Origin of the sequence: Clostridium estertheticum subsp. estertheticum, from assembly GCF_001877035.1 — a bacterium.
Lineage (GTDB): Bacteria > Bacillota > Clostridia > Clostridiales > Clostridiaceae > Clostridium_AD > Clostridium_AD estertheticum.
On record NZ_CP015756.1, the window covers coordinates 3,805,507 to 3,863,177 of the forward strand.

Consider the following 57,671-nt stretch of genomic DNA (forward strand, 5'->3'; position numbering starts at 1 on the left):
AAAACTAAATTACTTGATGATTTAAGAAAATAGAGTAAATTAAAAGAGCATATATTACTACAAATTCATCTCACTTCGCTGAGTAATTCTAAACTAATTTTATTGTAATATACTAAACAGTACAAACTCGCATACGCTCAAACATGTACTGTTCTTAACGTATTTTACAATAAAATCAGTAAAGAATTACTAACGCTTGTTCGAATGTATTTTACGTAATATATGCTCTTTTTAACTAAACTTATTAAATACAATCTTTTCTCAATATACATTCTTTTTAACCTATAAGGAATGTAAATGCTAAGAAGCTTAAACATGTACTTTTCTTAACGTATTATTAATTAAAATTAGTAAGAATTACTAAGCCTATTCAAATGCATTTACCGTAACATATGCTCTTTTTTACTAACTATACTTATTAAATATAATCATCATATAGTATAAGTTCTTTTTACCTGTAATGAATGGAAGATACTAAACAGTACAAACTCACATGTATTCAAGCGTGCACTGTTTTTAACGTATCTTACAATAAAATCAGTAAAGGATTACTAAAGCTAAAGTTGTATACTATATAACGTCTAAAACTTCAAAGCTCTGCTCTTCTTCTACTATATTATTTGATTCTACTATACTTTCACCATCTTTGTTAACTTTCTCCATTTTGGATATAGATACCTCATATGCAACTTTTTTTATAACTTCATCATCTGATAATTTCTTTTGATATTCTCTACTTTGAAGTCTTCCCCAAATTCTTATATTATCTCCTACTTCAAGACTTTTACAAAATCTAGAATTTCTTCCCCAAGCAATTGTAGGGATATAATCGGATTTATTATACAATCTGTTGACCGCTAAAAGCATGTCAGCAATTTCTCTTCCAAAAGGAGTAGTCCTATATACTGGATTTTTACATATATAACCATCCAAGAATATTTGATTTGGATTTTTACTGCGTTCTTCACATATTTTAATATCTCTAGCAAATACTGTTAATATTAATCTATTAGATCCATTAACAAATTTATTATAAGATCTAAGTTGACCTTCAACTATGAATTCATTTCCTATCTTAATATCGATTCCTGCTATTAGTCTTTCAGAAATTGTTATTGTTAAGATATCAGTTGTTTCGCTAAGTCTCCATACTTCAAAATCAAATACGTAAAACCCCTCACCATACATTTCATGACTAAATTTTAGTTCAGATACTACCTTTCCTTCTAAATAAATCTTATTGTTTAACATAACATTATCCATCATAATCCCTCTTTCCCCTTAGTTTTTTTTATTAGACTTTCCTTAGAATATAAGTATTCATTTTTCTGATGTAATATACCTAATACTTAAATAATTTTTTTATATTTATTTTTCCATAATTAATATTAATTGGTATTCCCATTATAATACAAATACGCATTGAATTTCAATACATTTAAATTTTATTTTTGTATTTGTTTTCCCGCTGCATCTATATAATAATTTTTTTTGTATATAAGGTCTGATACTTTCACAAATGTATATCCTTTATCCTTTAAATTTTGTAGAATTTTAGCTAAATTTTGAGGTGTATATTTTGCATTATTGTGAAATAAAAGTATAGAACCTGGCTTGGCATTTTTTATTATTCTATTATACTCAATTTCTGCTCCTTGTTCTTTCCAATCAATACTGTCTACGTCCCATTGAATACAATAATGATTCGTAGCTTCTACAGTTTCAACAACTAAGTTATTATATTCCCCTGATGGGCACCTAAAGAGTGTTGTTCCCTTTCCTGTTATATCCATTATTTTAGCATCTGTCGTATCTATTTCTTTAATCATTTCTTCTTTAGATATTTTAGTCATCATAGGATGCTTATTAGAATGATTTCCTATTTCATGCCCTTTCTCATACATTATTTTTAACTTACCCGGATACTGGTCTACCCATGCCCCCACTACAAAAAATGTTGCTTTAGCATTGTACTTATCTAATATCTTTAATATCTCATCTGTTTTGTCATCGCCCCAACTTGCATCAAATGAAATCGCAATTTTTTTGTCCTTAGTATCTACATTGTAAATTGGTAATTTACGCTGTAATCCCACAAATGCACCCTTAATTTTAAAATTATAAATTCCTATAACCGTAGAAACTCCGATGAAGATCATACAAAATATTATTAATTTTTTTTTATGTAACTCATACCATCCTATTCTCCCCTTCTACCTTATACTTTAAATTTATATTCTAAAACTCAATAAATATGTATAATTCAACTTAATAATTTGTATTTTATAAAAATTTAAATAAAACATAAAAATTAATAGCACCGAATTATTTCAGTGCTTTTTATGTTATACTGTTTATAGTTAATTTTACATAAAAAAGACAATTCACTAATGTTTTTGATTAGGCTAATTACAAGGAGGGACAGATATGTTTGAAGATGCTTTAGAATTAGCTGAAAATAAGCTTCTTTTACTTTATATATTTTATAAAATAAAGCTCCCTATTTCCAATATTCAAATAACACAAATTATTTTAGAAAATAATTTTATAAATTATTTTACCCTGCAACAATATATTGCAGAACTTATTGCTTCTAACCTGATTAAGCATACTGAGCAAAAGGGTAAACATAGATTGGTCATTTCACAAAAAGGTGATAATGTCCTATCCTTATTTAAAGAAAGAATTTCTGAAAAGAAGATTGGGCTTATTGATAATTATTTAAAAGCTCATATTGAAAACATCAAGAAAGAATTAACAGTTAGTGCTGATTATACAATAGAAAACAATAACAACTATTTAGTTAATTTAATTGCTTCTGAAGACAGTTTTACACTTATAGATATTAAACTTAGTGTAACATCAAACAAACAAGCGCAAAATCTATGCACCAAATGGAGAAAAGAACCCTCTAAACTTTATGCTAAAATAATAAACCTTCTTATAGATGATTAATCTTCGTATCGAAGCTTTATCTTCTTATTGAAGCTTCTAACCTTCGTATCGAAGCTTTTTCATCTTATAGAAGCGTCATTCCTGTAGGCTCTGTGCCAATAGAAATGACTTTTTTGTTTTCTGTTATTTTGTCAATTCTAAAAAGCAAATTATTATAATTGTCACCTACATACAAATATTTTTCATCCTCAAGTATTCCTCTAGGCATTCCTCCAACTTCAATTCTTTTTATCTCTTTGTATTTATTTATGTCTAATATACTCACCGTACCATCTCCAAAATTTGATACATAACAAAATTCCCCATTAAAATACATGTCCACAGGTGAATTCCCAACAGGTATTTTATTTAATACATTACAATTTTTTAATGAAATAATATTAATGCATCCTTTATTGTCCATACCTATATTACTCTCACAAACTAAAATATAATTTCCATCTGGAGTAATTACCGCTTTAGTAGGATATGCTCCTACCCTAATTTCTTTAATATTTCCATTCTGAGCACACTCTATTAATGTTATACTGTCACTATTCATATTTGCTACTAAAATAAGGTCCTTTTTTTTGCAAATATAAATACTATGGGGTGAATTACCACAAGGAATTGCCTCTACAATGTTTTTTTTCTCTAAATCAAAAACTATTATATCATCAGAGTCTCCACAGATAACATAAGCCTTATTATCATAAACGGATAAATCATTACAGTGCATGCCTATAAAATAGCTCTCTATCTCATAATTATAAGTATTAACAATAGAAATACTATTATCATAACTATTAGCTGTTAATATCTTATTTTCATAAACATATATACCATGAGGACCAATTCTTTTGAGATTTTGTTTATCCAAATATATTTTTTCTTCTTCTATAAACAAATCTAGGTTAACCTTTGATATGCAATCCGATGAAGTACTACATACATACAAGTTTCTCAAATTCCTCACCTCCTCATAACCATAATATGAAAATAGTTATAATATGCTAACAATGTTTTAATAAAAATTAATTTCTTGAAAAGAATACACTTCATAGTATATAATAATTAGTATGATTAATAAATTCTCGAAAGATGGAGGAATAAAATATGTATAGTTATAAGACAAAAGGCGTTTGTTCAAGAAATATAGATTTTGAAATAGTTGATAATAAAATAACTGAAATTGGTTTTACAGGAGGATGTGCAGGTAATTTACTTGGAATTTCAACCTTAGTAAAAGGAATGGATGTTCAGGAAGCTATAAAAAAACTTAAAGGTATTAAATGCGGAGACAAAAGTACTTCTTGTCCTGACCAATTAGCTTTAGCTCTTGAAGAATTCGTTGCAAATGCTTAATTAATATATAAAAAGACAAGGCTAATATTTTATAATATTAGCCTTGTCTTTTTATTTAAAGCTTATTGTATATGGACATTTCGTATTATTTTCCTCATATCTCCCACCATGTATAAAGATCCTGACACTAATAGTAAATCATCATCCTCGCAGTAGCTCAATGCTTTTTTATAAGCCAACTCGTAGTCTTCAATTGACTCACACTTTGATGTATATTTTTCTACTTGAACTTTTAATTCTTCCGAAAGCTCTGCACGCTCGCTGTGAGGAGTAACAGTAATAACTCTGTATACCTTTGGAACTATAGTTTTTATCATCTCTTCAACTTGTTTATCTGCAAGAATTCCTAGAATTAATATAATCTTATTGTAGTTAAAATACATGTCAATGCTTTCTGTAAGGTTTTTAATACCATCTATATTATGGGCACCGTCTATAACAACTAAAGGCCTTCTATTCATCACCTCAAGCCTCGCTGGCCACACAACGTTTATAAGCCCAGCTATTATATTATCTTTACTAATAATAACGCCTTGCCCAATAAGAGCCTCTATAGCATGTACTGCTACCGAGCAATTTAGTAATTGATGCTTACCTAAAAGTGCTAAATCAATACTATAATCATTATTTAAAGTTTTAATTTCTATTTTTTGAGTTATTGCATTATGGTTATAAGGCACTTTTCCTTCCATTAATGTACTGACAACCTGCTTTAAATTCTCTTTGCCTAAATATACAGCCGAATCTCTTGGTACTTTTATTAATTGACATTTTTTTTCTCTACATTTTTTTTCTATTACATCGTAACTTTGTTTTTCCTGTGGATACACAACTACAGGGACTCCCTTCTTTATGATGCCTGCCTTTTCATAAGTTATCTTTTCCAAAGTATCTCCGAGTATTAAAGTATGATCAAGACTTATGGATGTTATAATGCTTAAAATGGGTGTAATTACATTTGTTGAATCAAGCCTTCCTCCAAGCCCTACTTCTATAACCGCAAAATCTATATTATTTTTATAAAAATACAAAAATCCAGCACAAGTTATAATTTCAAATTCTGTTGGATTAATATATCCAAGTTCCACTACCTTTTCTACAGCCTTAGAAACCTCTGTTATAATATCACTTAAATCATCTTTAGAAATATTTTTATTATTTATTTGTATCCTTTCTTCAAACTCCTCAATAAATGGTGAAATATATGACCCTACCGTGTAACCAGCTTCCACAAGAATACTACTCACCATTGCCGAAGTTGAACCTTTCCCATTAGTCCCTGCAATATGTATACACTTTAATTTTTTATGTGGATTTCCTAAAAGTTCTAATAATTTTTCAGTTCTATCAAGCCCAAGTTTACTACCAAACTTAGCTGTATTTGTTATATAAGACCTAGCCTCATCATAATTCATGTTTATCATTCCTTTCAAAACTAACTTCTTTCTATTAAATTCTATACTAACTTAGAAACAGTTACCAACCTTTTGTTATAAATAGATATAGTATTTATTCCTATTGTACCAAATACTAATGTAGATTAGATAAAAAAAGAGAAAGAGCGATAATTATGATATCACTCTTCCAATTACATTTTCTTAATTATATGTTCGAAAATTATTTAAATAAATGACAAGCTACAGAATGTCCTGGTTTTATTTCTTTTAGCTCTGGTGTCTCATCCTCGCAACAATCCATAACGTATTTGCATCTTTGACGGAATCCGCACCCAGGTTTAGTATTTATCGGACTTGGAACTTCTCCCTCGAGCATTATCCTATTTTTATTTTTAGATTCAATAGGGTCAGCAACAGGAATAGCTGATAATAACGCCTTAGTATATGGATGTAATGGATCTTCATATAAAATTCCACTTGGAGCAAGTTCTACAAGCTTTCCTAAATACATTACACCTACCCTATCAGATATATGTTTAACCATAGATAAATCATGTGCTATAAATAAATAAGTTAAACCAAGTTCCTTTTGAAGCTTAATTAATAGATTAACTACTTGAGCTTGAATAGAAACATCTAAAGCAGAAATAGGTTCATCACATACAATAAATTTAGGCTCTATGGCAAGTGCTCTAGCTATACCTATTCTTTGCCTCTGACCACCAGAAAATTCATGTGGGAATCTAGATGCATGCTCTTTATTTAACCCAACCAGTTGAAGTACTTCCTGAATTTTTTCTGCTTTCTTTTTTCCTGTATAGAGTTTATGAATATCTATACCCTCACCTACAATATCTCCAACGGTCATTCTAGGATTTAAAGATGCATAAGGATCTTGAAATATTATTTGTGCATACCTACAAAAGTCTCTTTTAGCTTTTCCCTTAAGTCCATGGATATTTACGCCTTCAAAAATTACTTCTCCAGATGTTGCTGGGTACAGACCCATTACAGTTCTCCCACAGGTGGTCTTACCGCAGCCTGACTCACCAACTAGCCCTAATGTTTCCCCTTTTTTAATTGTAAAGGAAACATCATCAACAGCTTTAAGTGTTTCGTTTTTACCAACTTCAAAATATTTTTTTAAATTTTTTACTATAATTAAATCTTCGCTTTTATTTTCAGCCATTATTTTGCACCCCCAATTTCAAATGGCACTTCTACTTTAGGTGCATTCGGATGTTGTAACCAACATAAAACTTCATGAGTATCATTGATTATAGTAGCTTCTGGCATTTCTTGTTTACATATTTCCATAGCATATTCGCACCTTGGAGCAAATGGACAACCAACTGGTGGTTTTACCAAATCAGGTGGCGTTCCCTTAATAGAATACAAACTATCTTTATGACCAGTTTCTAATCTAGGAACTGATTGAAGAAGTGCCCATGTATATGGATGTTTCGGATTATAGAATATTTCATCCGTATTTCCTCTCTCAATTATCTTACCTGCATACATAACTTGAATTCTATCTGCAACATCTGCAACTACACCTAGATCATGTGTAATTAAGACAACAGCTGTACCTAGTTTATTCTGAAGCTCCTTTATAAGATCCATTATTTGCGCTTGTATTGTAACATCTAGTGCTGTTGTAGGCTCATCTGCTACAAGAATTTTAGGAGAACATGCAAGTGCAATGGCAATCATTGCACGCTGCCTCATTCCGCCAGAAAATTCATGTGGATATTGTTTAGCCCTTCTCTCTACATTTGGAATATTAACAAGTTTCAACATCTTTATAGCCTCATCCATGGCCTCGTGTTTTTTCATATTTCTATGGATAATTAAACTTTCTGCTATCTGCTTTCCAATAGTCATAGTAGGGTTCAAAGAAGTCATAGGGTCTTGGAATATCATACTAATTTCAGCACCCCTAAAATGTCTTAGTTGTTCTTTATTCATTTTTAAAATATCATTGCCTTTATATAATATTTCAGAACCATCTTTGATCTCACCCGGCGGAGTTTGAATTAATCTCATAAGACACTTCGCTGTTACTGTTTTTCCACAACCAGATTCTCCAACAACTGCAAGAGTTTCACCTTCATTTACTTCAAAACTTATGCCTCTTACAGATTGAACTTCTCCAGCATATGTATGATACGAAACTCGTAAATTTTTAACTTCAAGTAACTTTGACATGCTTTTTCGCCCTCCTTACTGTCTAAGTTTTGGATCAAGAGCATCTCTTAAACCATCACCAAGTAAATTAAATGCTAACATAGTTACACTTATTGCTATTGCTGGGAATATAAATTCATGAGGATGAAACATCATCTGACTTTGACCAGCAAAAATTAATGCTCCCCAACTAGTTTTAGGTGATTGAATACCAAGCCCAAGAAAGCTTAAAAATGCTTCATCAAAAATAAAAGCAGGTATATCCATAGACATATAAACAAGTATAATTCCAATTGTATTAGGAATTAGATGTTTTCCAATAATTCTAGTCGGACTAGCACCTAGTGCTTTAGCAGCTAAAACATATTCTGATTCTTTAAGTTGCATAACCTGTCCTCTAATTAAACGAGCAATACCTGTCCATCCAGTAATACAAAGTGCAATAATTATTGTTCCTTCTCCTGCTGGTAATACGAGTAGCAACAAAATAACAACAATAAGATATGGTACACTTACAATTATTTCAACTATTCTCATAAGTATTGTGTCTATGGCTCCACCAAAATACCCACATATACCGCCGTATACACATCCAACAAGAAGTTCAATCAAAGTACCAATAAACCCAATTCTTAATGATACTCTCGCGCCCATCCATAACCTTGCAAACATATCTCTTCCTAAATTGTCAGTTCCAAACCAATGTTTTGCCATTGGACTTTTATCTAAAATATCATAATTTTGAGTTTGATAATTTACTGATGAAATCATTGGTCCTATAATTGACATAATTATAACTATTATCAAAATCACCATAGAAAGCATAGCAACTTTATTTTTCTTAAGTCTTCTCCATGCATCTTGCCAATAACTTACATTAGGTCTTACCATAACATCTAAATCTTTCTTCGAATACCCTATAATTTTAAATAAATCTTTGCTATATTTTTTCATGCCTTCTCTCCTTACCCTTTCCTTTGAGTTAATTTAATTCTAGGATCAACTAAAACGTAAACTATATCTACAATAAGTAAAGAAACAATGTACAAGAAAGCAAAAAACACAGTTAATGACATAACTACAGTATAATCTCTATTAGAAATTGCAGAAACTAATTCTCTACCAAGCCCCGGCACACTGAATATGCTCTCTACAACTAAAGAACCAGTGATTACATATGCTATTCTAGGTCCTATCATTGTAACTACTGGTAATATGGCATTTCTTATAATATGTTTCCATACTAAAGAGACCTTACCAACACCTTTTGACTTTGCAGTCAAAACATAGTCTTGATTAATTACTTCAAGCACTGAAGTCCTCATAAACCTTGCATTTGATGCAAGTCCAGCCATAGCAAGTGCAATGGATGGCAATAATGAGTATCTATATATATTGAATAGACTGCTATCGGACCATCCCGCTATTTTTAAACCAAATTTTGCTCCAAGGCCATATTGCAGAATAATTGCTAAAACAAAACCCGGAACGCAAACTCCAATAAGTGCAATGAAAATTACGCTATAATCTACCCATGTATTTCTCTTAAACGCCGCAATAATCCCTAAAAATATTCCAAAAACAAGTCCTATGCCTACCGCTTGAAGAGCTAATCTTAATGACACTGGAAATTCTTTTGAAATAATATCATTAACCTTCTGGCCTGGGTAATGTATTGACATTCCTAAGTCCCCGTGTACTAAACTCTTAATATATGTACCATATCTTACATACTCTGGTTGATCTAGTTGATATTTTTTCATAATTTCTGCAGCTACTGTTTTATCAAGAACCTTACCTGCGGAGGCAGTTATAGGATCTCCTGGTATAGCATTTATAAGCACAAATGTAATAGTCGCAACAATCCAAAGTGTTATGATCATATAGCCAATCCTCTTTATTATATATTTAGCCATACAAATTCTTTCCCCCTATCATAAAATCACTGCAACAAAGCCCAATTAGCTTCGCTGCAGTGTTGATTAAAATCTAATTACTATTTACCTGAAATATATGCAGTTTTAAGGTCAAACCAAGCGCTAAATAATGGTACGTACGTTCCCTTTAAGTAATTTTGTGTAAATGAATTAGTTGCCATATAATAATATGGAGAAACTGCAGCATCTTTAGCTACAAGTATCTCTTCAGCTTCTTTAAATATAGCTAATCTCTTAGTAGTATCTAATTCTGTTTTTCCTTTTGCAACTAAAGCATCATATTTTGGATTATTATATTTACCATTGTTATTTCCATTTTTCGATGTAAATACATTAAAGAAAGAAATAACATCATTATAATCAGCTCCCCAACCACCAGCACAAATATCAAATTCACCAGCTGTTCTAGCTTTAAAATATGAAGGTTGATCTACTGCATAAGTGATTGAAACATTTATTCCAAGATTTTTTTTATATTGAGCTTGAATAAACTGAGCTTGAGCTGTTGAAAGTGAAGTTGCTTTTTTCATTAATAATTTTAAAGTAATCTTTGATGGATCTGGACTTAAACCTGCTTCTTTTAATCCCGCAGCTAAAAGTGTTTTTGGATCATCTTTAACAGCTTTTAATGGTTCTGGTACTACTGTTCTATATTCATCTTTTCCAAGCATTATCTTACTAGGGATTAAACCTTCAGCAACATAATGTTGTTTAAATACTGTAGTTATTTGTACTTGTCTATCATAAGCGAGTGATAGTGCTTTTCTTACACTAGCATTTGATAATGCTTTAGTTTTATTGTTAAAAATATAATAATATACTGATGGATTATAACCCTTGAAATATGAAATTTCCCCTGCTTCTGCTTTCTTTTGTAATGCAGCAGTGTAATCAGTGTCTCCTTTAATCATATCAAGTTCTTGAGAAGCAAACATTTTATTGTAAGTAGCTGGCTCATCAATTATTAAAGCATTAACAGTTGTTAACTTAACATTAGCCGCATCCCAGTAATTAGCATTTTTCGTGTAAACAACCTTAGCGTTTTTTACATGGTCTGATACTACGAATGCTCCATTATAAACCATACCTTTGAAATTTTGACCATATTGATCCCCTAATTTTTTCACTATATCTTCTCTTTGCGGAACTAATCCCTTAAAGCTTAATGTACTTTCGAAATAAGCATTTGGTTCATTAAGTGTAACCTCAAATGTATTGTCATCAATTGCTTTAACTCCTAAATCACTTGGTTTAGCTACTCCTGTTTCAGTTGCACCCTTAACTTCCATTTCCTTAAGCATTCCTAGATAATCTTGGCTTACTTTTGGGTTAGCGAGTCTTTGCCATCCGTATACATAATCTTGAGCTCTAATTGCCTTTCCATCAGACCACTTACTAGCTCTTATATGAAAAGTGTAAACTTTATGGTCAGCACTAACTGTCATCTTATCAGCACCAGCAAGAATATTTACAGTTTTACCATCCTTAGAAACTTCTCTCATTAGTCCTTCATCAACATTTGTAAGTGTAGTAAATGATTCCTGATCACTAACTACTGCTGGATCAAGCGATGTGTAATCATAACCTAAAACATTTGCAGTTTGATCGGCATCAAGCTTAGCCTCTGTTGATTTTGTAGTACCTGCACTATCTCCACTTTTAGCTCCGCAACCTGCTAGTGCCACACTTAACACTAAGGCTACAATTAGTACTGAAACAATTTTCTTGCTTTTCATTAATAGTCCCCCTTTAATCAATAAATAATTACTTCTAAATAAATGAAATTTCCTCTCAATAAAATCAAAGAAAAACAGTACAAAATTCAGCTTCGCATCCTATAAGTAAATATACTTATAATAACATCATTCAAATAAAATATAAGCTGTCGAGCTTCATATGTCCAGTCTCTCTCAATTTTGAATGAGAAATAGATTAATAATTTAATTTTTGTAATATTTAATATTATTAGAATACTAGCAAACAAATAAATAAATGTCAATATAATATTTTCAATTTAATATCATATTCCTTTATATTGTTTATAATTCATTTGTATATTGTTAATGTTTTATTCATATTCATCACTGATTATGCATAAAATTATTATTTAATAATGTTTTTATGTATATTTATTCATTTTTATTATCAGATAATATTAAATTTTATCCTCCTTAATCCACATTATTAATATAAATCAAGTGAAAACTTCATATTTTTTTATTATTGTTAATATCTTTCATAATCTTCAATGACATGAACCTTTTTTATTCTTTTTTTTCAATATTCTTTTTTTGAAAATATTGAATCTTTTCATCCAAATTTTTCTTACTACAACAAAAACTATAGACTAGACATTTAAGTAATGTCTAGTCTATAGTTTTTGCAAAATACATAAAGTTTAAATAAAATTCTATTTCAAATTTTCTATACTTAAAATTACTGAATTATACATTTCTTTATATTTTTCACCTTTAGCTTTTTCCTCTTCTACTACCTCAACCGGTGCTTTAGCTGTGAATCTTTCATTGCAAAGTTTTTTCTCTACCCTATCTATTTCTTTTTTAAGTTTATCTTTTTCTTTATTTAATCTTTCCAATTCTTTTTCTAAATCTACAAGTTCAAGTAATGGCATGTAGATTTCAGCACCTTTAGTTACTACTGTAACTACATTTTCTGGTGCTTGTGATTTAGATTCTAAAAATTTCACTTCGCTTGCTGATGCAAGTTTTTGAAAGTATACCATTCCTTCTTCAAATGCTTCTTTTGCCTCTATAGCATATATAAATACTTTAGCCTTTCTTGAAGGTGCTACATTCATTCCTACCCTAGCATTTCTTACATCTTTTATTGCTTCTATTATATAGTTCATTTTTTCTTCTGATTTTTCGTCTTTAAGCGACTCATCAAATTCAGGCCACTTAGCGATTGTTATAGATTCATATTCATTCTCTAAATGAGTATAAATTTCTTCTGTTATAAATGGCATAACTGGGTGAAGTAATTTAAGCCCGGTTTTTAATACTTTGTTCAATACATTTAATACTATGCCTTTAGCTTCACAATCCTCTGCGTATAATACTGGTTTAACAAGTTCTATATACCAATCACAGAATTCTGTCCACATAAAGTCATGAGTTTTTTGAAGTGATATTCCTATTTCATATTTCTCAATATTTTCTGTAACTTCTTTTGTCACAGTATTCATTCTTGATAATATCCATTTGTCTGCAACTGTGTAGTTTTTGCTATCCTTGTATTTAGCCATCAATTCGTAATTATTATTCATCATAACAAATCTAGATGCATTCCAAATTTTATTAGCAAAGTTTCTAGCTGCTTCAACTCTTGATTCATAAAATCTTATATCACTTCCTGGTGAATTTCCTGTTGCAAGTGAGAATCTTAATGCATCTGCACCATATTGATCTATTACATCTAATGGATCAATTCCATTTCCTAGTGACTTAGACATCTTTCTTCCTTGATCATCTCTTACCATTCCATGCATTACTACTGTTTCAAATGGTACTTCACCTAAATTATATAGGCCTGAAAATATCATCCTTGCAACCCAGAAGAATATAATATCGTATCCAGTTACTAAAACACTCGTTGGATAAAATTGTTTTAAATCCTCTGTATTATTTGGCCAACCAAGTGTTGAGAAAGGCCATAATGCTGAGCTAAACCAAGTATCAAGAACGTCTTTATCTTGATTAAGATTTGTGCTATTACATTTGCTACAATTTGTTGGAGCATCAACAGAAACTATAACTTCCCCACAATCCTTGCAGTACCATACTGGTATTCTGTGCCCCCACCATAATTGCCTTGATATACACCAATCTTGAATATTTTCCATCCAATTGAAATATGTCTTTTCAAACCTTTCAGGAACAAACTTGGTTTTCTTTTCCCTTACTGCATCGATTGCTGGTTTTGCAAGAGATTCCATTTTAACATACCATTGCTCAGATAACATTGGCTCTACAGTAGTTTTACATCTATCGTGAGTACCTACATTATGAGCATGATCTTTTATTTTAACAAGTAGTCCAGCCTTATCTAAATCTTCTACCATTACTTTTCTTGCCTCATATCTATCAAGGCCTGAATATTTTCCGTACCCTTCACAAATAGCTGCATTTTCATTCAAAACTACTATTTCTGCAAGGTTATGTCTTTTACCTATTTGATAATCATTCGGGTCATGTGCTGGAGTGATTTTAACTGCGCCTGTTCCAAACTCTATATCAACATAATCATCTGCAACTATTGGTATTTCTCTATTTACTAGTGGAAGCATTATTGTTTTACCTATTAAATGTGTATAACGAGGATCTTTAGGATTTACTGCAACAGCTGTATCTCCAAGCATAGTTTCTGGCCTTGTAGTAGCTATTTCTAAAAATTCAGACCTTCCTACTATTGGATATTTTATATGCCAAAAATGTCCCTCTTGTTCTTCAAACACTATTTCAGCATCTGAAATTGCAGTCATGCATTTTGGGCACCAGTTAGTTATCCTATTTCCCTTATAAATAAGTCCATCTTTATATAATTTAACGAAAACTTCTCTTACTGCATGATTTAGATTTTCATCCATAGTAAAACTTTCACGGGTAAAATCAACAGAGCACCCCATTTTTCTTATTTGACCTCTTATTTTTGCTCTATACTCATTAGTCCAATCCCATACTTTTTCAAGGAAAACTTCTCTTCCCATTTCTTTTTTCTTAAGACCTTGTTTTAAAAGTTCATTTTCAACCTTTACCTCTGTTGCAATACTAGCATGGTCTTCGCCTGGAAGCCACAATGTGTTATACCCCTGCATTCTTTTAGTTCTTATTAGAATATCTTGAAGAGTATTATCAAGAGCATGACCTAAATGTAATTTTCCTGTAATATTTGGTGGAGGCATCATTATTGTAAATGGTTTTTTGTCTTTATCAACTTTTGGTGTAAAAAAACCTTTTTCTTCCCACCATGCATAAAGTCTTTCTTCAAAATCTTTTGGATTGTAATTTTTATCAATATTGTTGTTTTCTTCCATAATTAACTCCTCCTAAATTAAATTGATTTTTTTAGCGCCAATTTTTAGACAATAAAAAAAGAGCCTTCGTCTGTAAAAGGACGAAAAGCTCCGCGGTACCACCTTTTTTCCTGCAAAATGCAGGCTCTTTATAATTTAACGATTAAGAAAACCGCCTTATACCCTCTATTCATAATACATGAATGTGGCTAAGAAGCTCCAAAGCAACCTTCAAGGTTTTTCATATAAAAGATCTTACAGCCTATGGATCTTTCTCTCTTAATACTAATTTTCCCCTACTCCTCTTTATCTAAGCTTTTATATATTATTATACAATATGTTTTAATTGTCCTATAACTATACCATACAATATGTTTTAATTGTTATATAACTATACCATATAATATTGTTTAATTGTTATATATTATTTAATTTCCATTATACATGCTAATTTTTATATGTCAATGTTATAAATTTTATAACTTACCCCAAATATAAAATGTCACATATACTTTGTTTTTCATATTATATAATCATAACTACTATATAATATGGAGGTATTTATGAAAATTAAAAAAATGTCGATTTTTTCTATATTTCTCTCCCTTGCATTAGTAACTACCTTATTTTCTGGCTGTACACCAAAAACTAAGACCACTCCTCTCGTAAAAGTAAAATTAAATGAAGTGGTCCGGTCTATATTCTACGCTCCTATGTATGCGGCTATATCTCAAGGTTTTTTTAAAGAAGAAGGCCTGGATATTAATCTTTCTACCGGTCAAGGGGCCGACAAAACTATGCAACAAGTCTTAAGCAAAGCTTCAGATATTGGTCTTGCAGGGCCAGAACAAGTTATTTACATCTACAATCAAAAACGAACAGACTACCCAGTTATTTTTGCACAATTAACTCAAAAGGATGGCTCTTTCTTAGTATCTAAAAAAGCTGAAGCAAACTTTAAATGGGAATCCTTAAAGGGCAAAACTCTAATCGGCGGAAGGCCTGGTGGGGTACCTGAAATGGCTCTTGAATATGTTTTAAAAAATCATGGTATAAATCCTGGAGTTGACGTAAACCTTATTACAAACCTTGCATTCACAGCTACTGCTGGTGCTTTTAAAGCCGGTACAGGTGATTATGTTGCTCTTTTTGAACCAACAGCTAGTACATTAAGCAATAATAATTCCGGAAATATTGTAGCGTCAGTCGGCGATTCTGCTGGAATCATACCATATACCTGTTTTTTTGCAACAAAATCTTATATAACAGAAAATCCAGCTGTATTGCAGAAGTTCACTAATGCAATATACAAGGGTCAAAAATGGGTTAATAGTAATTCTGACAAAGATGTAATTACCTCAATAAAGTCCTACTTCCCTGGTACAGATGAAGCTGTACTTATTTCATCTATAAAAAACTACAGAAATATAAACGCCTTCTCAACAAACCCAACATTAACAACCGAAAACTTAACAAAACTTATGGATATAATTCAATCCTATAAAGCATCACTAATACCAACGAGACCTAACTTTGATACAATAGTTAACACTACATTTAGTAAAAAAGCAGTAACAACTATAAAATAAAGATAAAACAATATTGTGAAGGTTCGACATTTATGGTGTTCTGATAGTAGGCCATTCGTTAACAGAATCTAAGTTTATTCCGTGAAATATTTCCTAACGCACTTATTCGACGTCCTGTCTCAAAAGTGCTAACAGCCCGTCCTGGGCTGTTTACGTAAATTTTCACTACACAAACTAAGCTTCTGTAAAACTCATTATACACTATCTTTCACACACATAAATACTGAACCTTCACAATTAATGAAATTCTTCCTGCGACCCTTACAATCAAAGTCAAAACAAAAAGTTCTAAAGCTCGCTTCAATGCACTATACGTAATATATACTTTTTTTAGCGTATAAAAATAGTTATTATTTTGTCGTAATGTATCCTATTATGAAGTTATCTTAATATATCTCTAATATGATTGGCAGATAAAAAAATAATTTATATCCATAATCTCCACAAATAATCTTTTAGCCGGTAGGCTGCTAATATGATACGTATCCTTTGAATTTAATATTAGCAAAACAAGAATTTCTAAATAAAATTTCAATGTTTCAGCACTTCTTATTTTAGGGCACTTCCGGAAAAATTTCATACTTCTATATATATCTGTCACCTAAGGAGACAATCTTGCATGACATTAAAACAAAGTGATCTAAAAACTAAACATGGATTTTTAAAAAAATGTGATGTTGAAATATTTTCCTTAAATTATGCTAACAAAAGTATATATTGCGTAAAATGCATTTGAACAAGTCGTAGTCATTCTTAATTTATTTTAGTTACATATGCGTATATAAAAATACATGTTTGAGCATAGTTTGTATTTTTTAGCATCTGTAATTACAATAAATTTTAGAATGATTTGACGATGTGAAAGCATTATAGCAATATATACTTTTTGTTATATCATAATTCAAGAAAAAACTTTAAATTAATAACTTATGCAAATAAATCATATCAATCTAGTAGCAAATCTATGTTTAATTAACCATGACTTAGCAAAGTCAACTCCATCTTTCATTTCAAATAACGTACATTGTGCGTTACCAACCATGCCTTTTTGTACATTATAATTCTTCTCAAAGTCTTTTCCAATTAACATAAAATCTTCTGTATCATACTCATAATCCTCAAACCATTTCCAGCACCTATCACCATTCTCAAATATTGTGGCACCCACACGTTCTTTAGACATTTCATCTATAAGTGATTCTGAAAGATGAAAACTGGTGCAAGAATTATATTCTACTCCTAGTAAAAGAACTTTTGCTTTTAAATTATACATTTTGCCAAGAGGTGAATCCATACCAAGCTGTGGAGTTAATGGATGATTTTCAATAATATGCATTGCCTCTTTTCCATTTGCACTAAATGATACAAGTGGATGATTTGACCGTATAGTGCTAGGAAATGTTCTAAATAATTCTGCAATACGCCCCATTCCTCGTGTTGGTGAGATTTCAGGGTCAAATGCTGGCATATTATCATATATTGTTTGTATCCATTCTTTTGGTACAGGTGGATTGCTCCACTGCGCAGGGTCACTCCATTCTCCACTATGAGCTGGCATAACCAGTGTTCCGTCACTTCCCACAACATTCCTTAATGCAGTTATTACAGTCTGAGCGCCGCCACAAACCCAATCTAATTTTGACAATGATGAATGAACTAATAAAATATCACTGCCATTTATGCCTAGCCTCATCAAATCTTGATAAATAGTATTAATAGTATTAGGTTCTCTTGTTGTATTAATTATTTTCTCTTCACTCATTTATTTTGCTCCTTTTTAATCACTCCCTAGTACTTTTATTTTCATACATATAAAACAATATTTTACTACTAGGAAATAGTATATTTGCTTAATTATACTACTAATAATATATATTCCATAAACGAATCAGAAAATAATGCTACCCAATTACTTCCCGAGTGTACCTCTCCCTTGTAATAAAGAAAGCTACCATTTGTAAAACTATATAAGCTACAATCACAATAAGTGATTTATTAAACATATAATCTCCATTTGGTACAACTCCAAATACTATTGATAAAAAATATGTTATTAAACTGACAGCTAAAACTACTGGGGTAAAAAAAATTATTGCTAGTTCCTTTGTTAAAACCTTTGATACCTCACTATCTGTCATACCTAATTGAACCAGTTTTTTTGCCCTTTCCTTTTCTTCATCAACACCGGTTAACACCTTGAAATACAATACCACTCCACTGGCTATTAAAAACATCATTCCTAAAAATAAACTTGAGAAAAGCATAAAGCCATTTTCTTTTATATTTTCTTCTAAAATTTGCTGTTTAAATTCTGGTTTTAAAGACTCATCTCCGTGATTTAATCTTCTTAATTCACTTGAAATAACATTAAAACTTTTATAATCCTTAGGGTCTTTTAACTTAATTAAATGGTCATAAGAAACAACCTGTGGTCCTAATTTCTCCTTTATTCTTCTATAATCATTATCATTAATTATAAGAGCTGTTCTCCTTGAATAATCCAATGAATAAGATTCGTTAGTATATTTGCCTTCTGTGTATCTCTTTTTATTTTTTTCAACATATATATAGCTATCCTTATCCATAGCAGCTAAAAAATCATCTATCCGTGTTACATTATTGCCTTCTTCAAACTTTGACGTTTGTTCTTTTTGTTTAGACAAATCATTGAAATTAATAATTACGTCACTATCTTTATATTTATTACTTGCAGGAGAGTTAAGTACCTGTAGTAGTTCCCCCTTATTAACAACCACATTTGTCCCCATATGATCATTGTAATTGGTCTCACTTATGACAGCAATATTTCTACCTACTGTAACCTTACCTTCATAAGCTCTATAATCCATAAGATCTATGTTTTCTAAAATTTTATATTGCTTTATTTCTCCACCACTAGATTTTGATATGTTTTTAATCTCCTGTTCTGATATTTTATTAAGTTTATCATTTTGGATAAAGCTAATATCGTAAGGATATCTATTGTTTGTATCTTTTTCTATTGTGGCATACATACTATATGTCATGCTTATTAAAGTAATAGCTGCTGCTGCCAATATTAAAACTAAATAAATAACACTTTTATAAGATATAAATTTATGCTGCACACTAGATAATACTAAAAGGTTCTTATTGTATGTCTTTTTAAAATTCATAAGCACTATATTTACCATAGATATTAATGATCCTATTATGAAATAAGGTGCTATTATTGTTATTATAATAATTATGAGCAGTGCGCTTTCACTGCCTATAAATATTTCTTGGTTAACTATTTTAGGAAAGAGATACAATGCTGTTATTAATGCTATCAAAGCTATTGCCCCAATTATAAAATTGTTCTTACCTACCTCCGCTTTAGAAGATGATTTTATAAGTTCCATTATGGACAGCCTTCCTACAAATATCAGCTGAAACATTGAATTTATTAAGAAAATAATTATGGCTATAGCTAAACACATAGAATAGGTCTTTATATTCAGACTAGGTGTAAAATTATCAATCCAAAGTATTTTGCCTATTACCATATAAAACAGCCTAGAAAACAAGGTTCCAACTATCATGCCCACTACCAGCGATGCAAATAATATTAGAATATTTTCAATAAATAATATCTTCCTTAAATCCCTAGTAGTAACCCCTAAAGTCAAATACACTCCAAATTCTTTACCCCTATATCTTATAAAAGATATAGTTGTATAGGAAATAAAGACAATTGAAAATACAATCATGATCATCAACGTAGTCATTACGTTATCCGTTAAACCAGTAGCCTTAGAACCCTCTGTAAATTCCTTACTAAACACTAAACTACCATACATTAACAAAACAGCAATAATAAAGCTATTAGCTATAAAGTAAGCTATATATTTTTTGAAATTAAACTTAATATTCTTTATAATTATAGAAGAAAAGGTCATTATTTCTCCCCTCCTATAACACTTTGAGCTTCTAGTATTTTATCAAAGAATTTATTTCTATCACCCTCTGATATTATCTCTAATTTTATAGCCCCATCCTTTATGAAAATTATTTTTTTGCAGAAAGATGCTGCAAATGCATCATGAGTTACCATAATTACTGTAGCGCTTCTTTCCTCATTCATATTCTTAAAAGTTGTCATTATATTTTTAGAAGACTTTGAATCTAAATTACCTGTTGGTTCATCTGCAAATATAACTGAAGGTTCACATATGAGTGCTCTAGCAACTGCGGTTCTTTGTTTTTCTCCGCCTGATATATTATAAGGGTACTTTTTCTGTAGCTCTTCTATACCTAGGTACTTCATAATATCTTTAACTTTCTTCTCTATTTCCCGGGGATTAACTTTATCTATTATTAAAGGAAATGATATATTCTCTTTAACATTTAAACTATCTAAAAGATTAAAATCTTGAAATATAAAACCAACCTTCCTTCTTCTAAATAAGGCTAGCTCATCCTTTTTCATTTTGATAATATCTTGTCCATTAATATGAACTTCTCCTGAGGTAGCTTTGTCTATACCAGATAATATATTTAATAATGTAGTTTTCCCACTTCCACTAGGTCCCATTATGCCTATAAACTCACCCTTGTCCACATTAAAACTTATCTCATTAAGTGCTATAACTTCCTTTGCATCCTTAAAAGCATTATAAACTTTAGTAAGTTTCTTAATTTGTAATATTTCCATATAAATCCACTCCTTTATTGTAATTTAAGTATAAATCTAGTATCGTAATTCTCTAATTGAAAAACATTACTTAACCTTACAATTTTGAAAGGTAGCTAATTTCTACTATAGTTCCTTTTCCTACCCTAGACTTTATATGGATTTTATGACCTAATTCATCAGCTACAAGCTTAACCATATATAGTCCAATCCCTGATGATTTTCTATTATTTCTGCCATTAGTACCAGTAAAAAAAGCCTGAAATACTCTTGATATATCTTCTTTCCTTATACCTACTCCTTTGTCTTCTACAAATAATGTTATGTAATTATCCTCTTCCACTAAACTAAATGTAACGTAGCTATTTTCTTTTTCTGAATACTTTATTGCATTAGTTATTATCTGCTCTAACATATACTTTGACCACTTTTTATCTGTGTATATATAATATTTTTCATCTATAATAACCTTAGGGAATACCTTGCTATATATAAATTCTCTTTTTTTATTATTAACAGCACTATTTACGAGCTCCCTTAGGTTAACTTTCTCAGGAATATAATCTTTTGCAAATTCATCTAATCTAAACAAATTAAGAGTTTCTTCTAAGTTATCCTGCAGCTTCTTATTCTCTTCTAATATATCATAAAGAAAATCACTATTTTCTAAATTTTTTAATGGTATTTCAGAAGATACACCGTCAATATTACGACACCGCTTATAATGATTTAGTCCCTTTTCAGAAGCTAAATCAATAACTGTTATAGATGTTTTCATATTGTGCACCCATTGAGCCATAAGGGTATCTCTTTCCTTTATTCTATTTTTCATTTTATAAAACTTATTGATATAGTTATCATGTATTTCATTGATAACTTCAAACACTCCTACATTATTATCAAATTTCCCCTTATAATTCGGACTTATTTTAGCTTCATCAAGGCTTATATAGAAATTGTTATACTCAATAGTTTTATAAATAATGAAAATCATCAAGAAAAACAAACTTACAGCTATAGGATATATAATTTCTCTACTATTAAATATTAAATAATAAAAACTCACTAAAACTATCGTATTTAGTAAATATATAATTATGGCAGCTTTTTCTTTTTTCAAAACCACTAATATTAATTTAGTTAAACACATATCCCACTCCCCTTTTAGTAACAATTGAATTTTCGACTTCCAAATCTTTAAGTTTCTTTTTAACCCTAGTTATATTAACTGTTAATGTATTATCATCAATAAAATCCGTGTCATCCCATAATGTTTCTAATAATTCTTCTCTAGTTATAACTTTTCCACAATTACTCATAAATAACTTTAGTAATTTGTATTCATTTTTACTAAGGTCCACTATCTTTTCTTCAAACACTAGCCTCATACTATCGCTGTTCAAAGTTAATCCGCAAATATTAAAATCTTCAGTAGTAACCACATTATTTGTTCTTCGCAGCACAGCATTTACCTTTGCAAGTAATATGCCCATACCAAAAGGCTTTGTTATATAATCATCTGCCCCAAGCTCCATTCCTCTGATTTGTTCGCCCTCTTCACTTCTAGCTGAAACAATAATTACTGGAACATTAGATTTATTTCTAATAATTTTTAAAAAGTAAAAACCATCAAAGGTTGGAAGGTTAATATCTAATATTATAAGATTAGGCTCTATATGCTGAACATCTTCTAATACATTGTCGAAATCATTTAAGAGAATAGTCTTATAATCATAAGCATTTAAATATTCCTGCATATACTTTTTTAATTTTAAATCGTCTTCTATTATTAAAATTTTATTCATAGTTAATCTCCTAATTTTATATTTATAATGCTAATTATACCATTTTACAAGATGTTGAGATTATATTTACAATTAAGGATACTTTAAAGATTGTATTCAAATTTTCCACTAAAGCACCTTCAAAAAAAATAAAAAGACACAAGAATATTTAAATCTACTTGTGCCATTATATTACAATATAAAATCCTACCTAATTTTCTAAAAAATATTCCTCTGTTAATAAATCATCTCTAACGGAATTAGTAAATTTAATATGACATTTTTTATACGTTTCTTTACTATTTTTTCTTATCCAAAAGAGATCCAAAAAACACATTCCCTTTGATTTTAAAAACAGTTCCCATTCATCCCAAAATTCCATGTCATAATATTTAAGATATTTACTCAAGTTCATACGATTATATGGTATTATCCTATCAACTATAAATTCTCTAATAACATCACTTTGCACTTCTATTTCTTTAACATCAAATAATCCATAAAATTCTGCTGGATATAACTTTAAATCATTAATTTCTTTATTTCTCCTGAAACTATATTTTTCTGACACTATATCGTAGGACAATTCTCCTAAAAAATAATCTTTATTCATAAGCTCAACTGTTTCAATCACTGATTTGGGAAGCATATTTTCACATCCTTTATTCTTTCTGTCAATAATTGCAAAATAAAATCAATTCTTTTTTCACTAAAATACCTTTTGTACTTATCTATTATTTGCTCAAAATCAATATCAATATTTAAACTATATTTATCTACCAATCCTAATTGTTTTTTATTGCTACTTTCAAAGCATTTAGCGTAGTCTGAATCTAATAACAAATCATCCATATCTTCATTTATTAAATCATCGTCATCTAAATGTGAACCTAAAGATAATCCATTATCATAAATAGGTGAAAATCTTATTTTATCATCCTTTTCAAGAAACGCAAAATTCTTCAAGTGCCTGTCTGTATTATTTACAATATAATCAAAAATAATCATATTATTTAAATTCATCTTTATGTTAGGAAAATTCTCAACTAACTTTTCATATAAATTTTCTCTAGATATACCCAATATTCTCATCAGCCTGTTGGCACTATAAAATCGTTCCTCTTCTTCATTGTAAAACCATTTTGAAACTGAAACCAATCTACCATTTCTTTTTTCTAATGTATATTCTGCACAATCCATTCCCATTAATTTCGCCAATTCATAGCAAATACACTCCGTTACTGGTTCCAATATCGAGCTTTCTTTTTCTGCGCTTCCTCTTCCTGACTTCACCAAATACTTATGATTACCTCTAATTATAATGTATTTTTCATAAACACCAAGCGATGAACTGTTTATAAAATTCCGTATATTCTCGGTTTCCACTTTTTCTTTCACCTCATTCTTCACTAAAAATACATATCATCTTTACTTCATATATTCTTTATTATAACCATAATTATATATTGAAACAACATGCACTACTCCTGTTATATAAAATAATTTTAATGACATAACAAAAAGACTGCACTATTTTAAGTACAGTCTTGATTGCCGATATAAGAAAATATAAACTATCATTGTTCTCTTATACTCTTATAACAGACTAATTTAATAGAGTAACTTTCAGAATAAATATCTACATTATTTGATGGATGCATCATAAATTGTTCCAATTGAATTGGATAACATCAAATTGAATTCTTTATCTGTTTGCTTTGCAGTCAATCCTTGCGATAATGCACGGGAAAAACTAGCTATCAGTCCATGATTATGCGTAAGTTTTTCATTTGCTTCACTTTGAGTGTACCCTCCTGATAAAGCCACAACACGTACAACATGCGGATTATCCATTAAATCATGATAGAAGTTATCTTCTGTTGGTATTGAAAGTTTAAGCATTACTTTGACGTCTTTATCAAGGAGTGCTAATTGATTAGAAATTTCAGATTTTAATATTCTTTCTGATTTTTCCTTATCTACGCTGTGAATATCAACCTCTGGTTCAATAATTGGAACTAGCCCAGCCTCAAATATTTTCTTTCCAATATCGAACTGTTGCTCAACTACTTTTCGAATTCCTTCCGAATTAGCTTCCATAATGACTGAACGCATTTTCGTCCCAAAAATGTTTTTTTCACTGGCCCGTTTTAAGAGTCCTTCCAAATTTGGAATCGGCTTCATGAGTTGAACACCATTTTCGAGTTCAGCCAGCCCTTTATCAATCTTTAAAAAAGGCACAACCTTTTTATCTTCCCAAAGAAAATCAGCAGTAAACTTATCACCAATCTTACGATCCATAGTATTTTCAAATAAAATAGCACCCAAAATATGCTTTGAATTGAATGTAGGGTTCATTATAATACGCGTTCTCATCTCGTGTACTAAACTAAACATCTCTTCGTCATTTGAATAACGATCTTCCGAAATGCCATACTGCAAAAGTGCCTTAGGAGTACTACCCCCACTTTGGTCTAAAGCAGCGATAAATCCTTTTCCAGCATGCATTTGGTCCATTTGTTCCTTATTCATATAATTATCCCCTTTCATTTTTATTACTAAGTAATATCTTTAATTACATTATAACACTTATTAAGTACAGATATACAACTATATTTCCATAAATAAGGAATTTAGATCACCGTGTTTTTTTACTACACTATTCCATATTGGACATATAAAATAATATAACATTAATGATAATATTAATATAACTACCATGTACATAATTGCACCTAATATAAAACTAGATGAAGTTATATAACCTACTACTATTGAAATCAAGCAAGCAGATATATATAAGTACCAGCCTAACCTTTTCCATCTAAATATTAGTATAAAACCTGTAAGTTGAATTACATCTAAAATTATTGTTCTTAATGCATAGGCATTCATTAATCCTCCTGGTTGTCTTGAAAAGGAATATAAATTACCTAGTATACTTAAGCTATATACTACTATTAATACCAATAAAATTACTGTTAACCACATTCCCCTTTCTTTGTTTTCCTTGACCACCATTTATCCTCCTCAATAATATTGGATCGCATATTGTTAAATCATCTCCTGGGGATAAGTAATGTATGTTCCATATAAAAATATTATCATTGATGCCTTTTTTTAATGTACCTTAATAATATACTTATGTTACATTTGTTGATTTTAAACCATATAATAATAATTTATATTTATTATTAAATAAAGATAAAATTATATTTATTTTTTCACCACCCTTGTAATACGATGTACATGGTGGTAAACTAATTTTAAGTAGTAATACGATGTATGGAGGTGACTTTATGGATAAAGAAATAATGAAGGGTAGCATTGATATTTTTATACTTTCTATAATTAATAATCAAGATACCTATGGTTATGAAATTGCAAAATGTATTAAGAGTAAAAGCGAGGGTACATATGCTATGGGAGAAGGTACATTATATCCTGCATTAAAGAGACTAGAAGAAAAAAAACTAGTAGAATCGTACTGGCAAGAAAATGAACTGTCAGGTAAACGAAAATATTATAAGATTACTGACGAAGGGAAAATAACATTAAATGAAAAAATAAATCAATGGAATAAAGTAACGAGTTTAATTAATATTTTTAAGGAGGAGTAATATGGACACATTTAATGCTTATATTAAAGAACTTTTAGACGAGAGAGGTATAAATGAATGCGATAAAAAAGATTTGGAATTTGAGATTAGAGACCACCTCATGCTTTTAGAAAATGAATATTTAAATAAAGGACTGTCTGAAAAAGATGCAATTAAATTATCAATTAGAGACTTTGGTGAAAGCAACTTTATAGGAAATAGTATTAAAAAAAATTTACCTTCACATAATAAGTACATTGATTTTACAATTAAAGAACGGATTCAATACTTATTAAGCATGTTCTTAGTATATTTCATTTTTATTTTTATTCTTTCATATGTAACATTTTTTAGCCAAATTTTTGATTCTATATTTTATTATATAGACATGGCTATAGTGGTTACACTTACTTCATTTATATTCGTAAATAAAAAAGTAAATAATAATAAAAACAAGGTTAAAAATATAATCAGTATTAATATACAGTTCTTCATAATCGAAAAAGTATTTATGTCCTTATTTATTTTAATTGTTAGAAGCATTACTACAGGTGTATATAATTTTTCTTTACTTAATACATATATTTTTAATTGGATATATATTTTGAGTTTTATATTATTAACATCGTGTTCTGTTATCATTACTAAATATGTAATGAACAAAGTAACTCTTAATTTGAAAAATAATTATAATACTACTATTACCTCTACGTTTTTATTTATTGCATCAATACTATTTATAATAATGTATATACTAATCCCAAATAGATTTTACGTATTAAGAAAGATAATAATCGGTATACTTGGTTCCGATATTACAAATGTGAGTAAAAATATATTTTTCATGGTAATCAATAACAATTTAGTAATTCCTAATATAGGACTTGTGATTCTAATAATACTCTGCATTAGATTAATCCTTCATATAAAGAAAAAAGGAATAGAAAGCCTATTATAATAGGTCTCTCAGTCCCCCTCCTACTCCCAATCAACAATAATGATAATTTTGATACTTTTCTTGGATTATGCTAACAAAAGTATATATTGCGTATAATGCATTTGAACAATCCTTATAATTCTTATTTTACTTTAGAATTACTTGGTGATGTGAACGCATTGTGGCAATATATACTTTTTATCTTTATAACTATGCAAAGTATAAATTATAATAATGAAAGTGAAAACATGTAATAAACTTAGAGTATGTTAATGAATGCTCTACTATCAGAACAGCCTACATGTAGAACCTTCATTGGATTATTAATCTTCCTTTTTGTCACTAGCTGCCTCATCAAAAGCAGTTTTTATTTCTTCTTCACTCTTAAGATTTTTAAAGGCAATAGACATCATAAGTTTAATTCTGTTAATTTGATTTACCTCACTTGCACCCGGGTCATAATCTATAGCAGTGATATTAGCTCCTTTATTTCTTCTCTTTAATTCCTTAATCATTCCTTTACCTGATACATGATTAGGAAGACAAGCAAAAGGTTGTACACAAACTATATTTTTTGTGCCACTTTCAATAAGTTCAATCATTTCAGCTGTTAAAAACCATCCTTCTCCTGATTGATTACCAAGTGATATAATAGGTGATGCCTTTGCTGCTAATTCCTGTATAGTATTGGGAGCTGTAAATCTTTTACTCCCTTCAAGAACTAATTTCATATGTTTTCTATAACTTTCTATATATTGAATAGCCACATTGTTTATTATTTTATCAGTTCTGCTTTTACCTAAATACTTATATTTAAAGTCAGCATCATAAGCACAGTATAAGAAAAAGTCTATTAAATCTGGCATAACTGCCTCTCCACCCTCTTTTTCAATAACATCTATAATATTATTGTTAGCTATGGGATCGAATTTAACTAAGATTTCTCCAACTAGTCCTACCTTAGGTTTAATAATATTTTTAATTTCTAAAAGATCAAATTCAGAGACAATGCCAGTTATATTGTTTTTAAACTCTTTATTCTTTCCTTCTGCTACCGCTATCTTGCATACTTTTACCCATTTTTCATAAAGCAAGTTAGCTGAGCCTTCTACTACTTCATATGGCCTAACTTTGTATAGTACTCGCATAAGCAAGTCACCATAAACTAAAGCCATAAATGATTTCTTAATTATTGGATAACTAAATTTGAAACCTGGATTTTTCTCGAGTCCAGCAGCATTTAAAGATATAACTGGTACCTGAGGAAAACCTGCGTCCTTAATCCCTTTTCTAAGGAATCCAATGTAATTTGTTGCCCTACACCCTCCGCAGGTTTGAGAGATTATAACAGATGTATTTTCCACATCATATTTGCCTGACTTAAGAGCAGCAATTAGTTGCCCAACAACTATTATTGTAGGATAACATGCATCATTGTTTACATATTTTAAACCTTCGTCTACAGCTTTAGTATCCACTGATGGCAATATTTGCAAATTATATCCTGATGAATTAAATGCTTCCTGTAAAAATTGAAAATGTATAGGCGACATTTGTGGGCATAAAATCGTATGTTTCTTTTTCATTTCTTTTGTAAATATAATTTTTTTATCAGGTTCTTGTACTTTCTTTAACAAAACTCCATTCTTATCTCTTTCATAAAGTGCAGCTTTTAAAGATCTAATTCTAATTCTTGCTGCTCCCAAATTATTTCCCTCATCAATTTTTAAAGTTGTAAATATCTTTCCATTATCTTCGAGTATTTGTGCAACCTGATCTGATGTTACTGCATCAAGTCCACATCCAAAAGAATTTAGTTGAATAAGTTCAATATTAGGCTCCTTTGATACAAAACTTGCTGCTGCATATAACCTAGAATGATAAACCCACTGATCTACCGCTCTTAAAGGCCCTTCAATAACGCCTAAATGAGCCACGGAATCCTCTGTAAGTACAGGCATATCAAAGTCAGTAATAACGCTTGGAATCCCATGATTAATTTCTGGGTCTATATGATAAGGTCTGCCAGCGAGTACAATACCCCTTTTCCCCGTTCTCCTAATATATTCTACAACTTCCTCACCTTTATTTCTAATATCTAATTTAACCTTTTCAGTTTCAGCCCATGCTAGTTCAGCCGCTATAACAACTTCTTTTTTGCTAATTCCAAAACTAACTAATTCATCTGCTAATCTCTTATCTAGCGCCTTCTCATTATCTAAAGAAATAAATGGATTAAGGAACCTAACATTTCTTTCCTTTAATATATCCATATTGTTTTTTATTACCTCAGGATATGAAGTTACTATGGGACAATTATAATGATCATCAGCATTTTTTCGTTCTTTTTTTTCATATGGAATACAAGGATAAAATATTAAATCTATGCCCTTATTTATAAGGCTCATTATGTGTCCATGTGCAATTTTAGCAGGGTAACAAGCAGACTCTGATGGAATTGTTTCTATTCCCATTTCGTATACCTTTTTAGATGATCTTTGGGATAACTCTACCCTAAATCCTAAATTTGTAAAGAACGTAAACCAAAACGGATAATTTTCATATAAATTAAGCACTCTTGGAATTCCTATTGTTCCTCTTTGCGCTTCTTCTTTTTTTAGTGGAATATAATTAAATATTCTTTTATATTTATAATCATAGACATTAGGTATTTCCTCTTTTTTATTACTAAGCCCTAGTGCTTTTTCACATCGATTACCAGATATAAATTCTCGATCATTATCAAATTTATTAATTGTAAGAACGCATTGATTAGCACACTGCTTGCATCTTCCCATGGTCGTCTCGATAGCTAAGTTATCCAATTGTTCTAACGATAATAATGTAGAAACTCTGCCTTCTTCATCCCTTTCTTTTGCAATAAGTGATGCACCAAATGCGCCCATTAAACCTGCAATATCTGGTCTTACAGCCTCTCTTCCTGAAATAATCTCGAAAGCGCGAAGTACGGCACTATTATAAAAAGTTCCTCCTTGAACTATTATTTTTTTGCCCATGTCTTTTGGGTCTCTTATTTTAATAACCTTTTGAAGTGCATTTTTTATTACCGAATAAGAAAGTCCTGCAGATATATCACCTACAGAAGCCCCTTCCTTCTGAGCCTGCTTAACTCTCGAATTCATAAATACAGTACACCTTGAACCTAAATCAACTGGCCTTTTAGCCTTTAATGCTACCTCTGCGAATTCTGCTACTTCCATATTTAAAGAGTGAGCAAATGTTTCTATGAAAGAACCGCAACCAGATGAACAAGCTTCATTTAACATTATACTATCAATTACTCCATTTTTTACTTTTAGACATTTCATATCCTGTCCACCAATATCTAGTATAAAATCTACTCCAGGCATAAAAAATTCTGCTGCCTTATAATGAGCTATGGTTTCAATTTCCCCAATGTCCACCTTTAATGCTGCCATTATTAGTTTTTCGCCGTAACCTGTTACTGCGGAATTTTTAATAGTAACACCTTTAGGCATTATAGAATATATATGTTTTAGTGCTTTTCTAACTGAAGTTAATGGATTACCTTCATTACTGCCATAAAAAGAGTGTAAAATTGCCCCTTCTTCATCTATAAGTGTAACTTTAGTTGTTGTAGAACCAGCATCTATCCCCAAATAGCAATTTCCAGTATACCCTTCAAGTTCACGTCTTTTAGCCTTATACTTGCTTTGCCTTTCGTTAAAAACCTGTAGTTCTTTATCATCTGCAAAAAGGGGCCTAAATCTACGAACATCATTACTAGTCGCTTCCATCAATTTGGGAAGCTGATTTTTTAAATGTTCAAATGAAATAGTACTATTATCCTTTGAAGACATTGCAGCACCTACTGCTACAAATAACTGAGAATCTTTTGGAAAGATAACTTGATCCTCTGTAAGTTTTAAAGTTTCGATAAACCTTTGTCTAAGCTCAGACAAGAAAAATAATGGTCCACCTAAAAATGCAACATTACCTCTAATTGGCCTACCACATGCAAGTCCGCTAATGGTTTGATTAACTACTGACTGAAAAACTGACACAGCAATATCTTCCTTTGCAGCACCTTCATTTAATAATGGCTGAATATCTGTTTTTGCAAAAACGCCGCACCTAGCAGCTATTGGATATATAGTCTTATAGTTCTTGGCAAATTCATTAAGTCCAGTTGCATCTGTCTGGAGAAGGGATGCCATTTGATCAATAAATGCCCCTGTACCTCCAGCACAAGATCCATTCATCCTTTGATCTATTCCTCCATCAAAATAAATTATTTTTGCATCTTCTCCACCCAGTTCTATTGCTACATTAGTTCTAGGTATAATTTTCTCTATTGCATAAGTACTTGCTATTACTTCTTGAATAAAAGGTATATTCATCCATTTAGCTAATGCTAGTCCACCAGATCCCGTTACAACTATAGTAATATCGGCCTCTGAAAAATTATTATAAGCTTCATTTAAAAGCTCTGCGATTGTACTTTTAATATCTGAAAAATGTCTTTGATATTTACTATAAATCGTTTTTTCTTGCTCATCTAACACTACTATCTTAACAGTAGTAGATCCTACGTCTAACCCAACGTGTAATATATTTTTCATAATCATCTTCTCTTTCCTCGCAAGTTCGATTTATTTTTGCTTCTAAAATCTATTATATATATTTATGCGTCTTGATATAAACCCATTATTTTATAAAATTTTTCTTTCATATATCCTATTTTAAGTTTATATATTTTTATTCTTCAAAAACATAATTTATTCTCAAAATCGCGACCTATTAGCATATTCTTTCCATTAATTATATCATTCTAATATTTATTTTACATATCAACAACGTTTTAAAAAAACTATTAGACTAGTATATAACATTATAACTCAATAAATATGATATTTTCAACCTATTTTTGTTTAATTATTTTAGAAACTAATGTCAATTATTTTCTATTCCTATAATATCTAATAAGTATAAATTTTATTTAACAACATTTATCATCATCTTCTAAAATGTTCGTTAACAATACAATATAAGCCCTCATATACTAAACTATAACTTTGAGGGGATGATAAAGTGATTAAAGTAGAAATTAATAATATATGTATGAATTACCACTCCTTAACTGCAGAAACTCCTGCTCTAGCAGATATTTCCTTTGGTGTACAAGAAGGTCACTTTTTAAGTATTGTAGGGCCTTCTGGTTGCGGAAAATCTACGTTATTAAATATAATAGCAGGCTTAATTTCTCCGTCATCTGGAGAAATTAAAATCAATAGTAGTACCGATAGCGTAAGTTTTTTAAAAATCGGATATATGTTTCAAAAGGATCAATTGTTTGACTGGCTAACTATATGGGACAATGTACTTCTAGGCCTTAAAATTAACCATTCTATTACAGCTTCCAATAAAGAATTAGTAAAAAGACTTCTAATAAGTTATAATCTCTGGGAATTTAGAGACCATCACCCTAGAGAATTATCTGGAGGCATGAGGCAAAGGGTTGCTTTAATTAGAACCTTAGCTTTAAGTCCTGAATTACTTCTTTTAGATGAACCTTTTTCAGCTTTAGATTATCAAACTAGATTAAACATTAGTGATGAGGTTTATGAAATTATAAAAAAAGAGAAAAAAACTACGATAATGGTAACGCATGACATTGCAGAAGCTATCGCTATGTCCGATGAAATTATTATCCTTTCTAAACGCCCCGCTGTAATTGTTAAACACATGACACTAGAATTTGGTGAAAACTTTTCTTATCCGTTAAAACGTAGAGAAGCTCCAAAATTTAGTATTTACTTCAATGAAATTTGGAAGGAGTTGAATAATAATGCTGATTGAAAGCAATGAACAGAAAAAATATATTAAAGACGTAAAAAGGAGAAAACACATTATTATTTTCACAAGGATAATAATATTAATAACATTTTTTAGTCTTTGGGAAATAGCTGGCAGACTCCAATGGATAGATTCATTCCTAACAAGTACGCCCTCGAAAATGTTTACATCCTTTATACAAGTATATAATGAAGGAACACTTTTAACTCATATCTCGGTAACATGTTTTGAAACCATAGCAGGTTTTTTACTTGGAACAATTTTAGGCGCCCTTATCGCAGTACTATTGTGGTGGTCCGATTTTGTATCCAAAGTTTTAGACCCATATTTAATTGTGTTGAACGCTTTGCCTAAAGTAGCTCTTGCACCTATTATTATATTTTGGGTAGGTAATGGTATAAAAGCAATAATAGTAATTGCTCTTTTAATATCAATAGTTGTAACTATAATAAGCATCCTAGGTGGTTTTAGAGAAGTTGATGAAGATAAAATAAAACTTTTAAAGACCTTTGGTGCCTCAAAACTTCAAATATTAAATACCCTAATTATTCCTGCTTCTATTCCTACTCTCATTTCTGCACTTAAAATAAACGTAGGCCTATCTTGGGTTGGTGTAATTATGGGTGAATTCTTAGTAGCTAAAGAAGGCCTAGGTTTTTTAATAATTTATGGTGGTCAAGTTTCCGAGCTAGATATGGTAATGATGAGCATAGTAATACTCGCAATACTCGCTTACCTTATGTATGAAGTGGTGGCATTTATTGAAAGAAAAGTGGTTTTTAAAAATAAATGAAATTTTACTTATAGTGAATATAAATTAAAACCCTTGGACAGTATTTATATTGAATGACCAATTCAATATAAATACTGTCCATATTAGTCTCATTTAAATTAATAATGATCTAATATTAATTTTATTTCCATGAGATTTAGGATAATAAATTTGTAATTCTTTTACGAATCATAAGGAGGATAATAATGGAATACTTTCAAAAGGCTAACGATATTTACAATACTAAAGATTATAATAGAGCAATATCTCTATATAAAAAAGCTGCTGAAATGAAAGATAATGAGGCTGGCGCACTTTATAACAGTGCAGTATGTTATATTCACTTAAAAAAATATGAAGATGCAATACCTTTATTTCATGCTGCCATATCTCTTCGCCGTGAAAGCAAATATTTCTTCAACTTAGCTTACTGTTATGCCATGTGTTTTAACAAACCAAAAGCATTATATTATTTTAATACCGCTTGGTCACTAAATAATGATGATGAAGATTGTGAAAAGGCAATTAATTTATTATTAAAAAGTTATAAAAGAGCTACCTAATTTAATGTGTACCCCTTGTCAAGGACAATTTTAAAAAAAGTCTATGCTGATTTGAGAAGATGATTTCTGTATTGAACAGGAGTCATCTTTTTTAGACCCCATTGATATCTAAATTTATTATAGTAGATCATATATTGCTTAATCTCTTGCTTTAGTTGTTCTAATGTTTCACATGATTTTATGTATGCCTCATCTTTGAAATGGCCAAAGAATGATTCTTGTGGAGCATTATCCCAGCAGTTTCCACGTCTTGACATTGATTGTCCTAAACCAGATTTTTTTACTAGCTTTTGAAATGTCGGATTCGTATAATGAAATCCTTGATCTGAGTGTATAAATGCATCTTTAGGCAATTTAATTTTTCTATTCTTTTTCAGATTATGTATAGTGTCTGTTACGATATCTAATCTCAAATTATCAGTCACATTGTATGCCAAAATCTCATTTGTAGATCCATCCTTAATCGTAGATAAATATGCCTTCTTACTTTTTCCGTAAAATAGATAAGTTATATCTGTAAGCAATACTTTTCCAGGTATATTCTGTTTGAAATTTCTATTTAATAGATTTTTTAAAACAGTATGCTCCTTTGTAGCTTTCATCATACGTTTATATGGATTCGCTTTTCTAATGGGGCAAATGATACCATACTTTTTCATTATTCTTCTAATACGTTTTAAATTGTATACGATTCCAAATTCGCCTTCTAATGTCATTTTTATTTGTCTAGCTCCTTTTTTACGATTTTTAAAGTTATATGCATTTAGTACAATTTCACCTACTGCTTCATCCAACCTATCGCGTTGGCGCCTACGGCTGAGAGCTTTAGTAGAGAAATAATTGTAATATCCAGAACGAGATACACCCGTAATTTTGCATAAATGGGTAAGCATATTTTTGAGCTTATATTTTTCGATTTGTGAATTTATAAGAATAAATTTTTCCTGTGCTACTAAGATTATTTCTTGCTTATCAGCCTTCTTTCTAGGATGTCGATTTTTTTTAACAATTCATTCTCAGCTTTCAGCAAGTTAATTTGGGCTTTAAGGCGCTCGCATCTTTCGTCTGCGGAAAGTTCTCTCACTCTTGGTCTTCCAGTATTCGCATTTCTTGCATCATTTAGTCCACATATACCTTCATTTCTATATGCAGCTCTCCAGCGAGATCCTGATGATTTAGCACGTTTAATCCCAACTATATCTATATCAAACCCATTTTCTTCAAATATCTCCCTTGGAAATTTTCCTTTTTCGTTCTCTATTATAAAAATGCGTTTAAATTCATCTGTATATGTAATTCCCTTCATACTTACTGCTTTAACATTTTTGTTTTTAGCTAGTATTGCTACATCTTTTTCTGTAAATGTTTTGTTGCTCATTTAAATTTCCACCATCCTTGTATATATCTAATTTAAATTATTATACTTTTCTTTATTATACATAAAAATACCCTACCGGGTAGACTTTTTTAAATCCGTCTGCCCTATAGGGTACATTATAATTTTAGGTAGCTCTTCTTTTACCACTCTCCAGCTATGCTCTCTTGCTTATGATCTATAGTAAATCTTTTAGTATCAAAATAGTCTCCTCCAATTAAAAATGTAGGATCTACATTAATCCATTTATTCTCTCCTGCTATATATACTTGATTCCAAGCATGACTAACCCAATTACTTCCATTAAACCCTTGACCAGTTATAATTCTAACCTTTATATTGTTAGCTCTGCACATAGCGACGTAGAGACATGCATAATCGAAACATATTCCACTTTTAGAATCAAAAGTTGGGATGGCTCCAGATGTCATTTGTGTATCATTATTTAATACTCTATTTGCTTTTTCGTCACTATAAACTATTTCACTACCTACCCACTTGTATATAGCCTTGGCTTTATCCCTCGTACCATCTTTACCTTGAGCTAAGTTAATAGCGAACTTATTTATCTCATCATTAGACTTAACTCCTTGCTCTAGTGTAATGCCGTTGTAATAAACAATACCCTGTTTCCTATTGTTTTGTACATTAGGCGCAAGTGTAGAAGGATCTTTCACAACTATCGTAAATGAATTATTAACGATATTAGGAAGTTTTTTCGCAAGTTTCGAATTAGTAAGAGGAATTACTACTTCCTTTGATATATAATTGTATGCTTGTGATTCTTCCAAATACTTATTATATGTATCCGCTACATTGAGAAGTGACATAAAATTCAATACAAAAGTAATAACAATTACATAAGAAATTGCTTTAGGCACTTGAAATATTGCACCAACAATTCTATTAAATAAAATACTCTTTTTCTTTAACTTATTCTCTATAGTATCAAATAAAGGATAAAGAGTGATATGAGCAATAATATTAACAACAAAAGTTATGATGCTGTAAATTATCATTATCAAAAGTGGCATAAGCAATATATAAATTACCAATGGACTACTATTAATAAATTCTATAGCCTTTGGCGGTATATTTTTATATATGTTTGCATACATGCCTTCATCATGTTGAATAAATATTTTTTTAGTGTAATAAATTCCTAAACACAAAGAAAACAAAAAAGAGAAGCTTTGAAAGACGCCTTCAATAGATCCTTTTAAATATTCCGATGAAAACTTAGATATAAACCCTCTAATTATTGGGTATATAAATAATAATAACAAAATCATACTTACGGGTTGCCTAAACAATACTATCACCTGCTTTAATTCGTATCATCTTTTTCCTCCGACTTATTATATTTTGAGGATGAGATAAACTAAAGTTATAATTCACCTCATATCTATTCATCTTCCACACCATTAATCAAATTTCCTAATACTTTTTTGATTTGTTCCCACCTAAAACCACGCCTTAAAAGATAATCGTAAAGCCTTTTGTATATTTTTTTCTTATCAGTCTCTGACTTAATTAATATATTGTACCTTTTACTAGCTAGTTCGTACAATTTATTATAATCTTGTGCGGATGTATCTTCATACACCTCACCTTTCCCTAAAGGTGCACCTTCTACAAGGTCATCATCCTTGTCATCACTGGCGATTTCATCCATAACTTTTCTAATTAATTCGTAATCATATCCACTACGGGCTAAATAATCTGATGTTTTTTTGTATAGTTTTTGGTGGTCTTTTTCACTCTTAGATAATGTTACAATCTTTTTATTTGCTAACTTTAAAGCTGTTTCCAATAGCTGCTCACTAGTTATTTTATTAAGTTCTTCATTAATCAATTCCTTAGGTAGAAATTTTTTTAATAAGGCAAACTTAATCTTATTTTTACCACAAGATCTAATTTTTTCTTTTATATATAACTGGATAAATAGACTATCATCAATAAAATCATACCGCCTTAGAAAGTCCATTACCCGTTCTATGGTCTTAGCATCAAATTCTTTCATCGTTAATTTATCTATTACTTGCTTTGTTGACTTAAAGCTTCTTTCTAAAAAATGAAGTGCACAAGTTTTTCCTTTTATATAATTATCTTCATTAACTATACTTTCAAGGCTCTCCTTGTCCATGGCTCTACCTTTAGTTATATTATGAATATAAACAAGCTGAGCATCACATGCAAAAGCATACTCCCCATCCATATAGATGTTAACTCTAGCTTTATTCTTCTTTTGGAATTCAATTTTTGTAATAAGACTACTCAATATTAGCCTCTCTTTTCTGGTAAAAATATGTGAATTGTTGGTTTTTGTAATACTTTTCTAGAAACATTATATAAATCCTCACTTTTAACATTTCCCATGTTTTTTATATCATCAGTAAATTGATATATATCTTCGTTATCCATAGCCTGATGAAGTACATAATTTGAAAGATCCGTAGAATCCTCAAGTGTTGATGCAATGGCAGTTTTCATTATTTTTTTCATTAAAGATATTGTATTATCATCAAAAACTATTTTCTCAGTTTCGATGTCTTTAATTACAGTATCAATTACAAGGATTGCCTCATCAACATTTTTTTCTGATACCGAGGTATAAATATAAAGAGTTTTAACATTATTTGAAGTATCTAAATGAGTGTAAACATCATAGGACAATCCTCTTTCCTCGCGTAGTTCTCTAAACAATATAGAATTAGAACTTTCACCAAACTTAAAATTTAATATTCTAAGTGCTAGTTCCTCGTCTTTAGATAATCCATTAAATGTATATAAATAAAGTATTGTACTTTGCTCAATTTCTTTTTTATATGATATTTTTTTTATAAATTGTTGTTTTTCAGTTACTATTTTTTTCTTATCAAATTTCTTTCTAGTCCAATTACCAAAACACTTATTTACAATATTTATTATGTCTTCATGTTCAAATGGGGATACAATAGATATAAAAGAATTATTGGGCAAATAATATTTATTATAAAACTTAACAAGTTGCTCCCTTGTAACATTTTTTATAATATCTTCATTTCCAATAGTATCTTCCCTAAGCGGACTATATTTAAACGCGATTTCATTAACTCTTTGAAAACTTAAATCTTCAATATCATCATTAATTGTTCTAATTTCAGATAATATAACGCCTCGTTCCTTTTCAATTTCACCAATTGGAAAAGTAGAGTTTAAAATCATATCCCCCATAAGTGTTATAGCATTCTCTAATTCCTCATTTAAAACCGTCGCACTATATACTGTAGAATTAAAATCAGTATAAGCATTATATTCTCCACCTAAATTTTCTAAATCACTGTTTAGTTTCTCATTTGTTCTAACCTGCGTACCTTTAAACAGCATATGTTCAATAAAGTGTGCTATTCCTTTTTCATCTTTTTCTTCAAAAAGTGAACCTATATTTACTCCAGCATGAACTGCTGATATTTGACTATCCTTTTTAATAGTAATAAGTTTTATACCATTATTTAGCTCTGTTTGTTTTGTGTTAAAAATTTCTTTAATCATCATATTCTCCTTTAACCTAAAACTATATTATTAATTATCATCTTAAAACACAATATTAATACATTCAAGAGGTAATTTAAACCTTAATTTTAAAAATAATTTGATACATTTAAGTAAACCGCATATGTTGTTTAACTATATCATACTTTTAACTACTTTAAACTATATTCTTAACCAATTTAAAGCACATTTTTTTGTGAATTATATCAAAAGCTATTGACTAATTAAGATTTATATACTAAAATTAAAGTTCGAGTCAAATACTCATAGACAGTTCGCAACCATCCTGTCTTAAACTAAAACTATGGAGGCACAAAATTGAATATTAAATTAAATGAAGGAACTATGTCTGTAAAAATAAGAAAAATCGTTTTTGCAGCAATGGTGGCTGCTATTTATGCGGCTTTAACTCTAAGCTTATCGTTTTTCAGCTTTGGAGTTATTCAATATCGCGTAGCTGAAGGGCTTACTATCCTACCTTACTTCGCATCCTTTTCTATTCCAGGATTGCTAATAGGTTGTATAGTTTCTAATATTATAAGTCCACTAGGTATTATGGATATGGTTTTCGGTTCCCTTGCAACACTTATATCCGCAATTTTAACTTACTATATTGGTAAGAGCAAACTAAAGTTTAAAAAAATACTTGCTCCATTACCAGCTGTGCTAGTAAATGCCTTTGTTATAGGCATACTGTTAAAGCTTTTATATGTCAAGGACATGCCCCTTTTACTTTGTATGCTGCAAGTTGCATGGGGAGAATTAGTCTGCTGTTATGGAATTGGATTACCTCTTATTTATATTATTGAAAAGAACTCAATTTTGAGGAGTTTTTTAAAGTAATAATGAAAAGCAATTTAATTTTGCTTTTTTAGTTTAATATTTATTGTTTTGTATAGAAAATTGTAATAATAGATGTATTTGATACTTTATGAGAAGAAAGAGGAATTTTAATTAATGGAAAAAATTAAGTTTGATGAATTAGGACTAAACGAATCTGTACTACACGCTATACAAGATTTAAAATTTGAATACCCATCTGATATCCAAGAAAAAGCTATTCCAGTAGTACTTGCTGGCTTTGATATCATAGGTCAGGCTCAAACAGGAACTGGTAAAACATTAGCATTTGGTGCACCCATTTTAAGTAGAATGGAAAAATCAAATGGTAAAGTTCAAGCAATAATAATGTCTCCAACAAGAGAACTTGCTGTTCAAGTTGCTGAAGAACTTTCACGAATTGCAAAACATGAAAGAATTAAGATATTACCAATCTATGGTGGTCAATCTATCGATAGACAAATATCCGCTCTAAAAAGAGGAGTAGATATTGTAGTTGGAACTCCAGGAAGATTACTAGACCATATTAGAAAGGGTACTTTAAAACTTGCAAATGCTAAGTTTCTTGTTTTAGATGAAGCTGACGAAATGTTAAACATGGGCTTTATTGAAGATATTGAAAGTATTATAAGTAATTTAAGTTCAGATAGACAGACTTTACTTTTCTCAGCTACTATGCCAAGAGCTATTAAAATATTGTCAAAGAAATATATGCATCCAGAAACAAAAATTATTGCTATAGAAAAGAAATCTTTAACAGTTTCTACTATAAAGCAATATTATTATGAAGTAAATAATAAAAACAAATTTGAATCATTATGTAGAATTCTTGATGTTGATGCTCCTAAAACTTGTATACTATTCTGTAAAACTAAAAAAGGTGTAGATGAGTTAGTTGATGCATTACAACCTAGAGGTTATACTGTAGAAGGTATGCACGGAGACATGAAACAAAGCCAAAGAATGAACACTCTTAAGAAATTCAAAGAAGGTAATTTAAACTTCTTAATTGCAACTGATGTAGCTGCAAGAGGAATCGATGTTGAGGATGTTACTCATGTAATAAATTATGATTTACCACAAGATAGCGAATCATATATACATAGAATTGGTAGAACTGGTAGAGCAGGTAAAGAAGGTACAGCATATAATCTTATAACAAGACGTGAATTATCAGCTATAAGACAAATTGAACGTGATACTAAAAGTGTAATTAACAAAAAAACTGTACCTACTATAACAGATATTTTTGCTGCTAAATCAGATACTATTATAGATCAAATAAAATTAGTTCTAAAAGAAAATTTATATGAAAGCTTTCTTCCACTAGGACAAAATCTTATTTCAGAATTTGGTGATGAAGATGTAGCTGCTTCTTTAATAAAAATTATTTTTGATAAAGAAGTTAACTATAACTATGCAGATGATTCTACAACAACAACATCTGATACTGTTAGACTATTCTTATCTATAGGAAGAATGGATGAAGTTATGACTAAGGATATTATCGCTTTCTTATGTGAAACTGCTAATATTAACAAAACTGAACTTGGTCGTATTGACATCTTAGATAAATTTTCTTTCTTAGATGTACCTTCAAACTTAGTTGATGCTATTTTAAATAATAGTTCAGGTAAGAGATTAAATAGTAGAAAAGTAAATATTGAAGTTGCTAAATCTAGAAGATAATTTTAACAAAACAAAAAGAGTACCTATTATGGGTACTCTTTTTGTTTTGCTAATTTTATACACAATATTTTTGTATTTTAATTATGTTACCCCACTCTCTAACATACAATATATAAGGGGTGATAACTATGAACAAATTCAAAAAACTACTTTATACTTTAACCTATATATTATTGATTGAGATATGTCTAATATATTTTGTTTATAAATTGAAATATTAGAATCCTTCCTTACATTATTTCAGCTTTATAGATTTCCTCAAAAGCACATAACTTTTGCACAATACCACTACTCTTAATATATCTTGGCGCTAAAATTGTATACATCGTTGTACTGTACTTTGAAGTTTCATTTTCATCTTCTTCATCATCAATCACAAATTCTATATTTTTAACTTTTATGCTAACACTGTCAAAATATTTTTCTAGTTTTTCAACCATGTCTTTTTTGTTAACATATTGGATTTCCAATTTTAGGACATTAGTATTTTTAAAAAGCTTATTCTCAAAAGTCTTAAGAAATACTAATACTATAAAAACACATATAGCTGATAATATCGTTAAAGTATAATACCCTAGTCCAATAGCAAGACCAATACAAGCAACTGTCCATATGCTCGCTGCAGTAGTAAGCCCTTTTATTGATCCTTTATCATGTATAATAGTACCTGCCCCTAAAAAACCTACCCCTGTTATAACTTGTGCTCCCAGCCTTCCAATATCTACTTTCATAGCCGATTGGAGCTCTGGATGTTGCAGAATCATATTAGTTGTTTCTTGAATAGAGTATAATTGTATCATTGAAGTAATTGCCGCACCTAGACATACTAATATATGTGTTCTAAACCCAGCTGGTCTATTTTTAAACTCTCTCTCATACCCAATTAAACCACCGACTAAAACTGCAAGCGCAAGCCTTATTGCTACTTGATATACTAACATGTACTTACCCCCATAAATCCATTGATAACATTATAATTTAATTTAAATATTTTAGTTCAATACGGTTTGATTTTAACCACTCTATAATGAATTCATTTATACAATGGTCTTCATATTTATAATACTCATCCGTAGTGCATTCATCGTCTTCGCATACATCCATTGTATTTTGTTTATCCATTAGAATATGTTTAAACTTTTTTGTAGGCTCATTGCTTTTTAATGCCTCCGTTAATTCTAATTTCAAATCAGAATTACTGATTTTAGTTTTAACATATTCCTTCATAGCTTTTATATAAAAATCATCATCTATTAGTGGAGTAATTAAGTACCTATTTGCCTTATCCTCATTAATGAGAGTCGCAACATTAACAAATTCTTTTAACCAATTATCGAAGGTATTTTCCTCCAATGTCCCATTTTCTAACGCTAAACTTACTTCTGTTGGAATATATATAACCTCGCCAGTAACTGAATCTAGATAACTTTTCCCTAAATTATCATCAACATGCGAAATTGTTTCTATAAGTGCTTCCATATCAACCGCAACTAAATTCAAAACTTTTCCTCCTCAAATTGTATAATAGTTATTTAATATCTACAATAAAAAGCCAATAAACCCAAATGGTCTATTGGCCTATTACTTATTCTTCAAATGTTGATTCATATTCTTCTAATACTTTTGCAAATTCTTCCTCATCTTCTACTGTAATATATTGTTCTTTATCGTCTACTAATTCTATTTTATAGACGAAAGCATCATCTTCTTCTCCTATTGGAGCGAGCAATGCATATTTATTTTCATCTAATTCAATAATTTCAATTATTTCAAAATCAACCTTTTCTCCATCTTCATCGAGCATCGTAATAACTTTATTTTCTTCCATGACAATTCTCCTTTCAAACTTAATAAACATATTATACCGTTAACCTCGCCAACATGTCCATATAAAAATATAGATTTAAATTATTTTAATCACTATATCCATCCATTCCTCTAATAGATACTTCTCCTGATACAATATATTCAACATTGCCACTAGAATTCTCGACAACTAATTCACCTTTATCACTTATATCAATTGCTTTAGCTATTGTTACTTTTCCTCTATTTATTAATTTAATCTCTTTACCTATAAGGACCGAATTTTTTCTACATATCTCTAAAGTTTCTTTTATACTATCATTTTCTACAAAATCGTTATATAACTCTTCAAATATATTTAAAATGTTAGCAAGAAGTAACTTCCTGTCCATAAGTTTACCACTTTCAATCTTAATTGACGTAGCTACATCTTTTAAATCAGTTGTAATATCTTCTTTTTCTAGATTTACATTGATTCCAATTCCCATAACTAAGTAATTTACATGATCTATTTCTCCGCTCATTTCTGTTAATATACCACATACTTTTTTACCATTAAGAATTATATCATTAGGCCATTTAATACTTGTTTTAACCCCCATTTTCATAATAGCTTTTTGAACAGCTGCTGCTCCAAGAAGTGTTATCTTTGATATATTTTCTGTAAGTATATTAGGTCTAAGTATAAGTGACATCCATATACCCTTATATTTTGGTGATAAAAAATTTCGTCCTAGCCTTCCACGTCCTAATGTTTGTTCTTCACTTATAACAACTGTGCCATGTTCCTTCCCCATTTCCGCAAGCTCTTTGGCCTTAGTGTTTGTTGACCCTATAGAATTGCAGTAAATAATATTTTTACCTATACACTCTGTATTTAGATGATTTTTAATCTCCTCAAAGGTGAGTATATCAGGTGATGAGATTATTCTATAACCCTTTCTTGAAATAGCTTCAACTTCGTAACCATCCTCTTTAATAACCTTTATATGTTTCCAAATAGCCGCACGACTAACTCCTAAAACCTCACTAATCTTTTGACCCGACACAAAATCATTTCCACTGGCCTTAAGTAATTCAAGAATTTTTTCTTTCATAATATCAGCACCTTTTTTATTTTTAATATAGATAAAATCTCTTTCTATCCAATTATAGTCTCCTATATTCCTCTTGTTTATATCCATGTTTGCCTTTAAGTGTTATATCAATATCCGAAAGTAACTTATCTTTATCAACTGGTAACGTTCCAGAAAGCGATACATAATTTGAAGCATGATTGCTTCTAAAAATACAATTAGTAACTTCTACATTTTCAAGGAATTCCCTTAACTCCTGAACTACTTCTTCCGGAGTTAATACATGGAAGATACCATTTTGTATATCTTTATAAATAGGGGTTCCGCTTTCTAACATTAAAGTCAAAAATCCAACATAATCTGGATTTATAGCACTTATAAGTTTCGCAGACTCTATAGCATTCTCACTGATTTTTTCTCTGCCGCCTATACCCGAAATCAGAGTAGTTGATAATTTTATACCGCTCTCCTTAACCTTTCTACCTGCCATAATCAAATTTTGGGCAGTTACACCTTTGTTTATACTCTTTAATATTTCATTACTTCCAGATTCAACTCCAAGATACAAAATACCAATTCCCAGAGCCTTAAGCAAACTAAGGTCCTCTACTGACTTTGCTAAAATGTCCTTCGGCGTAGTATAAACCCCCACTCTCTCGCACCCCGGAAACAACTCTTTAATTTTTAATAAAATTATTTTTAATTCACTAGTTTTTAAAACTAAAGCATCCCCATCTGCTAGAAAAATTCTTTTAACTACCCCATAATCTAACTTAGCCTGCTCAAGATCAGATATAATATCTTTTAATTCACGTACCCTAAACTTCTTATCTTTATACATCCCGCAAAAAGTACATCCATTATGTGAACACCCAATAGTAACCTGTACAATAAGACTATAAGCCTCACTAGGCGGTCTATACACTATCCCCTCATACTCCACTAAACTCATCTCCCAGTCTTTCAAATTACCCCCTATAGCCTAAAAGGCTATAGTTCTTTTGAAGCGTTCTGATAATCTTTTTCCATTCTCTCATATACCAAAACACCCTTTTCTCCATAACCATCCCCATAACCTAAAAGGCTATGGTTCTTTTAAAATATCCTGATAATTCCCTTCCATTCTCTCATATTCCAAAGCATCCGTTTCTTCCATAACTATCCCCATAGACTAAAAGGCTATGGTTCTTTTGAAGCATCCTGATAATCTTGTTAATTCCAATAAAATAGTAATTCGGCAATAAGCGTATATATTGTGTAAACAGCAATTGAACAAACCTTAGTAATTCTTAATTTATTTTATTTATATCTGCGTAAGAAAACCGCATGTTTGAGCGGAGCGAGTTTGCGGTTTTTAGCAGACATAAATAAAATAAATTTTAGAATTACAAGGTGAAGTGAATGCTGTTCTAACAATATATACACTTATGGTAGAACATACTATGATATATGAATTTATCTAGATTACTTAGAAGACAACAACTGCGATTCACACTTTTTAATGAAAGATTTGATATTCTCTTTTTCCTCGCAGATTTTAGTGTCATTCATACCACCTCTGCCAAGTCTATCACACTCAGATAACAAAGCAATTTCTTTAATAGATATATCTGCAGCCATTTCTTTAACATTTCCAAATGGTAAATTTTTTGTTACAAAAAGAGTTTGCATATGCCATCTAACTAAAGCTGTCACCTGATTAATTAGTGCTTCATCATTTGTAAGTGCACAAAGGAACTCTTGGCTAAGATTCGCACCAACTTTATCATGATCATAAGATGTTATCTTTCCTTTTTTAACTTTTGTAGTAGGTGCTTTCCCTAAATCATGTAATAAAGCAGCCCACATAAAAGCAATCGGATTCTCACTAAATTCTTTCCTTTTTGCAGCATTATCTATAACTAACATTGTATGTTTCCATACATTCCCTTCAGGATGGTGAACTGGTGATTGTGGAGTCTCAATCAGATTTCTCAATAATGTATACGGATATAGTGTGTAAATATCTTTATTATTTATAATTTCATCAAAATATAAAGACGGATTTTTATCCTCCATTAGATGTTTTTGAAATTCTTCAAACATTTTAACCATGCACTAATTCCTTTCTATTTATTATTTTATTTCATAATTTTTTATTATTACAACAAAAGAGCAAGTTATCTTATCTAAACTATATACTATTTTAGTTTAGATAACAAACGCTTGCTCTTTTTATTAATATCTCTTTATTAGTTATTCTGACTTGTTTCCACCGTACTCACTTTTGTTAGTTGTAAAAACACTATCATTATATGCGCTTTCCTCAATGGATTGAATAATTTGATTTTTAGAATGTGGATTTCTTGATTTTATGTCTTTGTTAATATAATTACGGGAATTATCCTTACTAGCTTCTTCACGACTCTTCATACGAAACCTCCTAATTGTTTATTATAGATTTAAAAAACACCAATCATCCCTTATATGCTGCAATATTAATGCTCGCTATACTTTTTCAATACTTTTTTAAACTCATCGCCCTCACCTATTGATTTATATTCTACTTCGCCATTAACTACAACTGACTTATAGGCATATGCCTCATCTGAATCCTTAGGTCCAACTATTACATAATCAGTTCCATCCATTTTAATAGCATCAATTAGTTCTAAATCAACTTTATCACCATTTTCATTTAGAACAGTAATTATTTCATTAGTTTTCATATACATACCTTCTCTCATGTAATTTAACAATTTGGTTTTACGTGCATTCTTATTTTGTTCCTAATTTAATGTTTTATACCAAATATTTATAATAACTCAAAATGAAATCTCCCTAGAATAAAAAATAAGAATAAGATTCGTATGAAGTTTCTCCTGCGTAACGTGAAATAAGAGTTTAAAACGTGAAAGTTGATAAAAAAATGACACCCAACTATTGAAGTTAGGGTGTCACTTTTCATCTAATTATTTTGGATGTTTTAATTTTTATAATACTTATTATAAATTATAGATAAAAGTTTATCTTTAGTATTAAGCTCCGAGTTTTCTAATACTATGTTTAAAAGAAATTTCAGCATAACTCCTATCTGAGCTCCTGGCTTAATAGAAAATTCATTCATTAAATCTTTACCGTTTACTGCTAGTTCTTTTATAGCTAAAGGGACTTTAGACTCTATAATATCTATCGTCTGTTTCTCCACTCTATTAATTTCATCTAATCGAATTTGTGGAAACCGTGACCCTAAAGCATCTGCTCTTTGCAATGCAAAAAGGCTAAAGACTAAATTCATACTAGTTCTATTAATAAGACGTTTCACGGAAATAGCTGTTGGCTTTGTAAGTATATTCATATGCTCCTTTACTAAAATTTCAATTTCAGTTATACTCTCATTATCAAATTTAAGTCTTCTAAGTATTTGACCTGCTATTTTAGCTCCCTTTCTATCATGGTCATAAAAATGTCCTATCCCACTCACATCAATAATAAAGCAATCTGGTTTAGCGATATCATGAAGTAATCCTGCCATTCTTATGTTAAGAACTGGTGGGCATTTTTCTACTACAGCTAATATGTGGGAAAATACATCTTTGTCATGGTGAGGATTTTGCTGATTAAATCCTACTGTTAATTGAAGTTCTGGTAGTATAATCTGCAATAATTTAGTTTCTTCAAGTAATTTAAAAGCTTTTGTAGTTTTATTAGATACTAACATTTTACATAATTCATCTCTAATTCTTTCAGTACTTACATTTGATATAAGGTTACAATTCATTTTTATAGCAATCATAGTTTTTTCTTCTATATCAAAATCTAGTGAGGCTGCAAAACGAATAGCCCTAAGCATTCTTAGAGCATCTTCCTTAAATCTTTTATTAGGTTCACCTACAGATCTAATTATTTTATTTTCCAAATCAAAAATACCGTCAAAACAATCTATAAGACCATCCACCTCGTTGAACGCTAAAGCATTTATTGTAAAATCACGCCTTGCTAAATCTTCTTTTAAATTTAAAACAAAAGTAACACCACTCGGTCTTCTATTATCTAGATATTCACCATCTATTCTGTAAGTTGTAACCTCGTAGCCCTCTCCATTTACCATAACAGTAATAGTCCCATGTTTTATTCCCGTTGGAACGGTCTTATCAAAAATTCTAATTATCTCTTCTGGCAGGGCATTAGTAGTTATATCATAATCTTTAGGAACATCTTTCCCGATTGTAGCATCACGTACACTGCCCCCCACTATATAAGATTCATATCCATTATTTTTTAAAGTATCCAAAATTACTTTTACATCATTTGGTATAAACATAACTCCTCCAATATTACTTTCCGTTTATTTATTACAATTTAAATATACATTGCTATTGGTATAATCTCAATTACAGGTCCGTCAATTACTAGATTGTTTGAATCATAATCGTTAATTAAAGTTGTATCTTTTAGAAACCTGTTTTTAAATTCTTTAAAATACTCCTCATTTAAATAATCAAAATAAGTTCCACTAAGCAAATCATTGTTATTTATTTCAGTTTTATTTTTATTTGGAATTCTTACCACCTTACCAAGAACAGTAATTCTGGCACCTTCAATATAATCCAAATTATCTGCCATATGTTTTATCTCCAGTGGCACTATAACTTTTGTATTACTATCACCAATATTACTACTAATAAACTTTATACATTTTTCAGTTTTGCAGACTTCCATATCATCTTTTAAGATTTTTAAGACTTGCCTTTTAACTTTATGTTCTTCACTTTCATCCCCATTTTCTAGTGGCTCCGGTGAAAATGCCAACTGCATTTCCATAACTCTAATTATATCTTCTATATATTCTAATACTGGATTTTTATATAATTCGCAAGTGAACTGAACAAAATCAAATTCCTTAATATTTGCCACATCGCTTTCACTCGTGATGACCTTTAACATATTTTGCTCATTTAACATATTCTTTAATCTTGACAGAATTGTTATTACAATTGAAACTCTCTCTTCAATTTTCTGTGATGTAAATTCATTTAAAAATTGAACATTTAAGTCACCTTCCATTATTTTACCACAGGTAGCTTCATATAATGGTGTATTTGTACTAATCGTTAACAGCTTCCTTGTACTTTCACTTTTTATTTCTGCAAACTCCTCAATTACAACCGTATATAAATTATTTATCATATCTCCATTAGTATATAAAGGTATTAGTGCTCTGTTATCCATATTTTCATACCCCCATAAGTCATCACTTTCAGTGCTGTATTGTTTTCAACAATGTATCACTTTTAGCGCTGTATTGCTTTCAGTAATACAATATAAAACAATACTCATAACTATTTTATATTACTTTTTACAATTTAGAACAATAACTTGTAATGGGATTCCTTATTTATAACTAAGTACACTATTTTTTCTTTAGTAATATTGATTTCATAACTGCAGTTTCGCCATATTTATTGCGCAAACTATCTATAGTTTTATCTATACTTCTTTTCTTTTCATCACTAGTATTATCAAGATCAAAAATTGATATTTGTTTAAAATTATCATCACATAAATTATTAAGAGAAACCCCAAGTAATCTTATGGGCTCACCTTTCCACAATTCATCAAAAAGAGTCCTTACCGTTTTTAATATCTCCTGCGTTTGATCCGTAGAGCTCTTTAAAGTAGTACTACGTGAATAATCAATAAATTCATTATTTCTTATAGTTACTGAAATAGAGTAGCAACACTTTTTTATATTTCTTAATCTACTAGCCGTATGTTCAACTAATTCTAACAATACTATATAAGCCTCATCTTTACTTTTAATATCATTTGCCAGTGTTGTTGAATTGTTTATTCCTTTGAGCTCTCGTTTATCCGATCTTACTTCTCTATTATCTATTCCATTTGCATATTCCCACATCATTCTACCACTACTTTTAAAATGATATTTTAAAAATTGAGCATCGTACTTTGCTAAATCTCCTATAGTAAATATATTTAAATTATTAAGCCTTGGAACACTTCTACGCCCAACCATGAAAAGCTCTCCAACTGGAAGATGCCACAATTTTTTTTCTACTTCATTCTTATAAAGCGTATGCACCTTATCCGGTTTTTCAAAATCAGATGCCATTTTCGCTAGTAGCTTAACATCTGACATACCTATATTTACTGTAAACCCTAACTCTTTCTTTATCCTATCTTTAATATCATATGCAAGTTTTAGTGCTGCTTCTTTAGACGTATTATAACTTGTTACATCTAAATAACACTCATCTATAGAAAATTTCTCAATAAGTGGTGTATAGTCACCAAATATTTTTCTCATAGCCTTACTACAGCTTTCATATAACCTAAAATCAGGTGATACAACTACAAGATTTACACATTTCTTTCTTGCAGTAAATAAGCTCTCCCCTGTTACTATTCCACTCCTTTTAGCTATCATAGATTTTGCGAGAACTACCCCCCTTCGAGACTGTTCGTCTCCACCTATTACAGCAGCAATAGCCCTCAGATCGGTCTTTTCTCCTTGCTTTATCATCTTCGCAGCACTCCAAGAAAGAAATGCTGAATTAACATCTATATGAAATATAAGTTTTTCGTTAAATTTAGTCATATAATCTCACCCTTTTTATAAATCTTCTATAAGAGATATTATATATATTTTTCATATAAAAAAGCAACCTATCCTTAATTAAAGAATAGATTGCTTTAGAATAATTAGCTAATATATCTTATGCTTTTATATTAGCCTTTATATAATCCTTTATTTCATCTGCATCACCAAATGTAAGTACTGGTGCTGATAGTTTTTCACATTCTTTAAAGCTAGAATTTGTAATAGTTTTACGTGCTCTTAATATTGAAGCTGCACTCATACTAAATTCATCTAGTCCAAATCCAAGAAGTACAGGGATAAGGTTTGCGTCTCCTGCCATCTCACCACACATATTTACAGTTATTCCGGCTTTATGTCCATTATCTATTACTATTTTAATAAGTCTTAACACAGCTGGATGATAAAAATCATATAAATATGATATTTTCTCGTTCATTCTATCTACTGCCAAAGTATATTGAATCAAATCATTAGTACCAATGCTGAAGAAATCTACTTCTTTAGCCAATACATCTGATATTATTGCAGCAGATGGTATTTCTATCATAATACCAACTTCTATTTTCTCATCAAAAGTTACTCCCTCAGACTTAAGCTCTTTTGTACACTCCTCAAGTAATTTCTTAGCTGCTCTAAGCTCTTGAATATTACATATCATAGGAAACATGATTTTAAGCTTACCGAATGCAGATGCTCTTACTAGAGCTCTTAATTGAGTTTTAAATATATCTGTTCTATCAAGGCAAAGTCTTATAGCTCTATATCCGAGGAACGGATTCATTTCCTCGTCCATAGGTAGGTAATCTAATTTTTTATCTCCACCTATATCTAATGTCCTTATAATAACAGGTTTTCCATTCATCTTTTCAAGAACTGATTTATATTCTCCAAATTGTTCTTCCTCAGTTGGTAGAGCATCGTTTGCCATATATAAAAACTCAGTTCTAAATAATCCTATAGCTTCTGCGCCATTTTTAAGTACAGCTCCTAAATCTGCAGCTGAACCTATATTTGCAGCTATTTCAACTTTTTTGCCATCAGTTGTTATAGATGACATTGTCGCATATTTAAGTAATTGATGTTTAGATTCAATAAATTCTTCTCTTTTGATTTTATATTCATTCAAAGTTTTCTCGTCTGGTTTAATAATAACTAAACCTTCTTCTCCGTCTACAATAATTAAATCACCATCTTTAATTTTATGTATACCACTACCTGCGCCTACAACAGCAGGTAATTCTAAAGAACGTGCAATAATAGATGTATGAGCAGTTCTTCCTCCTATTTCAGTTACAAAAGCCAAAACCTTTTCTTTATCAATCTGCGCTGTATCTGATGGAGTAAGGTCTCTTGCAACTAATATGCACTCATCTTGAATGTCTGCAATAGACGCAACTTTTATTCCCATTAATATGTTCATCACTCTTTTACTTACATCCCTAATATCTACTGCTCTTTCTTTCATATATGCATTATCCATATTTTCAAAAACAGCAGCTGTTTCTGTAGATACGGTTTGTAGTGAGTATTCAGCACTTACCATCTCATCATCAATTTTCTTTTGAATAGCACCTATAAATTCTGGATCTTCAAGCATACATAAATGTGCTTCGAATATTTCTGCTTTTGCATCTCCTAGTTTTTCCTTTACACCTTCAACCATTTTTTCAAGCTCTACAATTGCTTCTTTCAATGCATTATCAAACCTAGCAACCTCTCCCTTTGAATCCGAAACCTTGATTTTCTTTACTTCAACTACTTCATCGTTAATAAGTAATGCTTTTCCTATAGCTATTCCAAATGATACACCTACTGCTTTTAACATAATTTTACCCTCCTGTTATTCCTGTTTTTATATTTTCGATTATAATTTTTTTCCTACTAATTTGTAAGCCCTTGCTCGATAAGTTTCACCATAGCAACTGCAGCAGCTTCTTCATCTGCACCACTTGCTTTTATTATAATTTCATCACCTTTAGTGGCTGCCATACACATTATAGCTACTATACTTTTTGCATTGTACTCATTACCATCTTTTACTATAAGAACTTCTGATTTAAATTTTGAAGCCTCTTTCACTACTGATAATGCAGGCCTTGCATGTATTCCAGTTTCATTTTTTACTGTCGCCTTCTTTTCTATCATAATGTAACCACCTTTACCTTTATAATCTTATTATAATAATTTCATTGTTTTTATCTACATTTCCTAAATCAAATTCTACAGATTCCACTTCTGCATTTTCAGTAATGATTAAAACACATAAATTACTCTTATCTTTTGCTTTAATTAATTTCTAGAATTTTAGAATCGCCTTTCTATAAGATAACTAACAATTATTAATTAATCATTTAAATATTAGTTTGCTCATTGTTACATATTTTAAATACATTTATTATAATCTATTAAAGTAGCCAAATCTACAAAAACAGCTTAATAACTCTTTTTTCATTTTTAAAATAAAAGACATAAACTAATAAGATGCCTTATTAGCATTTTATTTGGTTCATGCCTGATCTAATCAGCAACATACCTAATAATATAAGGATCAAAAGTTTATATGGAGATAATTAAAACCGATTTCAAGTTTTATCTTACCATTTATACATTTTAAAATATATTCTACAATTATTCAATAGTTTTTTTAAAATATTCTAAAGTTCAGAATATTAACACTTAATTTGTAATTTTTTGTTTGATAAAAAATTAACTTTTAAAACTCTTGTATACATTATAACATTACTATATATAATATTGTAAAAATATTAAGAAACTTCTCTAAATAAATACAAACACCCTAAAACACTTTAGGATGTTTGCTTAAATCTTTAAGCCATAAACATTTTTATATCATCTTGTACATTTCCTATTCCAGCTATTCCAAAGTTTTCAACTAATACATTGACAACATTTGGAGATAAGAATGCAGGTAGTGTTGGTCCTAGATGAATATTTTTAACACCTAAGTGAAGTAGTGCTAATAACACTATTACAGCTTTTTGTTCATACCATGCAATATTATATGTTATTGGTAATTCATTAATATCAGATAATCCAAATACTTCTTGCAGTTTCATTGCAATAACTACTAATGAGTATGAATCATTACACTGTCCAGCATCTAAAACTCTAGGAATTCCACCAATATCTCCTAGTTTTAATTTATTATACCTATATTTAGCACAACCTGCAGTTAAAATAACTGTGTCTGTTGGTAACTCTTTTGCAAAGTCAGTATAATATTCGCGGCCTTTCATACGTCCATCACAACCAGCCATTACGAAGAATCTCTTAATTGCTCCTGTTTTTACAGCATCTACGACTTTATCAGCAAGTGCTATTACTTGATTATGAGCAAATCCTCCAACTATTTCTCCTCTTTCAATTTCAGTTGGTGCACTACATTTCTTTGCATGTGCGATTATTGCTGAGAAATCTTTAGCTGCTCCGAAAGTTCCATCAGCTATATGGTTCATTCCGTCAAATCCAGATGCTCCAGTAGTATAAACTCGCTCTTTATAAGAATCTTTTGGAGGGGTAATACAGTTTGTTGTCATAAGTATTGGTCCATTAAAACTTTCAAATTCTGAATTCTGCTTCCACCATGCATTTCCGTAATTACCTACTAGGTGAGTGTATTTTTTGAACGCTGGGTAATAATTTGCTGGCAACATTTCACTATGAGTATATACATCTACTCCAGTACCCTCTGTTTGTTTTAATAATTCTTCCATATCCTTTAAATCATGTCCGCTAATTAATATTCCAGGGTTATTACGAACTCCTATATTTACCTTTGTAATTTCTGGGTTACCATAAGTAGTAGTATTTGCGTTATCAAGTAATGCCATAGCGTCTACTCCATATTTACCACATTCAAGTGTTAACGCTACTAATTCATCAACTGACAAAGTGTCATCAGTAATTTGAGCTAAGCCTTTTTGCATAAATGCATATAAATCACTATTTTCATATCCTAAATTAAATGCGTGGTCAGCATAAGCTGCCATTCCTTTGATACCATAAGTCACTAGTTCTCTTAAAGATCTTATATCCTCATTCTCTGTTTTAAGGACGGAAGCATCTATTGATTTACTCTCATATTCTGCAGGTGTTCCTGTCCATGTTGCACATTCAGGTAAATTAGCATCTATTATTCCACCAGCATTTACAAGTTCTTTTTTAATTACTTCTCGTAATTCTAATGCCTTAGTTATTGCTTCTACAAATCTAGCTTTACTAAAATTAGCATTTGTTATAGTCATAAATAAACCAGTCACTACAAATTTGTTTACTTCTTTATTTTCTACCCCGAGTTCTCTTGCTTTTGTAGCATAAATTGATATTCCTTTTAAAATATATATTAACAAATCTTGCATTTTAGCTACATCATCTGTTTTACCACAAACCCCTTTTATTGTACAGCCTGTACCCTTTGAAGCTTCTTGACATTGATAACAAAACATACCCATTGTAAATTCCTCCTGTTTTTTTGGATAGACAACAATCTTATATAATCATCTTCCATATATTAAAATTTATAATTTGACTATTTAACATCAGCATAAGTAATTTAATCGATCCGCTGAACTACCTTTATTATACTTTGGGATACATTGAAAGTCGGTAACAAATGTTACGATAATAAGACTTTATATATATTATTATTATTCTTCCATCATATTTTTGAGTACCTTCATTAATAGTAGATTATGATTAATTATATTAAAATTTATTGTATATCATGGTATAATTAATTTGTAAAACAATTAGGAGTTGATATTATGAAACATAGAAATGTTAATAATTTAATAAAATCAAGCCTTTTTCTTGCGCTTGCTATAGTATTTCAAGTAGTTGGAAAAAGCTTTCCAGGTATAAGCCAGTTTTTTGTTGGTCCAGCCGTTAATGCTGTCCTTATACTCACAGCTATAATTTGTGGCGGTACTTATGGGGTATTAGTAGGTTCTTTAACCCCTCTACTAGCCTATCTAACCGGCCAACTTGCTAGTGCTTTAGGACCTTTCATACCCTTTATAATTACTTCCAACATATTATTTGTGCTTAGTTTTATAATTTTAAATAAACGAGGTAAATATGGAAAATATTTAGGGATTATAATTGGATCTTTTATAAAATACATATTCCTATCTATTTCAGCATCAAAACTTATTCCGCTATTCGAACTAAATATTCCGACTAAAATAATTAACAAGTTAGTAATTACTATGGGAATACCTCAGCTTATAACTGCACTTATTGGAGGATTTTTTGCCTTAATAATAATTAGTATTTTAAGAAAGAGAAAAGTCTTTATATAAATTCTTTTATTTTTTCTTTAATACTATCTTAATTTATCACTATATTTTTGTAAAAATTTACTCATAAATATGTTTTTTTTACATATTTCTTTACGTATTGACAAAAACTCACATATAGTATATACTGTATACTATGTATATAAGATTTTCAACTTTAAAGGAGGAAAAAATTATGATGTTTACAAACTGGTTTAAAGCCCGCAAAAAAGAAATACAAAGAAAAGAAAAAATAAGAACAGCGAAAAAGGTAATTTTTGGTGCCGCAGCTGGAAGTCTTAGCGGTATAATCGGAGGTTTACTTTTTTCACCTAAATCTGGTAAAGAAACTAGAAAAGATATTGCTAATTCATCAAAAGAACTTAAAAACAATATCAAAGAAAAAAGTATAGTACTTAAAGGAACTATTGACAATAAAGTTAGTGATGCTAAAGACGGTATAGTTGATGCTAAAGCAAAAATCTCAGAATATTTGAATGAAAAAAAAGCAATAAGTCAAGATACAGTTTCAGAAGTAATTGATGAAACAAAAGATACAGTAGAAGATATATCTGCAATTATTGGACAAGCTGACGTATCTGATAAGAAAAATAAGAAATAACCAAATTTAATAAGGAATAGTGGTGCTATTATGTATGTGGATTTTTTTAAATTAGGTGAAGGTTTATTAATTTTTCTTGGTATAATAATTTTAATTATACTTATAGTAGGATTATTAAAGCTTATTAAAACTATAACAAGTGTAAATTCAATTATTAAGAGGAATGAAGATGATATTGAAGAGATAATATCAGTACTTCCAAAAACATTTAAAAATTGGTTTGAGATAACTGACAATGTAAAA

52 protein-coding genes and 1 other annotated feature (2 of these 53 only partly in view) are annotated in these 57,671 nt (G+C 30.2%); of the genes, 14 read left to right on the forward strand and 38 right to left on the reverse strand.

Going from position 1 to position 57,671, the window contains the following annotated elements:
• On the forward strand, positions 1-33 hold the end of the coding sequence (dapD, locus tag A7L45_RS17840) for a 2,3,4,5-tetrahydropyridine-2,6-dicarboxylate N-acetyltransferase (RefSeq protein WP_071615036.1). 678 nt of this gene lie to the left of the window's left edge; the window shows 33 of its 711 coding nt (coding positions 679-711); its start codon lies beyond the left edge, outside the window; its stop codon occupies positions 31-33.
• Between the two features lie 537 nt (positions 34-570).
• Here the strand turns inward: dapD and A7L45_RS17845 are convergent.
• Both A7L45_RS17845 and pdaB read right to left on the reverse strand, forming a co-directional pair.
• The gene (locus tag A7L45_RS17845; RefSeq protein WP_071615037.1) at positions 571-1,263 is read right to left on the reverse strand and encodes a single-stranded DNA-binding protein; all 693 of its coding nucleotides are present in this window, start codon (positions 1,261-1,263) and stop codon (positions 571-573) included.
• Positions 1,264-1,445: 182 nt separating this feature from the next.
• A complete protein-coding gene (gene pdaB / locus A7L45_RS17850) occupies positions 1,446-2,159 on the reverse strand; it encodes a polysaccharide deacetylase family sporulation protein PdaB (RefSeq protein WP_071614035.1) in 714 nt (237 codons plus the stop codon).
• Positions 2,160-2,427: 268 nt separating this feature from the next.
• Between pdaB and A7L45_RS17855 the strand changes: the two genes are divergently transcribed.
• Positions 2,428-2,955: a DUF4364 family protein gene (locus tag A7L45_RS17855; protein WP_071614036.1), complete on the forward strand. Its 528-nt coding sequence runs from the start codon at positions 2,428-2,430 to the stop codon at positions 2,953-2,955.
• A gap of 64 nt (positions 2,956-3,019) precedes the next feature.
• Here the strand turns inward: A7L45_RS17855 and A7L45_RS17860 are convergent, their stop codons facing one another.
• Positions 3,020-3,901 (reverse strand): YncE family protein, encoded by an 882-nt coding sequence (locus tag A7L45_RS17860; RefSeq protein ID WP_071614037.1) that lies wholly within the window; start codon positions 3,899-3,901, stop codon positions 3,020-3,022.
• 149 nt (positions 3,902-4,050) lie between these two features.
• Here A7L45_RS17860 and A7L45_RS17865 point away from each other — a divergent pair, with 149 nt between their 5' ends.
• Complete coding sequence (locus A7L45_RS17865) at positions 4,051-4,299, forward strand: TIGR03905 family TSCPD domain-containing protein (RefSeq protein WP_071614038.1); 249 nt, start codon at positions 4,051-4,053, stop codon at positions 4,297-4,299.
• Between the two features lie 62 nt (positions 4,300-4,361).
• Here A7L45_RS17865 and A7L45_RS17870 read toward each other — a convergent pair whose 3' ends face one another.
• From A7L45_RS17870 to A7L45_RS17900, 7 genes are all read right to left on the reverse strand, one after another.
• Complete coding sequence (locus A7L45_RS17870; RefSeq protein WP_071614039.1) at positions 4,362-5,714, reverse strand: bifunctional folylpolyglutamate synthase/dihydrofolate synthase; 1,353 nt, start codon at positions 5,712-5,714, stop codon at positions 4,362-4,364.
• Between the two features lie 202 nt (positions 5,715-5,916).
• The gene (locus A7L45_RS17875; RefSeq protein ID WP_071614040.1) at positions 5,917-6,885 is read right to left on the reverse strand and encodes an ABC transporter ATP-binding protein; all 969 of its coding nucleotides are present in this window, start codon (positions 6,883-6,885) and stop codon (positions 5,917-5,919) included.
• Entirely contained in the window at positions 6,885-7,904 is a 1,020-nt protein-coding gene (locus A7L45_RS17880; protein ID WP_071614041.1) for an ABC transporter ATP-binding protein, read from the reverse strand. Before A7L45_RS17880 ends, A7L45_RS17875 begins: the two co-directional genes overlap by 1 nt.
• A 15-nt stretch (positions 7,905-7,919) precedes the next feature.
• On the reverse strand, positions 7,920-8,837 hold the full coding sequence (locus A7L45_RS17885; RefSeq protein WP_071614042.1) for an ABC transporter permease: 918 nt from the start codon (positions 8,835-8,837) through the stop codon (positions 7,920-7,922).
• Between the two features lie 11 nt (positions 8,838-8,848).
• On the reverse strand, positions 8,849-9,799 hold the full coding sequence (locus tag A7L45_RS17890) for an ABC transporter permease (protein WP_071614043.1): 951 nt from the start codon (positions 9,797-9,799) through the stop codon (positions 8,849-8,851).
• Positions 9,800-9,879: 80 nt separating this feature from the next.
• Positions 9,880-11,556 carry a peptide ABC transporter substrate-binding protein gene (locus A7L45_RS17895; protein ID WP_071614044.1) on the reverse strand — a complete coding sequence of 559 codons (1,677 nt, stop codon included), beginning with the start codon at positions 11,554-11,556 and terminating at the stop codon, positions 9,880-9,882.
• A gap of 674 nt (positions 11,557-12,230) precedes the next feature.
• Positions 12,231-14,873, reverse strand: coding sequence for a valine--tRNA ligase (locus A7L45_RS17900; protein WP_071614045.1), 2,643 nt, complete (start codon positions 14,871-14,873; stop codon positions 12,231-12,233).
• A 73-nt stretch (positions 14,874-14,946) separates the two neighbouring features.
• Positions 14,947-15,174: a binding site (T-box leader), on the reverse strand.
• Between the two features lie 241 nt (positions 15,175-15,415).
• Between A7L45_RS17900 and A7L45_RS17905 the strand changes: the two genes are divergently transcribed.
• On the forward strand, positions 15,416-16,441 hold the full coding sequence (locus tag A7L45_RS17905; RefSeq protein ID WP_071614046.1) for an ABC transporter substrate-binding protein: 1,026 nt from the start codon (positions 15,416-15,418) through the stop codon (positions 16,439-16,441).
• A gap of 940 nt (positions 16,442-17,381) precedes the next feature.
• Here the strand turns inward: A7L45_RS17905 and A7L45_RS17910 are convergent.
• From A7L45_RS17910 to A7L45_RS17950, 9 genes are all read right to left on the reverse strand, one after another.
• Positions 17,382-18,203 (reverse strand): AAC(3) family N-acetyltransferase, encoded by an 822-nt coding sequence (locus A7L45_RS17910; RefSeq protein WP_071614047.1) that lies wholly within the window; start codon positions 18,201-18,203, stop codon positions 17,382-17,384.
• 139 nt (positions 18,204-18,342) lie between these two features.
• The gene (locus A7L45_RS17915; protein WP_071614048.1) at positions 18,343-20,361 is read right to left on the reverse strand and encodes an FtsX-like permease family protein; all 2,019 of its coding nucleotides are present in this window, start codon (positions 20,359-20,361) and stop codon (positions 18,343-18,345) included.
• The gene (locus A7L45_RS17920) at positions 20,361-21,116 is read right to left on the reverse strand and encodes an ABC transporter ATP-binding protein (protein WP_071614049.1); all 756 of its coding nucleotides are present in this window, start codon (positions 21,114-21,116) and stop codon (positions 20,361-20,363) included. Before A7L45_RS17920 ends, A7L45_RS17915 begins: the two co-directional genes overlap by 1 nt.
• A gap of 76 nt (positions 21,117-21,192) precedes the next feature.
• The gene (locus A7L45_RS17925) at positions 21,193-22,245 is read right to left on the reverse strand and encodes a sensor histidine kinase (RefSeq protein WP_071614050.1); all 1,053 of its coding nucleotides are present in this window, start codon (positions 22,243-22,245) and stop codon (positions 21,193-21,195) included.
• A complete protein-coding gene (locus A7L45_RS17930; protein WP_071614051.1) occupies positions 22,232-22,900 on the reverse strand; it encodes a response regulator transcription factor in 669 nt (222 codons plus the stop codon). Before A7L45_RS17930 ends, A7L45_RS17925 begins: the two co-directional genes overlap by 14 nt.
• Before the next feature lie 190 nt (positions 22,901-23,090).
• Complete coding sequence (locus tag A7L45_RS17935; RefSeq protein WP_071614052.1) at positions 23,091-23,528, reverse strand: hypothetical protein; 438 nt, start codon at positions 23,526-23,528, stop codon at positions 23,091-23,093.
• Positions 23,510-24,289: a HipA domain-containing protein gene (locus A7L45_RS17940; protein WP_236900460.1), complete on the reverse strand. Its 780-nt coding sequence runs from the start codon at positions 24,287-24,289 to the stop codon at positions 23,510-23,512. The genes A7L45_RS17935 and A7L45_RS17940 overlap by 19 nt, the downstream gene beginning before the upstream one ends.
• Positions 24,290-24,523: 234 nt before the next feature.
• Entirely contained in the window at positions 24,524-25,411 is an 888-nt protein-coding gene (locus A7L45_RS17945) for a fructose bisphosphate aldolase (RefSeq protein WP_071614054.1), read from the reverse strand.
• A gap of 78 nt (positions 25,412-25,489) precedes the next feature.
• Positions 25,490-25,900, reverse strand: coding sequence for a hypothetical protein (locus tag A7L45_RS17950; RefSeq protein WP_071614055.1), 411 nt, complete (start codon positions 25,898-25,900; stop codon positions 25,490-25,492).
• Positions 25,901-26,178: 278 nt separating this feature from the next.
• Between A7L45_RS17950 and A7L45_RS17955 the strand changes: the two genes are divergently transcribed.
• On the forward strand, positions 26,179-26,499 hold the full coding sequence (locus A7L45_RS17955) for a PadR family transcriptional regulator (protein WP_071614056.1): 321 nt from the start codon (positions 26,179-26,181) through the stop codon (positions 26,497-26,499).
• A 1-nt stretch (position 26,500) separates the two neighbouring features.
• Complete coding sequence (locus A7L45_RS17960; RefSeq protein ID WP_071614057.1) at positions 26,501-27,436, forward strand: permease prefix domain 1-containing protein; 936 nt, start codon at positions 26,501-26,503, stop codon at positions 27,434-27,436.
• A gap of 302 nt (positions 27,437-27,738) precedes the next feature.
• Here the strand turns inward: A7L45_RS17960 and A7L45_RS17965 are convergent, their stop codons facing one another.
• Positions 27,739-32,019, reverse strand: a complete 4,281-nt coding sequence (locus tag A7L45_RS17965; RefSeq protein WP_071614058.1) for a 2-hydroxyacyl-CoA dehydratase — start codon at positions 32,017-32,019, stop codon at positions 27,739-27,741.
• A 499-nt stretch (positions 32,020-32,518) separates the two neighbouring features.
• Here A7L45_RS17965 and A7L45_RS17970 point away from each other — a divergent pair, with 499 nt between their 5' ends.
• The 3 genes from A7L45_RS17970 (at position 32,519) to A7L45_RS17980 (ending at position 34,588) form a co-directional block, all read left to right on the forward strand.
• Positions 32,519-33,256, forward strand: coding sequence for an ABC transporter ATP-binding protein (locus A7L45_RS17970; RefSeq protein ID WP_253198622.1), 738 nt, complete (start codon positions 32,519-32,521; stop codon positions 33,254-33,256).
• Entirely contained in the window at positions 33,246-34,046 is an 801-nt protein-coding gene (locus tag A7L45_RS17975; RefSeq protein WP_071614060.1) for an ABC transporter permease, read from the forward strand. The genes A7L45_RS17970 and A7L45_RS17975 overlap by 11 nt, the downstream gene beginning before the upstream one ends.
• Positions 34,047-34,231: 185 nt before the next feature.
• Positions 34,232-34,588, forward strand: coding sequence for a tetratricopeptide repeat protein (locus A7L45_RS17980; RefSeq protein WP_071614061.1), 357 nt, complete (start codon positions 34,232-34,234; stop codon positions 34,586-34,588).
• A 41-nt stretch (positions 34,589-34,629) separates the two neighbouring features.
• On the opposite strand, the gene A7L45_RS22650 is transcribed toward A7L45_RS17980, so the two are convergent.
• The 4 genes from A7L45_RS22650 to A7L45_RS18005 form a co-directional block, all read right to left on the reverse strand.
• Positions 34,630-35,966 (reverse strand): IS3 family transposase gene (locus A7L45_RS22650; RefSeq protein ID WP_152025077.1). Its coding sequence is split into 2 segments (ribosomal slippage): positions 34,630-35,582 and positions 35,582-35,966, totalling 1,338 coding nucleotides; the frame shifts between segments, so codons are not numbered across the junction.
• Positions 35,967-36,106: 140 nt separating this feature from the next.
• Positions 36,107-37,255 carry a transglutaminase-like domain-containing protein gene (locus tag A7L45_RS17995; protein ID WP_071615038.1) on the reverse strand — a complete coding sequence of 383 codons (1,149 nt, stop codon included), beginning with the start codon at positions 37,253-37,255 and terminating at the stop codon, positions 36,107-36,109.
• A 113-nt stretch (positions 37,256-37,368) separates the two neighbouring features.
• Positions 37,369-38,244 (reverse strand): recombination regulator RecX, encoded by an 876-nt coding sequence (recX, locus tag A7L45_RS18000; protein ID WP_071614062.1) that lies wholly within the window; start codon positions 38,242-38,244, stop codon positions 37,369-37,371.
• A 2-nt stretch (positions 38,245-38,246) separates the two neighbouring features.
• Positions 38,247-39,497, reverse strand: coding sequence for a M16 family metallopeptidase (locus tag A7L45_RS18005; protein ID WP_071614063.1), 1,251 nt, complete (start codon positions 39,495-39,497; stop codon positions 38,247-38,249).
• Between the two features lie 318 nt (positions 39,498-39,815).
• Here A7L45_RS18005 and A7L45_RS18010 point away from each other — a divergent pair, with 318 nt between their 5' ends.
• Both A7L45_RS18010 and A7L45_RS18015 read left to right on the forward strand, forming a co-directional pair.
• Positions 39,816-40,340, forward strand: coding sequence for a QueT transporter family protein (locus tag A7L45_RS18010; RefSeq protein ID WP_369700372.1), 525 nt, complete (start codon positions 39,816-39,818; stop codon positions 40,338-40,340).
• A 114-nt stretch (positions 40,341-40,454) separates the two neighbouring features.
• Positions 40,455-42,026: a DEAD/DEAH box helicase gene (locus tag A7L45_RS18015; RefSeq protein WP_071614064.1), complete on the forward strand. Its 1,572-nt coding sequence runs from the start codon at positions 40,455-40,457 to the stop codon at positions 42,024-42,026.
• 230 nt (positions 42,027-42,256) lie between these two features.
• Here A7L45_RS18015 and A7L45_RS18020 read toward each other — a convergent pair whose 3' ends face one another.
• The 14 genes from A7L45_RS18020 to hcp form a co-directional block, all read right to left on the reverse strand.
• Complete coding sequence (locus A7L45_RS18020) at positions 42,257-42,967, reverse strand: MgtC/SapB family protein (RefSeq protein ID WP_071614065.1); 711 nt, start codon at positions 42,965-42,967, stop codon at positions 42,257-42,259.
• Between the two features lie 37 nt (positions 42,968-43,004).
• Positions 43,005-43,526, reverse strand: coding sequence for a UPF0158 family protein (locus A7L45_RS18025; RefSeq protein ID WP_071614066.1), 522 nt, complete (start codon positions 43,524-43,526; stop codon positions 43,005-43,007).
• Between the two features lie 85 nt (positions 43,527-43,611).
• Positions 43,612-43,854 carry a DUF1292 domain-containing protein gene (locus A7L45_RS18030; RefSeq protein ID WP_071614067.1) on the reverse strand — a complete coding sequence of 81 codons (243 nt, stop codon included), beginning with the start codon at positions 43,852-43,854 and terminating at the stop codon, positions 43,612-43,614.
• A gap of 85 nt (positions 43,855-43,939) precedes the next feature.
• A complete protein-coding gene (locus A7L45_RS18035) occupies positions 43,940-44,929 on the reverse strand; it encodes a biotin--[acetyl-CoA-carboxylase] ligase (RefSeq protein WP_071615040.1) in 990 nt (329 codons plus the stop codon).
• 52 nt (positions 44,930-44,981) lie between these two features.
• Positions 44,982-45,851 carry a radical SAM protein gene (locus A7L45_RS18040; RefSeq protein WP_071615041.1) on the reverse strand — a complete coding sequence of 290 codons (870 nt, stop codon included), beginning with the start codon at positions 45,849-45,851 and terminating at the stop codon, positions 44,982-44,984.
• Positions 45,852-46,372: 521 nt separating this feature from the next.
• A complete protein-coding gene (locus A7L45_RS18045; protein WP_071614068.1) occupies positions 46,373-47,002 on the reverse strand; it encodes an HDIG domain-containing metalloprotein in 630 nt (209 codons plus the stop codon).
• A 141-nt stretch (positions 47,003-47,143) separates the two neighbouring features.
• Positions 47,144-47,320 carry a hypothetical protein gene (locus A7L45_RS23380; RefSeq protein WP_153882484.1) on the reverse strand — a complete coding sequence of 59 codons (177 nt, stop codon included), beginning with the start codon at positions 47,318-47,320 and terminating at the stop codon, positions 47,144-47,146.
• Positions 47,321-47,385: 65 nt separating this feature from the next.
• Positions 47,386-47,616: a DUF1292 domain-containing protein gene (locus A7L45_RS18050; RefSeq protein ID WP_071614069.1), complete on the reverse strand. Its 231-nt coding sequence runs from the start codon at positions 47,614-47,616 to the stop codon at positions 47,386-47,388.
• Between the two features lie 257 nt (positions 47,617-47,873).
• On the reverse strand, positions 47,874-49,211 hold the full coding sequence (locus tag A7L45_RS18055) for a CCA tRNA nucleotidyltransferase (protein WP_071614070.1): 1,338 nt from the start codon (positions 49,209-49,211) through the stop codon (positions 47,874-47,876).
• 38 nt (positions 49,212-49,249) lie between these two features.
• Positions 49,250-50,119: a DUF6414 family protein gene (locus A7L45_RS18060; RefSeq protein ID WP_071614071.1), complete on the reverse strand. Its 870-nt coding sequence runs from the start codon at positions 50,117-50,119 to the stop codon at positions 49,250-49,252.
• A gap of 181 nt (positions 50,120-50,300) precedes the next feature.
• The gene (locus tag A7L45_RS18065; RefSeq protein ID WP_071614072.1) at positions 50,301-51,506 is read right to left on the reverse strand and encodes a DNA polymerase Y family protein; all 1,206 of its coding nucleotides are present in this window, start codon (positions 51,504-51,506) and stop codon (positions 50,301-50,303) included.
• A 118-nt stretch (positions 51,507-51,624) separates the two neighbouring features.
• The gene (gene ptsP / locus A7L45_RS18070) at positions 51,625-53,334 is read right to left on the reverse strand and encodes a phosphoenolpyruvate--protein phosphotransferase (protein ID WP_071614073.1); all 1,710 of its coding nucleotides are present in this window, start codon (positions 53,332-53,334) and stop codon (positions 51,625-51,627) included.
• Positions 53,335-53,390: 56 nt separating this feature from the next.
• Positions 53,391-53,654, reverse strand: a complete 264-nt coding sequence (locus A7L45_RS18075; protein WP_071614074.1) for an HPr family phosphocarrier protein — start codon at positions 53,652-53,654, stop codon at positions 53,391-53,393.
• 683 nt (positions 53,655-54,337) lie between these two features.
• Complete coding sequence (gene hcp, locus A7L45_RS18080; protein WP_071614075.1) at positions 54,338-55,981, reverse strand: hydroxylamine reductase; 1,644 nt, start codon at positions 55,979-55,981, stop codon at positions 54,338-54,340.
• Between the two features lie 312 nt (positions 55,982-56,293).
• Here hcp and A7L45_RS18085 point away from each other — a divergent pair, with 312 nt between their 5' ends.
• The 3 genes from A7L45_RS18085 to A7L45_RS18095 all read left to right on the forward strand — a co-directional run.
• Positions 56,294-56,830: an ECF transporter S component gene (locus A7L45_RS18085; RefSeq protein ID WP_071614076.1), complete on the forward strand. Its 537-nt coding sequence runs from the start codon at positions 56,294-56,296 to the stop codon at positions 56,828-56,830.
• Positions 56,831-57,002: 172 nt separating this feature from the next.
• Positions 57,003-57,428 (forward strand): YtxH domain-containing protein, encoded by a 426-nt coding sequence (locus A7L45_RS18090; RefSeq protein ID WP_071614077.1) that lies wholly within the window; start codon positions 57,003-57,005, stop codon positions 57,426-57,428.
• Between the two features lie 30 nt (positions 57,429-57,458).
• Positions 57,459-57,671 carry the 5' portion of a hypothetical protein gene (locus A7L45_RS18095; RefSeq protein WP_071614078.1) on the forward strand. 129 nt of this gene lie beyond the right edge of the window, so 213 of the gene's 342 nt are visible here — the first part of the coding sequence; it begins with the start codon at positions 57,459-57,461; the stop codon falls past the right edge of the window.

Coding starts and splice junctions, on each gene's coding strand:
- A7L45_RS17845 (WP_071615037.1), bottom strand. CDS start 1,263: ATGGATAATGTTATGTTAAACAATAAGATTTATTTAGAAGGAAAGGTA.
- pdaB (WP_071614035.1), bottom strand. CDS start 2,159: ATGATCTTCATCGGAGTTTCTACGGTTATAGGAATTTATAATTTTAAA.
- A7L45_RS17855 (WP_071614036.1), top strand. CDS start 2,428: ATGTTTGAAGATGCTTTAGAATTAGCTGAAAATAAGCTTCTTTTACTT.
- A7L45_RS17865 (WP_071614038.1), top strand. CDS start 4,051: ATGTATAGTTATAAGACAAAAGGCGTTTGTTCAAGAAATATAGATTTT.
- A7L45_RS17870 (WP_071614039.1), bottom strand. CDS start 5,714: ATGAATTATGATGAGGCTAGGTCTTATATAACAAATACAGCTAAGTTT.
- A7L45_RS17875 (WP_071614040.1), bottom strand. CDS start 6,885: ATGGCTGAAAATAAAAGCGAAGATTTAATTATAGTAAAAAATTTAAAA.
- A7L45_RS17880 (WP_071614041.1), bottom strand. CDS start 7,904: ATGTCAAAGTTACTTGAAGTTAAAAATTTACGAGTTTCGTATCATACA.
- A7L45_RS17885 (WP_071614042.1), bottom strand. CDS start 8,837: ATGAAAAAATATAGCAAAGATTTATTTAAAATTATAGGGTATTCGAAG.
- A7L45_RS17890 (WP_071614043.1), bottom strand. CDS start 9,799: ATGGCTAAATATATAATAAAGAGGATTGGCTATATGATCATAACACTT.
- A7L45_RS17895 (WP_071614044.1), bottom strand. CDS start 11,556: ATGAAAAGCAAGAAAATTGTTTCAGTACTAATTGTAGCCTTAGTGTTA.
- A7L45_RS17900 (WP_071614045.1), bottom strand. CDS start 14,873: ATGGAAGAAAACAACAATATTGATAAAAATTACAATCCAAAAGATTTT.
- A7L45_RS17905 (WP_071614046.1), top strand. CDS start 15,416: ATGAAAATTAAAAAAATGTCGATTTTTTCTATATTTCTCTCCCTTGCA.
- A7L45_RS17910 (WP_071614047.1), bottom strand. CDS start 18,203: ATGAGTGAAGAGAAAATAATTAATACAACAAGAGAACCTAATACTATT.
- A7L45_RS17915 (WP_071614048.1), bottom strand. CDS start 20,361: ATGACCTTTTCTTCTATAATTATAAAGAATATTAAGTTTAATTTCAAA.
- A7L45_RS17920 (WP_071614049.1), bottom strand. CDS start 21,116: ATGGAAATATTACAAATTAAGAAACTTACTAAAGTTTATAATGCTTTT.
- A7L45_RS17925 (WP_071614050.1), bottom strand. CDS start 22,245: ATGTGTTTAACTAAATTAATATTAGTGGTTTTGAAAAAAGAAAAAGCT.
- A7L45_RS17930 (WP_071614051.1), bottom strand. CDS start 22,900: ATGAATAAAATTTTAATAATAGAAGACGATTTAAAATTAAAAAAGTAT.
- A7L45_RS17935 (WP_071614052.1), bottom strand. CDS start 23,528: ATGCTTCCCAAATCAGTGATTGAAACAGTTGAGCTTATGAATAAAGAT.
- A7L45_RS17945 (WP_071614054.1), bottom strand. CDS start 25,411: ATGAATAAGGAACAAATGGACCAAATGCATGCTGGAAAAGGATTTATC.
- A7L45_RS17950 (WP_071614055.1), bottom strand. CDS start 25,900: ATGGTGGTCAAGGAAAACAAAGAAAGGGGAATGTGGTTAACAGTAATT.
- A7L45_RS17955 (WP_071614056.1), top strand. CDS start 26,179: ATGGATAAAGAAATAATGAAGGGTAGCATTGATATTTTTATACTTTCT.
- A7L45_RS17960 (WP_071614057.1), top strand. CDS start 26,501: ATGGACACATTTAATGCTTATATTAAAGAACTTTTAGACGAGAGAGGT.
- A7L45_RS17965 (WP_071614058.1), bottom strand. CDS start 32,019: ATGAAAAATATATTACACGTTGGGTTAGACGTAGGATCTACTACTGTT.
- A7L45_RS17970 (WP_253198622.1), top strand. CDS start 32,519: ATGAATTACCACTCCTTAACTGCAGAAACTCCTGCTCTAGCAGATATT.
- A7L45_RS17975 (WP_071614060.1), top strand. CDS start 33,246: ATGCTGATTGAAAGCAATGAACAGAAAAAATATATTAAAGACGTAAAA.
- A7L45_RS17980 (WP_071614061.1), top strand. CDS start 34,232: ATGGAATACTTTCAAAAGGCTAACGATATTTACAATACTAAAGATTAT.
- A7L45_RS17995 (WP_071615038.1), bottom strand. CDS start 37,255: ATGATTTTGTTATTATTATTTATATACCCAATAATTAGAGGGTTTATA.
- A7L45_RS18005 (WP_071614063.1), bottom strand. CDS start 39,497: ATGATTAAAGAAATTTTTAACACAAAACAAACAGAGCTAAATAATGGT.
- A7L45_RS18015 (WP_071614064.1), top strand. CDS start 40,455: ATGGAAAAAATTAAGTTTGATGAATTAGGACTAAACGAATCTGTACTA.
- A7L45_RS18020 (WP_071614065.1), bottom strand. CDS start 42,967: ATGTTAGTATATCAAGTAGCAATAAGGCTTGCGCTTGCAGTTTTAGTC.
- A7L45_RS18030 (WP_071614067.1), bottom strand. CDS start 43,854: ATGGAAGAAAATAAAGTTATTACGATGCTCGATGAAGATGGAGAAAAG.
- A7L45_RS18035 (WP_071615040.1), bottom strand. CDS start 44,929: ATGAAAGAAAAAATTCTTGAATTACTTAAGGCCAGTGGAAATGATTTT.
- A7L45_RS18045 (WP_071614068.1), bottom strand. CDS start 47,002: ATGGTTAAAATGTTTGAAGAATTTCAAAAACATCTAATGGAGGATAAA.
- A7L45_RS23380 (WP_153882484.1), bottom strand. CDS start 47,320: ATGAAGAGTCGTGAAGAAGCTAGTAAGGATAATTCCCGTAATTATATT.
- A7L45_RS18050 (WP_071614069.1), bottom strand. CDS start 47,616: ATGAAAACTAATGAAATAATTACTGTTCTAAATGAAAATGGTGATAAA.
- A7L45_RS18055 (WP_071614070.1), bottom strand. CDS start 49,211: ATGTTTATACCAAATGATGTAAAAGTAATTTTGGATACTTTAAAAAAT.
- A7L45_RS18060 (WP_071614071.1), bottom strand. CDS start 50,119: ATGGATAACAGAGCACTAATACCTTTATATACTAATGGAGATATGATA.
- A7L45_RS18065 (WP_071614072.1), bottom strand. CDS start 51,506: ATGACTAAATTTAACGAAAAACTTATATTTCATATAGATGTTAATTCA.
- ptsP (WP_071614073.1), bottom strand. CDS start 53,334: ATGTTAAAAGCAGTAGGTGTATCATTTGGAATAGCTATAGGAAAAGCA.
- A7L45_RS18075 (WP_071614074.1), bottom strand. CDS start 53,654: ATGATAGAAAAGAAGGCGACAGTAAAAAATGAAACTGGAATACATGCA.
- hcp (WP_071614075.1), bottom strand. CDS start 55,981: ATGGGTATGTTTTGTTATCAATGTCAAGAAGCTTCAAAGGGTACAGGC.
- A7L45_RS18085 (WP_071614076.1), top strand. CDS start 56,294: ATGAAACATAGAAATGTTAATAATTTAATAAAATCAAGCCTTTTTCTT.
- A7L45_RS18090 (WP_071614077.1), top strand. CDS start 57,003: ATGATGTTTACAAACTGGTTTAAAGCCCGCAAAAAAGAAATACAAAGA.